Source organism: Streptomyces sp. WG7, assembly GCF_049975785.1.
Lineage (GTDB): Bacteria > Actinomycetota > Actinomycetes > Streptomycetales > Streptomycetaceae > Streptomyces.
The window spans coordinates 115344-173014 of the sequence record NZ_JBNGGE010000003.1; the positions used below are offsets into that span (position 1 = coordinate 115344).

The window sequence follows — 57671 nt, forward strand, 5'->3', positions numbered from 1 at the left end:
CGATGTCGGGCGACTTGTGGGCGGGCAGGATGCGGGTGCCGCACCACGGGCAGCGGTCGAGGATGAAGACGTCGTCGGGCTGGGCGGCCTGGCGGGCGTTCTCGAAGGCGGTGCGGGCCTTGTCGTACGTGTTCGGGGTGGTGGTCTCGCCCACCCACAGACCGATGGAGAACGGCTCCTCGCCGTACGCCGCCGGGTCCGCGCGGCGCAGCGTCTCCAGGGCGCAGACGGTGCCGGCGGCGCGCTGGAACTGCTGGGTGGTGAGGAGGCTGAGGGTGTACCGGCTGAGCACGGCCGTGCCCCCGCCGTCCGGCCGTCCCCGGCGCAGCACCATCGTGAAGGCGGCCAGCAGCAGATACGCCTCGGTCTTGCCACCGCCGGTCGGGAACCAGATCAGGTCCGTCACGTCCCGGTCCGCGTGCCGGGGGTCGGCCGTGCCGTCCACGGCGAGCAGGAAGAACGCCAGCTGGAAGGGGCGCCAGGTGGCGCCCGGGTACGGCTCCGGATCGAGGGGTGCGGCTTCCCCGCGGGAGCGCCGGGTGCCGGCGAGGTCGGGTGCGGAGTGGCGCATCTGCAGGGCCATGGCCCGGTTGGCGGCGCGGAAGGCGTGCAGCAGTTCGGGGCGGCGCGGGTCGCAGAGGGTGCGGACGCCCGACTCGATGCGGGTGACGGCGGTGCCGATGCGGTCGAGGACGCGGGTGGCGGCCTCGCGCCCCCACCCGGGCACGTCCGCGTTCAGCTGTCCGACGTACCACGCCCGGTAGTCGGCCGCGAACTCGGCCAGCTCTTCCCGGAGTTGCTCGACCGGTACGGCGGGATCGGCGAGGTGGCGGAGATCGAGCACCGGTGAGCCACTGAGCCCCGCGGCCCGTACGCCGGTGACCTCGGCCTCCGGCATGACGGCGGCGCTCAGTTCGGTCACCTGTTCGCCGGCGTCGTCGTACCGTTCCGCGACGGCGCATCCGTGGCCGACGGCGTGTGTGCGGATGTGCCGGTACTGGAGGCGGAGTTCCTGCTCCTCCGGGTCGCGGCTGGCCAGGCGGACGCTCGGGTACTGGAGCACCCTGCCGTCCACGGGCCGGGCGCGCAGCTCGACCTGGAACAGCATCCGGTCCCAGTGGGCGGCCTTGCCGAGGTCGGGTTCGTGCGCGGCGGCGTTGACCAGGGCGACCGTGACGAGCCGGCCGGTGCCGAAGACGCGTCGGCGGACGCGGAGTTCGGCGCGTCCGTCCAGAACCGTGACGTGATCCTGTCCCGGGGCGAGCCGGTGCGTCTCGGCGGGCAGCGGGACCCGCTGCCAGTTCCGGCCGCGCTCACCGGTGCGGGCGCGGGTCTCGTAGCGGGCGGCGGAGCATTCGATCTCCACGGTGTCCGCGTCGGTGTAGAAGCTGAACCCGAGGGAGGAGGGCAGCCAGGAGTTGGACTCGGGAACCGGGTCGGTGGCGGGCGCGGTGTCCTCGGCACGCCCCTCGGTGCCGGCGCCCTCCAGTTCCTCGGCGGCCACGTCCAGCTGGCGCTGGAGGTCGGCCTCCTGCGGGTACAGGGTGCCCATGAGGTACTGCCGGTCGGGCGGGGCGTCGAGCGTCTCGTGTTCGCCGTCGACCGGGCCGACGAGCTGCCGTCGGAGGTAGGCGACGAGTTCCTGTCGGGGGTCCATGGTGTTCCTGGTGGTCGGGGCCGTGACGTACTCGGACGGACTGGCGGGTGCGGCGGACGCGTGACTCATGAGCGGCGCCAGCGGTCCCGGAGGGAGGTGCGGCTCTGTGCGGCCGCCGCTTCCTGCGCTGCGGCCAGTTCCGCCTGGACGGCGCTGAGCCGCGTCTGCAGATCGGTGATGCGGAGCCAGGCGTTGTGCTCGCTCCGCGCGATGCGCTGTGCCGCCTGCTGCTCGGTCTCCTCGGCGCTTCGGCGGGCCGCCTCGACGAACAGGTCCCGCTGGGCGACGGCGGCCTCGGCCTCCCGCAGCCGTGCCTCCATCTCGGCGACCCGCACCCGCACACCCTGGCGGTACTCCTCCCGGGCCGACGCCGCGGCCCGCTCCCGCTCGGCGGCGGCTTCCTCCGCCGTGCGCACCCTGGCCTCCAGCTCGGCGACGCGCTCCTCGGCGGCACTTTCGCGGTCGGCGGCGGCCGCCTGAGCCGCCCTCAGCCGTGACTCCAGTTCTGCGATGCGGGCCTCGGAGCCCTCGCGGTACTCGTACAGCCTCTGCTCCAGCTCGTGCGCCCGCTCCTCGGCGGCGGTCGTCCGCAGGCCGGCCTCCTCGGCGCGTTCGGCCCTGCGCAGCAACGCCGCGTACGCCTCGCGGTGCTGTTCCTTGAGGTGCGCGAGGTGCTCCTCGGCCTGGTGCCGGACATGCCTCTCGCGCCGGTCCAGGGCCCGGTCCGTACGGTGCAGCAGCTCCGCTTCGAGCGTGTCGAGCCGGCGCTCGGCCTCCGCCCGGACGGCCGCGACCCGCTCGTCGGCGGCGCCGCGCACCTCGCTCAGTCGGCGCTCGTGCTCCCGTGCCAGCAGGGCGAGTTCCGCCTCGTGTCGGGCCCGCGCCGCGGCGAGCAGTTCCTCGGCGTCGACGACCGGCGGCTGCTCGGCTGCGACGACCGGCGGCTGCTCGACCGGAGCGGCCTCCACGGAGACCGGTGTCAGCGGCTCACCCTCTGCGCCGGCCGTGCTGCCCTCGGACGTACTGACACCCTCGCCGCTGCTCGCCCTGGCGGGCGTGGGCTCCTTCCGCACCGGGCGTGCCGCGACGAACTCCCGCAGGGCGTCACGGACGACGAGGCGCGAGGCGGCGCGCACCAGGGGCGTCGTGGCAAGGTACGCCCGAGGTGTCGCCCCGGCCAGCGCGTCGGCGGGCCGCTCGAAGAAGTGCTCGGGCCGCAGTTCCCAGCGCTTGACGGTGTCGAAGACCTCCTTGAGCACTTCGAGGGCCTCGACCACGGGACGGTCAAGCATCCCGCGCTGCCGGGCGGCCCGCACCACGGCATCCGTGACGGACGATCCGAGCAGCACCGACAGTTGCAGGTGTCCCAGGGCCAGCAGCGCGTACTCGGCGAGCCAGGCCACTCCCCCGCCCATGGGCGGCTGCGTCAGCGTCCGGGCCTTGTCCCAGTCGGCGGTGGTCTGCGGCGCCGTCCCGGCCGGACGTTCCGTGTCCGGCGCTTCCGACTCCGGCTCCGGCTCCGACTCCGACTCCTGCTCCTGCTCCTGCTCCTGCTCCTGCCCCTGCCCCTGCCCCTGCCCCTGCCCCTGCCCCTGCCCCAGTGTCCGGTCCTCGGCCAGGCCCGCCGCCTTCCGCTCCGGCTCCCGGCCTTCCGTCGAGGTCTCCGCCTCCCGGCCTTCCGTCGAGGCCTCCGGCTCCGCACCCGGAGTGGCGGCGGCGAGGAACTCCCGCAGGGCATCGCGCACGGCCAGTCGCGACTCGCCGTTCACCAGAGGGCTGTCCGCGAGGTACGCGCGGGGTGTCGCCCCGCGCAGCGCCTCGGCCGGACGGTCCAGGAAGTCCTCCGGCCGCCGCTCGACCACCGCTACCGCGTCGAAGACGCGTCGCAGCACTTCCAGTGCCGTCAGCACCGGCCGCGGGAGCGGCGCGCCGTCCCGGACGTGCCGCGCCACCGCATCGGTGGCCGGCTGCCCCGACAACACGGCAAGACCGGCGTCCCCGACCGCTGTCCGCGTGTATTCCACGAGCCACGAGATCTGGTCAACGGGTGCTCGCGCCAGCCGACGGGCGTGCTCCCAGTCGGCGGCGACCACGTTCGAAGCCCCGGTGTCAACGGTCTCGCCGACGTCCACGGCCGCCTCGTCCAGTGCGCTGTCCCCGGAGATGTCCGTCCCCGCGGGCTCCGGCTCCGCTACGGCGTCGGCGATCGGCGCGTCACCGTTTTCCTCCCGCTCCCCCGCCACCGCGGTCCGCACCGAAGCCGCAGCCACCTGCCCGTTCTCCTGCTCCTGCTGCTGCTCCTGCTCCCAGGTGGCCCGGGCGAGGCGCTCGGCCCTGGCCTTGCGGAGTGCGAGCCGGGCCCGGGCGGTCCGGGCCGCATGGGTGGCGCGGGCGAACCGCTCCGCCCTCTTGGCCTCGGCCGCCTGCTCCGCCGCATGCTCGGCCTTCTCGCACACGGCGTCCAGGCCGACGAGGCCCGCCGTGCGCACCCGCTCCCGCAACACGGGCCGCACCTTGGCCTCGATCTGCCGGATGCGTTCCCGCGTGACGCCGAACTCGCGTCCGAGATCGTCCAGCGTCGAGGGTTCGTCCCCGTCCAGCCCGAGCCGCCGCACGAGGATGCGCGCCTCCCGCTCGGTGAACGTGTCCACCACCGCCAGGAGCTCCGCGACGTGCACGGCACCGATCACCTGCGTGTCGACCGACGGCAGGAGGTGTGTCTGCGCCACGAAGTCCGCCAGGGTCGCGCCGTCGCCGATGACGCGGTCGAGGGAGTCGGTACGGCGCGTGAGGCGACGGATCTCCTCCACCTTCTGCAGGGTCATGTCGCACGCCACCGCCACGTCGGCAGCGGTCGCCGGGCGGCCCTGACCCGCCAGGTTCCGTTCCGCCCGGGCCACCTTGCGCATCTGCTCGTGCATGTGGACCGGGATCCGGATCAGCGCGCCCTCGTCGGCGATGGCCCGGGTGATGGCCTGCCGGATCCACCAGGTGGCGTAGGTGGAGAACTTGAACCCCTTGGTGGGGTCGAACTTGCGGGCGGCCCTCAGCAGACCGAGAAAGCCGTGCTGGAGCAGGTCGTCGTAGTCGAGGCCCTGTTCCAGGTACGGCCGGACCAGGGAACGCACGAGCCGCTGATTATGCACGACAAGGCAGTCACGGGCTCTGATCCTGAGGTCGTCGGGCGGCAACGCCTTCAGTTCTTCCTCGTCCGGTTCGCGCGCGATCTCCTCCGCCCCGCCCCGCACCATGACGGCCAGTCCCACCTCGGCCTGCGCACTCAGCAGCCGGCTGCCCGGGCGTCGCTCGCGCCGGTCGACTTCGAGTACGGCGTGGGCGGCGGCCAGCGCTGCGGCGAGGTCGGCAGGCGTCGCGTCCACCGCGAGGCCGTCTCCCGTCTCCTGCGGGTCCTGCGCCTCCTGCGGGTCCTGCGCCTCCCGCGGATCCGGATCGACGGAAGCGGCCGCGTCCGGCGACAAGTCCGCCGACGTGCCGGACGGTATGGACTCCCCCTGCCCGCCCCCGCTGGACGCCACCTCACCCGGCGCCCCCTCCGGGCCCCGCACCAGTACCCCTTCGCGCAGCTGCGCCGCCTCGCGCGCGTCGAGCCCGGCAAGCCGGACCACACCGTCCAGGACACGGGAGGTGACATAGCCGTCGGCGTCCGCGTACCGGGCGAGCAGGTTCCGCACAGGGCGCAGCCGGGGAATCACGTTCTCTCCACGATCGTGTGCAACCTTTTCACGGTCTCGGCCGTCGCCTTCTGTGTGCACGTGCAAGTCCTGCACGGGCAGCCCCAGCCGGGCCAGCTCGTGACGCAACCGCTCCCGCTCGCCGTCCCCCAGCGCGAGCGTCCGTACGTTCTCGTCGAAGACGAGTTCCGGGACGACTCCGTCCACGGCCGCGTGCCGGAGCCGCACGAGCAGCTCCGCGACGGCCGCGCGCAGGCCGGACGACCCGTTCCCGGCGGCAACCGGCTGAGTCATTGCGTGCACCCCCCAACCTTTCACATGGAACGCTAGACTCAATGCGTTGATGATGTCAACAGAGGAACTCCTGTCGCACGCGGGGCAGTTCGTGTACGGTGGGCGCTGGCGCACTCGGCTCTCTGCCACAGTGAACGGGGGCGTCGCCAGATCTTGGGGCGTTCCAGTGGATCCGCGCGATCACGCGGCGCGGGAACGCGGGCGAGGGGCGAAGGAGCGGCAGTGAGCCACGGGCTGGTCGACGGCAGATTCCGCGTCGGACGCGTCATCGGCAGGGGCAACATGGGGGAGGTCCACCAGGCGGAGGACCTGCACGCCCCGGAGGGGTCGTCGGAGCGCACCGTCGCCGTCAAGACGATCCTGCGCCGCCGCACCGGCACGCAGATCGACACCGGCGGGGACGCGAAGGCCGTGCAGCGGTTCAACCGCGAGGTGCGGATCATGCGCCGGCTGCTGCATCCCAACCTCACCCGGCTGGTGGCCGGCGGCATCGACGAGGACCCCGGCACCCCCGGGGGCCTGCCCTACCTGGCCATGGAGTTCCTGGACGGCGAGACCCTGCGCGACCTCGTCGAGGAGGAGGCGCAGTTGCCGGTCTCCTGGGCCGCGGCCATCGGCGCCCAGATCGCCGCCGGGCTCGCCACCGCGCACGCCGCGGGCATCGTGCACCGCGACCTGAAGCCCGCCAACGTGATGCTCACGCAGGGCGGCACGGTCAAGGTCCTGGACTTCGGCATGGGCAGCATCGTCGACGACCCGGACCAGACCCGGCTGACCAGCACCGGCGTCAGCGTGGGCACCGCCCGCTACATGGCGCCCGAGCAGTGCCTGGCCAAGCAGGTGACGCAGGCCGCCGACCTCTACGCCCTGGGCTGCGTGCTGTACGAGATGCTGGTCGGTGTTCCGCCGTTCGCCAGCGAGTCCGCGTACGAGCTGGCCGACCGGCACGTCAACCAGCAGCCCGCTCCCGTCCGGGTGATCCGCGCCGAGATCCCCGTGGAACTCGCCCGGCTCGTGGAGCGCCTGCTGGCCAAGGACCCCGCCGACCGCCCCGCCGACGCGGTGACCGTGCGGGACGCGCTGCTGCCGCTCGCCGTGTCCGAGGCCGAGGGCCTGCTGCCGCACTGGAGCGCGCTCGACCCGACGGCGCCCCTGCGCGAGGCCGCGCCGGCCCCGGCGTCCGCGGCCCCGGCCGACCCGGAGGAGGCCACCGCGCAGCCGGCGTCCCCCGGCGCGGTCATGGACGTCTTCGGCGTCCACAAGGCACTCATCAAGGACTACCGCTCCTTCACCGAGGGCGGCACCGTCATCCGTGACGACCGCATCGCCGGCTTCGTGGAGAAGGACCTCGACGGCAAGTCGCAGTGGCCCGACCCCTGGCTGTCGCTCAACCCGTTCTTCCAGGGCGGCGGCACCGTGGTCGAACTCGCCCAGGAGAAGGTGCTGCACGCCGAGTGCGCCCGCATCTTCCAGGCGAAGAAGACCGAGGGAGGCACGGTCTGCGACGGACGCCCCCTCACCCTCCACCGCCACCAGCGCGACGCCATCGACGCGGCCGCCTCGGGAGCCTCGTACGTCCTGACGACCGGCACCGGCTCGGGCAAGTCGCTCTCCTACATCGTCCCGATCGTCGACAAGGTGCTGCGCGAGCGGGACGAGGAGGGCCCCGACGCCCCGGGGCGCGTGCGGGCGATCATCGTCTACCCGATGAACGCGCTCGCCAACAGCCAGTTGCGCGAGCTGGAGAAGTACCTGCGCGACGGGTACGGCGCCGGCAGGGAGCCGGTCACCTTCGCCCGCTACACGGGCCAAGAGGACGACGAGAAGCGCCGGGAGATCCGCGACAACCCGCCGGACATCCTGCTCACCAACTACGTGATGCTGGAGCTGATGCTCACCCGCCCCGCCGACCGGGCGAGCCTGATCCGGATGGCACGGGGCCTGGAGTACCTCGTCTTCGACGAGCTCCACACCTACCGCGGCCGTCAGGGCGCCGACGTGGCCCTGCTCATCCGCCGCGTCCGCGAGGCCTGCCAGGCGGCGGACCTGCAGTGCATCGGCACCTCGGCGACCATGTCGACCGAGGGCACACTGGAGGACCAGCGCCAGGTGGTCGCCGAGGTGGCGAGCACCCTGTTCGGCACGCGGGTACGCCCCGAACACGTCATCGGCGAGACCCTGGTCCGCGCCACCGGGGACGTGCCGGAGACCGTGCCGGCCGAGCGCCTCACCTCCCCGGCCGCCCCGCGCGCGTACGACGACCTCGTCCGCGACCCGCTGGCCCGCTGGATCGAGGGCCGTTTCGGTCTGGTCGAGGACAAGGAGTCGGGCCGCCTGGTGCGGCAGCGGCCGGCCAAGATCGAGATCGCGGCGAAGGAGCTGAGCGAGCGGTCGGGCGTGCCCGAGAGCGACTGCGTCGCCGCCATCCGCGCCACGCTCGAGGCCGGTTCACAGGCCCTCCACCCGGTGACCGAACGCCCGCTGTTCGCGTTCCGGCTGCACCAGTTCCTCTCCAAGGGTGACACCGTGTACGTCACCCTGGAGGACAAGCCCTCCCGCCACCTCACCCGTTCCTACCAGCTCGAACAGCCCGGCAGTGGCGGCAAGTTGCTGATGCCGCTGGCCTTCTGCCGGGAGTGCGGCCAGGAGTACCTGACGGTGTGGCGCACCGAGCAGGACGGCGCGGTCCGCTACGAGGCCCGTCGCGACACCTCGGCCACCGGCGGCCGGCAGGGCGACGGCTACCTCTACGTCGACCACGAGCGGGAGTGGCCGTCGAACGTGCAGTACGCCGTCGACGACCGCCGACTGCCCGAGTCCTGGCTCGAGGTGGACGACCGAGGTCAGGAGGTCGTCAAGCGCACCTACCGCGACCGGGTACCGCGCGCGGTCACCGTGGACCCGTACGGCCGGGAGCTCCAGGCGGGTCAGAGCGGCCTCAAGGCCGCGTTCGTCCCGTCCCCCTTCCTCTTCTGCCTGCACTGCGGGGTGGCGTACGAGCAGACGCGCGGCAAGGACTTCGCCAAGCTCGCCACACTGGACCAGGAGGGCCGGTCCTCGGCGACCTCCCTGGTCTCGGCCTCGATCGTGCGGTCGCTGAAGTCGGTGCCGGAGGAGGCCCTGGACAAGGAGGCACGCAAGCTCCTCACCTTCGTCGACAACCGGCAGGACGCCTCCCTCCAGGCCGGCCACTTCAACGACTTCGTGCAGATCACCCAGTTGCGCGGGGCGCTGTACCGGGCGGCACTGGACGCGGGCGACGACGGCCTGCACCACGAGGAGCTCGCCTCCGCCGTCACGAACGCCCTCGCGCTCGCCCCCGCCGACTACACCGGCGACACGGAGCTCTCCCCCGGCCTGGCCCGCAACGCGGCCCGCACGCTGCGCGACGTGGTCGCCTTCCGGCTCTACCTGGACCTGGAGCGCGGCTGGCGCATCACCATGCCCAACCTGGAGCAGACGGGCCTGCTGGAGATCGACTACGAGGACCTGCACTGGGTGGCCGGCAAGCAGGACCGCTGGGAGACGAGCCACCCGGCGCTGCGGGACGCCGACCCGGCGCTGCGCGCCGAAATCGTCAAGGCGTTGCTCAACGAGATGCGCCGCTCGCTGGCGATCGACGTATCGTACTTCCGCGACGACACCTTCGAGTCGCTGCAACGCGCCACCGAGGAGCGCCTGGTGGACCCGTGGGTGCTGTCCTCCGGTGACAAGCCGCGGGTCGGCACGGCGTACCCGCACCCGTCCCGCCCGGGCGCCGACCGCTCCAGCCTCTTCCTGTCGGCGCGCGGCAAGTACGGCAAGTACCTGAGGCGTGCGGACGGTGCCTTCGCGGAGCTGGACCAGGACGACCTCCAGCTGATCATCGCGCAGCTGCTGACGGTCCTCACCAAGGCGGGCCTGGTGAAGGAGGTCGAGACCGCCCCGCAGCGTCCGGGCCGCTACCGGCGCGCTTCCGGCCCGGCGACGACCGGTTACCGGGTGGCGGCCCAGTCCCTCGTCTGGCGGGCCGGCAAGGGCGAGTCGGGCGCCCACGACCCGCTCACCCGCACCTACCAGAGCGGCGACGGCCCCCGCATCAACACCTTCTTCCTCAAGCTGTACCGGGAGACCGCCGACGCGCTGTCCGGCCTGTTCGCCCGCGAGCACACCGCGCAGGTCGCACCGGAGGACCGGGAGAAGCGCGAGGAGGCCTTCCGCAAGGCCGAACTGAAGCTCCTGTACTGCTCCCCCACGATGGAGCTGGGCGTCGACATCTCCTCGCTGAACGCGGTGATGATGCGCAACGTGCCGCCGACACCCGCCAACTACGCCCAGCGTTCCGGCCGCGCCGGCCGCAGCGGCCAGCCCGCGCTGGTCACGACGTACTGCGCGACGGGCAACAGCCACGACCAGTACTACTTCCGCCGCTCGCACCGCATGGTCGCGGGCGCGGTCGCCCCGCCCCGCCTGGACCTCGCCAACGAGGACCTGGTCCTCTCCCACCTCCAGGGCATCTGGATCGCCGAGGCGGGCCTGCGCCTCGGCCGCGCCATCCCCGAAGTGCTGGACGTCTCCCACCCGGACACCGGCGACCGACCCGACCCGGCCCTGGAACTGCTCCCCGAGATCCAGGCCGCCTCGTACGACGACGGAGCCCAGCGCCGCACGGTCGACGCGGCCCTGCGCGTCCTCGGCCCGCTCCTCCCCGACTTCGTCGACACCACCTGGTGGCACGACGACTGGATCCAGGACAAGGTGCGCACGGTCCCCGAGCGCTTCGACCACGCCTTCGACCGCTGGCGCAGCCTGTTCCGCGCCGCGCTCGACGACCAGTACGTGCAGAACAAGCGCCGTCTGGACTACAGCCTCACGGAGGGCGACCGCAACCGCGCCAACTCGCGGCGCCGCGAGGCGGAGACACAGCTGAACCTGCTGATGAACGAGAGCGTCGACAGCAAGTCGGTCCTCTCGGACTTCAACCCGTACCGCTACCTGGCCTCCGAGGGCTTCCTGCCCGGCTACAGCTTCCCGCGCCTGCCGCTGGCCGCGTACATCCCGACGATCGGCCGCCGCCGCGGCGACGGCGACTACCTCCAGCGGCCCCGTTTCCTCGCCATCCGCGAGTTCGGCCCCGGCTCGCTCATCTACCACGAGGGCGCCCGCTACCAGGTCACCCGCATCCAGCTGCCGCCGGACTCCTCCGGCGAACTGACGACGGGCGAGGCCCGCCGCTGCGCCCACTGCGGCTACCACCACGACCCGAAGGAGCGCGAGGACCGCTGCGGCTTCTGCGACGAACCGCTGAGCTCGGCGACGTACGGCCTCCTCCACCTGCACACGGTGTACACCACCCGCCGCGAGCGGATCTCCTCGGACGAGGAGGAGCGGCGCCGCGCCGGCTTCAGGCTGGAGACGTCGTACCGCTTCCACGACCACGGCGCGCGCAAGGGCCGCCTCAACGCCACGGTCGCCGACGCGGCGGGCGGGCAGCTCGCCGAGATCGCCTACGGGGACTCCGCGACCGTCCGCATCACCAACACCGGCCGGGTGCGCGCCAAGAAGGACGAGCCGCAGGGCTACTGGCTCGACCTGGCCGACGGCCGCTGGATGAACGACAAGGACGCTTCGGAGGCCTCCGGTGACTCCAGCGAGCTGCCGGTCATCGACTCGGACGGCAACGAGCGGCGCCGCAAGAAGCGGGTCATCCCGTTCGTGGAGGACCGCCGCAACATCCTCGTCGTCACCCTCGACGAGGCGCTGCCCGAGCCGGTCGCGCTGACGCTGATGTACGCGCTGGAGCGGGGCATCGAGGCGGCGTTCGAGCTGGAGGACGCCGAGCTGACGGCCGAGCTGCTCCCGCCGGACGACGGCCCGCGCCGCCGCATGCTGTTCATGGAGGCCGCGGAGGGCGGCGCGGGCGTCCTGCGCCGCCTCCAGGCGGAGAACGACGCCGTGGCCAAGGCGGCCCGCCGCGCCCTGGAGATCTGCCACTTCGCCGCCGACGGCACGGACGAGGGCGGCGAGGCCCACCGCGGCGACCGCGCCTGCGCCCTCGGCTGCTACGAGTGCCTGCTGACGTACGGCAACCAGCTCGACCACGCCCGGATCAACCGCCACACGGTGGCCGCGCTCCTGGTCCGCTTCGCGTCGGCGACGGCGACACGTGAGGCGCGTGGGGAGTCGCGGTCGGAGCAGTACCGCCGGCTGGTCGCCCAGACCACCGCGTCGCCGGCCGAGCCGACAGTGGTGGAGGCCTCGGCAGCGGCGGAGCTGGCGGAGCAGGGCGACTTCCTGGGCTGGGTGAAGGCGAAGGGCCTGAACCTGCCGACGGAGACGGGCACCTTCCTCACCGAGGCCAACGCCTCACCCGACTACGTCTACCGGCAACCGGGCCTGCGCCTGGCCGTCTTCGTCGACCTGCCCGACACGGAGCGGACCGCCCTGCGCGACGAGGACGCCGAGGAACGCCTTCTCGACGCCGGCTGGGAGTACGTCCGCTTCCACCCCGGCGGCGACTGGGACGCGCTCGCCGGGTCCTACGCCGACTGCTTCGGCTCGCCCACCGCCAACTGACCGCCGCTCCGCCACCTTCCGAGGATCTGACGACTGACATGGCACTCACGTACTCCGCAGGCTCCCTGGTCACCGCACGCGGCCGGGAATGGGTCGTGCTCCCGGAGAGCGAGCCCGACCTGCTGGTGCTGCGCCCGCTGGGCGGCTCGGACGACGACATCGCGGCGGTGTTCCCGGCCTTCGAGACGGTGAAGGGCGCCGAGTTCGCGCCGCCGGAGCCCGGCGACCTCGGCGACCAGCGGGCGGCCGGCCTGCTGCGCACCGCGCTGCGCGTCGGCTTCCGCTCGGGCGCGGGCCCGTTCCGCTCCCTGGCGGGGATCGCGGTGGAGCCGCGCGCGTACCAGCTCGTCCCGCTGCTGATGGCCCTGCGGCAGAAGACGGTCCGCATGCTGATCTCCGACGACGTCGGCATCGGCAAGACGGTGGAGGCGGGCCTGATCGCGAGCGAGCTGCTCGCCCAGGGCGAGGCGACCGGCCTGGCGATCCTCTGCTCCCCCGCGCTGGCCGAGCAGTGGCAGCAGGAGCTGCGCACGAAGTTCGGCATCGACGCGGAGCTGGTCCTGTCGTCGACGGTCTCCCGCCTGGAGCGCGGCCTGGACCTGGGCCAGTCCCTGTTCGACAGGTACCCGCACGTGATCGTGTCGACGGACTTCATCAAGTCCACCCGCCACCGCGACGACTTCGTACGCCACTGCCCCGACCTGGTGATCGTCGACGAGGCGCACACGTGCGTGGCCGCCGACGACACGAAGGCGAGCACGCAGAACCAGCTGCGCTACGAGCTGCTGCGCCGCGTCGCCGAGGACACGGAGCGGCACCTGCTCCTGGTGACGGCGACCCCGCACAGCGGCAAGGAGTCGGCGTTCCGGAACCTGCTGGGCCTGGTCAAGCCGGACCTCGCCCACGTCGACCTGGACTCGCAGTCCGGCCGCAAGCTGCTCTCCCAGCACTTCGTGGCCCGCAAGCGGGCGGACGTACGCCAGTACCTCACCAAGGAGGACGGCCTGGCCGACGACTCCCTCGCCGAGCGCACGGCGTTCCCGTCCGACCGCTACTTCAAGGACGAGACGTACAAGCTCTCCCCCGAGTACCGGGCGCTGCTGGACGACGCGATCGCGTACGCGAGTGAGCGCGTGGAGGAGGCGGGCGGCCAGGGCCGGCGGGAGGCCCGTATCGCCTGGTGGTCGGCGATCGCGCTGCTCCGCTCGCTGGTCTCGTCGCCGAGGGCGGCCGCACAGACGCTGCGGACCCGTTCCGCCGCGGCCGTGGCCGCGTCGGCGGAGGAGGCGGACCGGCTCGGCGCCCCGCTGACCAGCGACTCGGCGGACAGTGACGCGCTGGAGGGCATGGACGTGGCCCCGGGCGCGGAGACGGAGGAGAACGCGGGCTCGCGCCTGGCCGAACTCGCGGAGCGAGCGCAGGCATTGGAGGGCCCGGCACAGGACCTGAAGCTGAAGGCGCTCATCAAGCATCTCAAGGCCCTGCTGGCCGACGGCTACAACCCGATCGTCTTCTGCCGTTACATCCCGACCGCCGAGTACCTGGCCGAGCAGCTCGGCAACGACCCGGAGACGAAGAAGCGCAGCCCGCTCGGTGCGAAGACGGTGGTCAAGGCGGTCACCGGCACGCTCTCCCCGCAGCAGCGCATCGACCGCATCGAGGAGCTGGCGGCGGAGGCCGGCGAGGACGCCGCCGCACGCCGCGTCCTGATCGCCACCGACTGCCTCTCGGAAGGCGTCAACCTCCAGCACCACTTCGACGCCGTCCTCCACTACGACCTGGCGTGGAACCCGACCCGCCACGACCAGCGCGAGGGCCGTGTCGACCGGTACGGGCAGAAGCGCGACGAGGTCCGCGTCATCACGCTGTACGGCGACGACAACGGTATCGACGGCAAGGTACTGGAGGTGCTGATCAAGAAGCACCGCCAGATCAAGAAGGACCTCGGCATCTCGGTCTCCGTGCCGGACGAGATGTCGACGGGCGTGACGGACGCGATCGTGGAGTGGCTGCTGCTGCGCGGCCGGCAGGGCGAGCAGGAGGCGCTGTTCGGGTCGGACTCCTTCCAGCAGAGCTTCGCGGACCTGGAGCAGGACTGGAACTCGGCGGCCGACCGGGAGAAGGCGTCCCGGTCGCGGTTCGCTCAGCGGTCCATCCACCCGGAGGAGGTGGCCCGGGAGGTCGCCGCCGTTCGGGAGGCGCTGGGTGGCGCGGGTGAGGTCGACACGTTCGTACGGGAGTCCCTGAACGCGCTGGGCGCGGTGCTGCGCGATTCCGGTGCTTCCGGCGCGGACTTCACGGCCCAGGTCGGAGGCACGCCGGTGGGTCTGCGGGATGCGCTGGCGCCGGTGGTGGGAGCGGAGACGGTCGAGCGTGACCGTCCGATCCCGTTCCGGTCGAGTCCGGCGGTGGCGCGGGGCGAGGCTGCGCTGGTCCGCACGGACCCGGTGGTGGGCGCGCTGGCGTCGCACGTGCTGAACGCGGCGCTGGATACGCAGGCGGACGGCGCGCGCCCGGCCCGCCGGTGTGGCGTGGTGACGACGGACGCCGTGACGACGCGTACGACGCTGCTGCTGGTCCGCTACCGCTTCCACCTGACGTTGCCGTCCCGGAACGGTGAGAAGCAGGTGGTGGCGGAGGACGCCCGTTTTCTGGCCTTCGAGGGCGCGCCGAGGAACGCGGTGTGGCTGCCCCAGGAGCGTGCAGTGGAACTGCTGGAGGCGCGGGCGACGGAGAACACTGCCGCGGCATCCGGAGAGCGCACGATGACCCGCATCCTGGGGCAACTGGGCGATGTGACCCCGTACCTGGAGTCGTACGGCGATGAACTGGCCGCCGAGCTGGACGCCTCGCACCGCCGGGTGCGGGCCGCGTCGGGCGAGATCGTACGGGGCCTGTCGGTCACCGCCCAGAAGCCCGCCGACATCCTCGGCACGTACGTCTACCTGCCCGCGACCGCCTCTGTTCCCGCTGGAGTGTCCGCCTGATGTCCGCCACCACCCGCAACCAGGTGTTCACCGCCGTCCACACCGTCGGCGGCCTGCTGCCGGCCGACATGCTGGTCCGCATCTCCGAGGGCAGGGACGTCCCCGGCTCGAAGCCCGCCGACTACGGCCTGCCGTCCTCACGCTCGGTACGGGACGAGGCCGAGCGCAGCTGGGAGTACCTGAAGCCGCTCTGGCGCGACCTGCGCAAGCACTTGCCCGAGGACCGGGAGACGGGCCTGCCCGCCAGCGACCCGACGGGCCGCGCGGGTGCCGACTGGCTGGCGCCACTGTGGCGGGAGCTGGGCTTCGGCCGCCTGACGCCGATCGGCACGGTGGGCGTCCGGGCCGACTCGGACACGGAGAAGCAGTTCGAGGTCTCGCACCGCTGGCAGCACGCGCTCGTCCACCAGGCACCATGGAACGCCAACCTGGACAAGCGCCCCGGCGGCGCGGGCACGGTCCCGCCGCAGTCGATGCTCCAGGAGTGCCTGAACCGGATGGAGGCCCACCTGTGGGGCGTCCTGACCAACGGCCGCCAGGTACGGCTGCTGCGCGACTCCAGCGCGCTGGCCACGGCGTCGTACGTCGAGTTCGACTTGGAGGCGATCTTCGACGGCGAGCTGTTCAGCGAGTTCGTGCTGCTGTACCGGCTGCTGCACGTGTCGCGGTTCGAGGTGGCGGAGGGGGCGGCGCCGTCGACGTGCTGGCTGGAGAAATGGCGCACCGAGGCAATCGCGTCGGGCACGCGTGCCCTGGACCAGCTCAGGAAGGGCGTCCAGCGGGCGATCACGACCCTGGGAACGGGTTTCTTGAAGCACCAGGACAACCGGGAGCTGAGGGAGCCCCTGGAGGTCAAGACCTTCCACTACGCGCTCCTGCGCCTGGTCTACCGCCTGCTGTTCCTCTTCGTCGCCGAGGACCGCGAAGTCCTGCTGTCCCCGTCCGCGGACGAGACGGCGAAGGAGCGGTACGCCACGTACTTCTCCTCGGCTCGCCTGCGCCGACACGCGCTGCGGCGTCGCGGCACGGCCCACGGCGACCTTTACCAGGCCCTGCGCTTCGTGCTGTCGGGCCTGGGCAACGACGACGGTCTCCCGGAGCTGGGCCTGCCCGGCCTGGGCGGCATCTTCGACGACACGGAGGCGGACAAGCTCCTGCACGGCCTGTCCCTGTCGAACGAGCCGCTGCTGGAGGCGGTGCGGGCGCTGTCGATTGTTAAGGACACCAGCAGCAAGCGCAACCGGGTGGTGGACTACCGGCACTTGGACGCGGAGGAGCTGGGCTCGATCTACGAATCCCTGCTGGAGCTGGTCCCGAAGCACGACGCGACCGAGCGCACCTTCGAGCTCGTCGAACTGGCGGGCAACGCGAGGAAGACGACGGGTTCGTACTACACCCCGTCCTCGCTGATCGAGTGCCTGCTGGACTCAGCGCTGGACCCGGTAATCGACGACGCGGTGAAGCGCGGCGAGATCCGCGCGACGCGCTCGGGCCAGCCCGACCCGGGCCCGGCCATCGTCGAGGAACTGCTGAACCTGACGGTGTGCGACCCGGCGTGCGGGTCCGGCCACTTCCTGGTAGCTGCAGCACGGCGCATCGCCAAGCGCGTGGCCGCGGTGCGTGAGCAGAACCCCGAGCCGACGATCGATGCGGTGCGGCACGCGCTGCACGAGGTGGTCGCGCGGTGCATCTACGGCGTGGACCTCAACCCGATGGCGGTCGAGCTGGCCAAGGTGTCGCTGTGGCTGGAGGCCCTGGAGCCGGGCAAGCCCCTGGGCTTCCTGGACGCCCACATCAAGCACGGCAACGCGCTGATCGGGGCCACGCCGGCGCTGCTGGCCGAGGGCATACCTGACGACGCGTTCAAGCCGATCGAGGGCGACGACAAGAAGGTTGCGTCGGCCATCAAGAAGCGGAACGCCACAGAGCGCGGCGGTCAGTTGAGCTTCCACACGGAGGAGCGCATATGGGTCTCCAACGCGGCCTTCGCGGCCAGCCTGCGGGACATCACCGCGGCTCCGACCAACACCCTGCGCGACGTCCGCCTCCAGTCAAGCCGCTTCCGTGACCTGGAGCAGTCGGCGGATTATCTCCGGGCGCTACACATCGGCGACGCCTGGTGTGCCGCCTTCGTCTGGCCCAAAACCCAGGGCGCGCCGACCCCGGTGACGGAAGGGGTTTTCCGGGACCTCCAGAGCGCGGGCGCGGGTATCCCGGTGAGCACGAACGACGCGATCATCCGGCTCGCGCAGCAGTACAAGTTCTTCCACTGGCACCTGGAGTTCCCGGAGGTGTTCGCGGTCTCGGAGGCTGCGGACGGGGACGTTGATCCGTCGGTGGGCTGGGCTGGGGGCTTCTCCTGTGTGCTGGGGAATCCGCCGTGGGAGCATCTGGAACTGAAAGAGCAGGAATTCTTCTCCTCTCGTGCCCTGCACATCGCCGAAGCGTCGGGAGCCGCACGGAAAAAGCTGATCTCCGCTCTGCCCGCGGAGAACGCCGGACTGTACGAGGAGTATGAATCGGCGAAGCGTCAGATCGATGGCGTCCGCAACTTTGCGAACAACTCGAACGTGTTCCCTCTCTGCGGACGCGGCCGCATCAAGACTGATCCCCTCTTTGCGGAGCAGGGTCGTGCGCTGATCGGACCCGGCGCCCGCATGGGTATGATCCTGCCCACCGGAATCGCGACGGACGCGATGGCGCAGTTCTTCTTCAACGACTTGGTGCAGACGAAGGCACTAGCCACACTCTATGATTTCGAGAACTCCGCACCCCTCTTTCCCGATGTGCACCGGTCATTCAAGTTCAGTGTCCTGTCCGTCACCGGAAGAGCGGCAGCAGAACGAGAGACACGCTTCGCCTTCTTCCTAAAGGATCCGGCAGAACTGGACGACGCGAACAAGACGTTCACCCTGACTCCCGACGAAATCTCTCTCCTCAGCCCGAACACGGGAACCTGCCCCATTTTCCGCTCACGCCGCGATGCCGAAATATCCCTGCTGGCGGCAGCCAAATTCGCCCCGCTGCGCCCCCTGAACACAAAGGGGCCCTACAGGCTGACCATCCGTCGTCTCTTCAACATGGGCCTTCCCGAGGTCGATTCCCTGTGCCCGCGGGAGCACACCCCCAGACCTGGAAATCTACCCATGCTCGAATCTAAACTCACCCACGCCTACAATCACCGCTTCGCTACATATACCGGTGGAGGCAACGAAAAAACGCGGTACGCAACCCAGGAAGAGATCAAAAATCCCTTCTGGACCAACTCCGGTCGCCGATCCATCGCCACGGACGAAGTAGATTCCAAATTGGCCTCCTTGTGGCGCCACCCCTGGCTCCTCGCATGGGCCGACGTGGCGCGCAACAACGACGAACGCACCCTCATCGCGTTCATCGGACCCCGGACGGCCACAGATTTCACGCTCCGCGTCGGATTCCCCGAGTCCGCCACCGGGGCTGCGCTCCTGCTGGCCACCTTTAACAGCTTCATGGTCGACTTCCTCCTCCGACTCAGGCAGGGCGGTCTTCACGTTTCCGACTACATTCTGGAACAAGTGCCGATTCCTTCGCCACAGATGATGGCCCGCCACGAAACGTTCATCGTACCGAGGGTTCTCGAACTCACCTTCACCTCGCATGACATGGCACCATTCGCTCGAGACTTCGGCGACAGCAAGGCACCCTTCCGCTGGGACGAAGACCGGCGCCGGACAAGCCGCGCCGAACTCGACGCTCTCTTCTTCCACCTCTACAGCATCAGCCGCGACGACGTGGACTACATCCTCGACACCTTCCCCATCGTCCGCCGCAAGGACGAGGCCAAGTACGGCACGTACCGCACCAAGGAACTGATCCTCGCCGAGTACGACCGCATGGCCGCCGCCGGCCTCACCCTGGAAAACCCCCTCGTCGACGGCGAGAACTACACCTCCACCCTCACCCCGCCCCCGGGCCACGGCCCCCGCCACCCCACTCCATGAGCCCCCGTCGATCGACAGCACAGCCCCACTGCGAGACGGCCCCACCGCCGTCCCGCCCTCACAGAAGAGAACTAGATGAGCAATCTGGGTCGATACCAGGACATCACGACGCAAGCAGCAGAAGCAGGTGGCGTCGACGAATGGATTGAGGCGATCAAAAAGGCCGCCCAATTGAAAGGGGTTGGAATAGGGGCAGTTGGCGCACTGGCTGCGACAGGGGTAGCGGCGTTCGCCGTGTCCCGCTATCAGGCCGTCAAAAAGGCTCGCGACGCATCGGCCAACGAGGCGGAAGAGCGGCTGAAGAAGAGCATCGAGGGCGAAAAAGGCCTCTGATCCAGAGGCTGACACCTGGAAGCGATACGTCGAGAGCAAGATGGCTGTTCAAGGCCAGCGCCACTGTCACTGGCCTTGAACTGCGCCCGAGCGGCCGGGCCGTCGGGGTGCCCAACCTGGGGCCGGCCATCGTCAGCCGAGGGCCGCGAAGCCCACGAAGTGCGCCCAGCACTCGCGCCTCACGGCGAACGGGGCTCGCGACACATCCTTCGAGTCCCGTACGTGGATGGCCTGCTCAGTGACGGCAACCTCCACGCAGCTGTCGCCCTGGGTGCCGCTGTAGCTGGACTTGAACCAGGCGAGTTCTGTCGTGCTCATCTCTCTCCTCGCAGTCGCTCCAGCAGACCCCTGGAGTCTTTGGGGTTGAGGGCCTGCGACCGCAGTGTGTCATAGCACTGATAGAGGAGGCTCACCTCTTTCGGGCCGGAGATCAGGCGGCCGTTCTGCTGCCCCTCGGAGTAGGCAAGCCTCCGACGTTCCGGGGTCTCCAGCAGTTGAACCGGACCGTCCAGACACCCATGAGACTCGGCGTCCATCGGCATCACCTGAAGCGTCACGTTCCTCGGTGCAGTCAGCTCCAGCACGTGATCCAGAAGTCCTCGCATCACCTCAGCCCCACCGAGCGGGCGTCGGAAGACATGCTCCTCCACGATGAAGTGGAACGTAACGTTGGGTCGCTCGGCGAGCATCGGCTGCCGCGCCAGCCGAGCCGTGAGCTGCGCCTCCAACTGCTCATCCGACAGCGGAGGAATACTGTTGTCGAAGACGGCCCGCGCGTACCTCTCGGACTGCAACAGCCCCGGAATCAACCGGCACTCGTACGTGCACAGGCTTACCGCCACTCGCTCCAGCTTCGCCCACCGCCGAAACCAAGCCGCCAGCCCCGCCTCCCCCCGCGTCAGAAACCGCGCCGAGTGCCGCAGCGCCCCCGTGTTCCCCAGCGCGGCCTCCGCCCGCTCGACGAACGACGCGTCCGGCATCCGCCGCCCCAACTCCACCGACTCCACCGTGTGCTTGGAGAACCGCACCAGCTCCCCGAACTGCACCCGGCTCAGCCCCGCGTGCTCCCGCAACGCCTGAACCACCGCCCCGAACGTCCGCAGACTGTCCGACGGATCCGGCTCCCGCTCCGCCTCGCACGCCGTCGCCTCGCCGCCTTCGCCTGCGCCACCGGTCATACGCGCCCACCTCCGCTTGCCTCTGTACGTCGCTCGTCGTCCCCACGATCGACAGCACCCAGCGTGACGTATCCGAAGCCGTACCGTCCACGGAATGTGCGCGTACGCTTACGCACCGTACGCCGTGGACCGTTGGGCGCGCCGTCGGTGCGCCCATCACAGCGCCCCCAGAAACAAGTTCGTGGTGCCCCGACGGCCCGAACACCGTCACGTAGTGCGGAAGGGCGGAGCCCGGCTACAGGCTTCGCCCTCACCACAGCCCCGGAGCTTGACGCATCGTCTAGGCCGTGGCCGGAGACCCGAACAGGCCCTGTTGATGGAGCTGGCGCCGCCCGGGGTCAGCGCGTCCGATTCCGCTGAACAGCCGGAGTGAAGGCCACTCCCTGATTACAGGGAGCGCCGAGAGTTCTTACACGCGATGGGCAACCGACTCGGTAAACCGGACCATCGCCCGGTGGTACGTCGCCCTCTCCGGGTTCGGGAACCGGACATTGTGGCGGTGGTAGCGGTGAAAGGCGATGATCAGTGCCGCGTGCTCGATCTCGAGGGGGAGAATCGCGCGGTCCACCGCGGTGAGGGGGCGGCTCTTCTCGTAGCCATCGAGGAGGGCGTGGAGACGGTCGGTAGCGAGAAGACCGGCTTCGTCCTGGGCAAGACCGACAGCTGCCATGCCCAGGTCGAGCAGGGGGTCGTCGAGAGAGATCGTCTCCCAATCCAGGATGGAGAGTCCGCCACCGTCACGGACAATGACGTTGTCGTCAAAGAGGTCTCCGTGCACCAGGCAGGGCACGCGGAGGTTGCCGGCCTCGGCGTCACGGACACGGTCGAGCCGGGACACAAGCCACTGGGCGAACTCCTGGTCGACAAACCCGGGAATCTCAGCCAGATGCTCCGAGGAGAGGCGACGAGCACTGAGCGGAACGTCGTCCAGCCCCTCGGCGTCTGGGGCAAGGGCGTGCAGACGGGCGAGGAGGTCACCCGCCTCGGCGAGCAGAGCGAGCGGCAGTGGTTGCTGGACTGCGCCGGCGATCCACTTCTTCAGAACGAGGAGGCGGTCGCCGATCGAGGCGATGAGTGAGCCGTCCGTGGCGGGGACGACCTCGCTGGTCGGCAGGCCGAGCCGGTGAAGGGCCTGGGTATGACGGGCGAGGGTGGTCGCGGTTTCCTCGTCGTGGTTGTCGAGCGAGGTCAGCACGTACTCACCCTGCTCTGAGGCGAGCCGGAAGCTCGAATTCGCGGCGCCACCGGAGAGCGGGGTGATCGACGCGCCCGTCAGCCCGTACCTGCCGGCAACGGCGGTGAGGTCGATCTGGTCGGCTGTGGTGTAGTGAGCCACCTGGTTCAAGCTCCTTGACGTGCTGCTGCTGACTCCCGTCGGCGGTCCTCGACGAGGCCGACCCAGCGTGCCCGCACCTGAGCGGTGGTGTCCAGCCATTCGGCGCGAGGGAAACCAGCGGGCGGTTCCTCGTCGGCCATGAGGTAGGTCAGTTCGGCGAGGTACCCGAACTCCACCCCGTTGACGCAGTCCTCCAGCAGGCGCTCCCGTGCCTGGGCGAGCGCGCCCGGGGCACCGGCGACGAGGGCGTGCAGACACGCGGCAAAGCGGACGTAGGCGACGGACGACGTCAGTCCGGCCTCCACGGCCTCCACGGCCACGGCCTCTGTGCGCTCCGGCAGATCGCGCGCGATGCCCGCGTCCCGCACCAGTCCCGCGATGCAGGTCTGCGTCTCGGCCCATCGGATAGAGACGCCTGCGAGGAGTTCCTCGGCCCGAGCGATCTGCTCGGCCGCCCGGGGGCGGTCCTGGAAGGCCGCGGCGAAGGCGAGGCAGGCCTGCGACAGGGCGGCTTCGCCGACCTGCCCGGCGGCCAGAGCCTGGTCACGGCCGGCCGCGTAGGCGGAGCATGCCAAGGCCATAGATCCCTGCGGCCACCACAGGTCTCCGAGGACACGGTCCTGGCGGCCTTCCGCTCCCAGGTGAAGTGCCGCTTCCCTGGCCTGCGGGAAGTCACCGATCCGGCGGGCAAGGTGGATCAGCCCCCGGCGGGCTGTCGCGGCGAGGCGGCCGCCCAGGTCGGCGACGCGCTGCATGCCGTCCAGGGACTCCTGGAAGTTGCCCAGATCCCGGTCGCACTCGGCCAGGAAGTAGCGCGGCAGTTCCTCCATACTCGGCGGCAGGACGCTGGCCCGCAGGACGTCGCGGAGCTGCTGTGCGGTGCTGCTGCGGTGTCGACGCTGCCGCTGGGCGATGGCGGAGAGGGTCGTGGCGAGTGCTTGGGCCGGGGTGGGAGTGGCGCCGTCCAGCGCGCCAGCGGGCGGCTCGATGGGTTCCCAGACGAAGTCGTCGACGTACTGGAACGCGGCATCCTCGAGCCAGCCGAGTGGGAGGTCGAACTGGTGGGACAGGGCCAATCCTTGGCGGAGAGCCGAGACCAGACGAGCGCGGTAGGACTTGTCCTCATGGCCGAGGGCGTCGAAGGCACGTTGCGCGGCACGCCGCCAGTCGGCACTGGTCCACCGGTCGTCGCTGGTCGAGTCCGCCTCCCGCACCGCGTCCCGGACCAGGGAGTGCAGGCGGTAGGGCCACGGAGCCCCGGGATCGTGGTCGACGAACGGCCGATCCACCAGATTCTGAGCCGGAGCGTCGTGGTCGAAGCCCGCAGCGGCAGAGGCGAGCGGTACGGAGAAGGTCTCCAGGAGGCTTACGGACCGCACGACGCGGCGCACCTCCGGGGACAGGTCACGGAAGGTCCGGGCGATCAGAGCGGGAAAGTCGAAGTTGAAATCGTGCACAGAGGGAGCGTTCCCCGACCGACGGTACAGATCAAGGAACCGCATCGCCGCCAGGTCGAGGTATAGCGGCAGACCGTGCGAGTTCGCCGTGACGAGATGACGGGTCGCGTCGTCCATCATCGGCCGACCGTCACGCGTCAGTCGCTGCGACAGGTAGGTCTCGCAGTCTCCGGCGGACAGGTAGCCGACCGTGTGCTGCCGGGGCTCTCGCGTCGCGCCCCCGACGAGCTGCGGCCAGCACTCCGGGCCTGCCCAGTCGAGCTGCCCCTCGAGCTGCGGGTCGTCCCACTGGAGACGGTTGCGGCCCGTGATGACGAACAGGACGTTCGGCATCAGCCACACCACCCGCTGGACAAGGCGCTCCAGATCACGATGCACCCGGTCCCCTACGTCCTCGAAAGTGTCGAGCAGTACCACCAGGGTCGCCCGGTGCTTGGCGGGGAGGCTCGCCAGGTCCCAGGCGAGAAGGTGCGGGTAATAGCTGAGCGCGTCCTGGTCGGGAACGGCTTCCAGGAGGTCGGCGAAGCGGCTGCACTCCGCCAGTGCCCTGATCCGGTGATGCCTTTCCCTCAACGCGCGGACGACGGTCCGTAACCCCTGGCCGACCACCTGGCCCATCGTGCCCGGAAGAGCCACCGCCTGCGCCACGTCCGCCAACGCCGACTGCATCTGTCCGGACAGGTTCCGAGCACCGGGAAGGGAACTCAACCGGGTACGGCGGCGGACGTACTCGTCGAGCGGTTCACCGGGATGGTTGTGCTCCCAGTACCGTTGGAGGGCGAGATCGAACGTCGGCATCGGCTGTCCGATCTCCGCCGCGGCCAGCCGGACGGCCAGGACCAACGACTCGAAATCGACGCCGGAATCGCGCGACAGATCTACACGCACCGGTACGACAGGGCCGATCCCCTCGTCCAGCGACGGCCAGTGGCCCTCGACCGGAAGCCCTCCCGACAGGTGCTTGGCCACACACCGGGACAACGTCGACTTGCCGATGCCACCGACGCCGTAGAACGTGAGCACATTACGGCGGGGCGCCTCGAGGTCCTGCACGTCGAAGCCGTCGGCACGAACGGCATCGACAAGGTGGGAGAGGCTTTGCGCCACCGAGTCCCACTCGTCACGCCTGTCCGCGAAATAGTCGACCGCCTTGACTTCACGATCGTTCGAGCGGAACAGCGCCCTCAGATCCGACCTGCTCACCAGTGCCCCTCTGCGTCGACAACGGTGCCAGAAGAGCAGCAGACCTAACTTACCGTCAAGTGTCGGTGACCCCGGGCAAACACTTCTGGCAAGGACGGCCCGGGCACCGTCACACAGCGCGGAAGGGCGAAGCCTGGCCAGGCTTCGCCCCTCGCCACCCACCAAGCCACGACGACGACAAACGGTGCACAGTCACGCACGCGTAGTCGACACGCACACCCGTGTGGCCGGGTCGCCAGGCGCCCGCGCCAGGGCCGGCTGTCGTCAGTCCCGCGCCGCGAGACCCACAAAGTGCGCCCAGCACTCGCGCCTCACGGCGAACGGGGCTCGCGACACGTCCTTCGAGTCCCGTACGTGGATGGCCTGTTCGGTGACGGCAACCTCAACGCAGTTGTCACCAGACGTGCCGCTGTAACTGGACTTGAACCAGGCCAGTTGCGTGCCGCTCATAGTTCTCCTCTGATCCGCTCCAGCAGGCCCACGGAGTCGTGAGGGGTGAGGGCCTGTGCGCGGAGTGTCGCATACCTCCGGTGGAGGACGGCAGCCTGCTTCGGATCAGCGATCAGTCGGCCGCTCTCCTGCCCTTCGGAGTATGCCAAGAGTCTCCCCTCCGGGGTCTCCAGCAGCGCCAGAGGGCCGTCCAGGCCCGCATGAGACACAGTGCGGGTAGGCATGACCTGCACGGATACGTTGCGGAGCCTGGCGAGATCCCAGATGTGGTCCAACTGGTCGCGCAGCACGCGCTCACCTCCGAGAGGGCGCTGCACGATGCTCTCCTCCATCACGAAGCTGAAGCTGGTGTTGGGCAATGCCCGGATGAGTCCCTGCCTTTCCATCCGGGCTGCCACCTGAGCCTCCATCTGTTCGTCGGAGAGGGGTGGAATGCGGGTTTCGAAGGCCGCCCGCGCATAGCCCTCCGACTGCAACAGCCCTGGCACCAACCGGCACTCATAGGTGGCGAGGCTCACCGCCGTGCGCTCCAGCCGAGCCCACCGCCGGAACCAAGCCGCCAGCCCCGCCTCCCCCCGCGTCAGAAACCGCGCCGAGTGCCGCAGCGCCCCCGTGTTCCCGAGCGCCTCCTCCGCCCGCTCCACGAAGGACGCGTCCGGCATCCGCCGCCCCAACTCCACCGACTCCACTGTGTGCTTGGAAAACCGCACCAGCTCCCCGAACTGCACCCGACTCAACCCCGCATGCTCCCGCAGCGCCTGCACGACGGCCCCGAACGTCCGCAGACTGTCCGACGGATCCGGTTCCCGCTCGCACTCCCCGCCCGGCACCGCCGGCTCCACGTGATCGGTCGTCATTCGAGGCCCACCTCCAGGTGCTCACACGCCAGGTCCCTCTCCCTGAGAACGCCCAGAGTGGCCAGAACGAATTCGCACAGTCCACCGAACGTGTCCGTACGCTGACTCAGCGTACGGACCGAGCAGGTCCGGTCCGGTCCCGGGAGGGCCCGCTCAGCTCGGCAGCCGCCAGCAGGGGCCGTCCGGGTCGCCCAGCCAGACGACCTGATCCCACTCGGTGACGGTCATGCCGAACGCGGTCCGGGCGGGCGAGCCCGCCTCCTGCCACGTGTCGAGCGCGTCCTCGACCTGGTCCCACAGACGCAAGGGCCCGTCCTGGTGCACCGTCCAGGCCTCGCCGTCGGGCTCGGTCCAGGCCTGCGAGCCGGTCGCCGCGTCGACCAGGGCGAGACCGGTCTCCGTACGAACCAACTCGGCGGAGGGCGCGCCGAGCTGAGCGACGAACAGCCCGGTCCAGTCGTCCAGGAGGTCCGGGCTCACCCGTGCGTTCCGCGTGCTGCCCGGGTGGGCGTAGAAGGTGGAGCGGGGCGGTCGCTCGTGCGGCCGGGCGAGCATGTACGACACCGGGTCGGCGGCGAAACGGCCGCGCGCGACGCCCTCATCGTCGAGGACGAGCCGGATCAGGCCGGAGCCGAGCATCCAGCCGCTGACCGTCGTGGTGATGCTGCCTCCGTCGCGGAGCTGCCACAACCACGAGGGAGGGACGGAACGCACGGCGCATGTCGCGATCACGCTGTCGTAGTCGGCGCCGTCCTGGTGACCGCGCAGGCCGTCGCCGACGACGAGGTGCGGGGAGCGGCCGGCGGCTCGGAGGTGCCGTGCGGCGGCTGCGGCCACCTCCTCGTCGTACTCGACGGAGTACACCCCTTCGTCCCCGAGCCGGTGGCAGAGGACGGCGGTGGAGTAACCCGTGCCCGTGCCGATCTCGAGGACCCTGTCGCCCTCTCGGACGTCGGCGAGTTCGAGCATTCGCAGGACGAGTGACGGAAGAGTGCTGGAGGAGGTCGGCCGCCCCGGCACGGGGCCTTCGGCTTCGCGGGCGCTGATGCCGTCGACCTGCGTCACCCAGGTGGTGTCCGAGTAGACCTTTCTGAGCCACTCGTCGTCGCCGAGTTGCTCACTGCGTACGGGCTCCCACTGGGTGCCGTGCGGACGGAACACGGCGTCTTCCAGGAACAGTTCGCGGGGGACGGCCTCGACGGCGGCACGCCACGCCGGATCGGTGAGCAGGCCCTGTGCGGCGAGTGCGCGGGCGAGGTCCTGGCGGAGGAATGTGCTGCTGGTCATCGGCCGTCCCGGTGGGGGTACTGGAGTTGGTCGGCGAGGGCTGCGGTGATCCGGTCGGTGACGGAATCGGGAAACCACGCGTACTGCCCGTTCGGGTTGCACTCGTACCAGTGCCACCGTCCGGCGGCGTCGAGTCCGAAGTCGAAGGCGCCGTAGGCGAGGCCGAATGCGGCGAGGTACTGGTGCACGGCCGCTGCGGGAAACGGCCGCATCCGGGTCAAGCCCCACGGCCTCGGATTCCGTGTCGTCATGACGAAGTTCCTTTCTCATCGGCCCTGCCGGGACCACACCGGGCACGACCGCGCAGCCGCTGCGCCGGCACTCGGACCCACGTTCATCTGCACACGGACAAGGACCCCGGGTCACCGGCGCCCAGCGTGACCCACGCGACTCCACACCGTCCACCGAACGTGCCCGTACGCCTACGCGGCGTACGGGTCCACCGGGGGCAGCGGTGTCGCGTCGGCCGCCCGGGCTCGCACTGCTCCCCGCCCGGCACCGCCGGTTCCCCACGGTCGGCCGTCATTCAAGGCCCACCTCCGGGTGCTCACCCACAAGAAAGCACGTTGACATCGCTAACACGCACTGCCATGCTTCTCACGTAAACGCATACGTCCCGGCCGTCGGCGGGCGCTCCAGCGAGCTGCCGCCCTTTCGCTTCCGGAGACCGCCATGTATCTCGACCGACTTCACCTCCGCGGGTTCCGCTCCGCTGCCGATACCAAGGTCGTCTTCCGGCCGGACGTCACCGTGCTGACTGGTGAGAACAACGCCGGCAAGTCCAACGTGCTGGACGGCATCCGGCTCCTCACCCTCCCGCTCGACGGCAAGGGCAGCGGCCTCTACCCGGACCGCGACGACCTTCACCGCGACGGCTGCGCGGAGGGTGCGCACAGCGAGGGCTGCCGGAAGACGATCGAGTTGACCGCCCGCTACCGCTCCACCGCCCCGGACGAACTGGACAGGCTCAGCCAGGCCTTCGCCGAGGATGGCGAGAGCGCCAGTTACCACCTCACCATCACTCCGCCACCGACCGGCTTCCGACGCCCCACGCTCTCCTGGCGGGCGGGTGACGGCGCCACCACCGACCTCGATCCCGAGCCGAAGGCCCGTGAGGGAATCCGGCACCTCTACCTGCCTCCCCTGCGAGACGCACAGCGGGAACTCGCCTCCAGTAGCGGCGGACGTATCCAGCTCGTCGTCGAACGGCTGCTGCGCGAGGACGACGCACGTGAGCAGTTCCTCAGGGAAGTCGGTAAGCAGTTCGAAGCCGTCGAGTCGATCGATCCGCTTCCCCAGGCGGTAGGGGCAGTACGCACACGGCTCGCCCAGCTCACGGAGGGCGCCCATCGCCAGACCGCCGACCTGGGATTCGCGGACGCCTCCGTCAGCTCCATCGCACGCGGACTCCGCCTCCGCATGGAGCAGGCCGGCCTGGCGCCGCGCGACCTCGCCGAATCGGGTCTCGGTTACGCGAACCTCCTGTACATGGCCACGGTGCTCACTCAGCTCCAGGACGCGGCCGAAGCCGATCTCACGTTGCTGTTGGTGGAGGAGCCCGAAGCCCACCTGCATCCGCAGCTCCAGACCATCCTCCTCAACCACCTCGCGGAGGAAGCCCGCGCGAGCCGCGACCGGCAGCCCGAACCCGGCACCCGGTGGCTCGGCAGAATCCAGGTGATCGTCACCACACACTCGCCGCATGTGGCCACAGCCGTGGCCCCCGAGAACCTGGTCGTACTGCAACGCCGTCCTTGGCGGGCCACGCGATCCGCCGGCGGGACGGAGGCAGCCGGCTCCAAGACCCCGAACCCGTCCCGGCCGTCGTACGAGACCACAGCCGTCGCCGTGGACCGTCTCGGGCTGGAGAAGCGCGATCTCTACAAGCTCCGCAGCTACCTCAACGCGACCCGCAACACCCTCCTGTTCGGGCAGCGGGTTCTGCTCGTGGAGGGCATCGCAGAAGCGATCCTGCTGCCCGAGTTCGCCCGCCTCACCCTGACCGGCGAGGGTGTCCAGCGGTTCTACGGAACGGCGCTCGTACCCATCGACGGCGTCGACTTCGCGCCGTACCTGCGTGTCCTCCTGGGGCTGGACAACGAGAGCGGGCATCGGATCGCCCGGCGCGTGGCCGTGATCACGGACGGAGACAAGGGGACGGCCGACCAGACCGCACGCTCACGGATCGGCGGACTCAACGCGCTGATCACGAGCATGGGCGCCACTGGACTGGCTCGGGTGTTCCACAACGAGTTCACCCTGGAGCCCGAGATCCTCAGAGCGGGCGGGCCCAACCGCAGTCTGCTCGTCGAAGCATGGCGGGAACAACGACCCCAGGCGTGGACCGAGGACTGGAAGACCGTGGGAGAGGGTTCCCTCGACGAGCAGGCGAAGGCACTGAGCGAGCTACTGCACAAGAGGAGCAAGATCCGCAAAGGCGATCTGGCCCAGGCCTTCCTCGCCGAAGCAGCCGCACTCCCGGCCACCGCCCCACCCCCGGCCGTCCCCGACTACCTCGGCGCCGCCCTGAAGTGGATCACCGAGGAGCCCATCCCGTGACACCACCCAGCACACCGGAAACGGAAGCAATCGTTGCCCTGCGCGCCGAAGCAGCAGCCGCGCAGCGCGCGCTCGTGGACCTGCCCACCGCTCCCGGGGAGGTGGTGAACGTGCAGGCCTGCCCGGGCGCCGGCAAGACCCGGACCGTCGTGGAACGCCACCTCGGCCGCCCGGTACCACCCCGCCAGGGACGGGCCGTCCTCTCGTTCACCAAGGTCGCCGGCGCGGAGGTGCGCAGGCGGTGCGCGCAGGCGGGACATCCGGAACTCACCCAGTTCCCGCACTACATCGGCACGTTCGACACCTTCGTCTGGCGTCACCTCGTCCGGCCGTACCTGCGGCCGGTCGAGGGGAAGAGCTGGCACCGTCTGGAGTCCTGGGGCGATCACCCCAGGGCCCGCCGCGAGGGCGTGACCCTGGACGACTTCCGTTTCGCGTACGCGGACGGGTACGGGGCACGCGTCACAGGCCCCGAGCTCAGACCCGGCAGACTGCCGCGCAGGCTTCACGGGGACCAGGAAGCGGTCGGGCGTCTGACCGCCTGGGCGGGCCGCACCATGAGGGAGCTGTGGGAGGCCGGGTATCTCTCCGGTGACCAGCTGCGGGACATGGCGCTGTCCCTGCTGACCCGGAGTGAGCGTGGCGAACGCATCACCAGGGTCCTGAGCACGCGGTTCGCGGAGATCGTCATCGACGAGGCGCAGGACTGCTCCTCGGAGGACCTCCGGCTCGTGGACCTGATCCGCGAGGCGGGCGTTCCCTTGCTGCTGGTCGGAGACCCCGATCAGAGCATCTACGGGTTTCGCGACAGCCGCCGGCTCGACAGCCGTGATCGTCCTTCGACGCCCTTCGACGGCGCGCCGGCCCATCGTCTGCGTCACAACTGGCGCAGTACGCAGGTCATCTGCGACCTGTCCCACACCCTGCGCACCTCCGACGCGGCCCCGGACATCGCCACGGGCCCCTGCCGTGCCGAGACCACTCCGGTCCTGCTCATTCCCACCGCTCACCGCAGGGAGGCCGCGTGGATCGGTGAGTTCGGCCGGGAGGCGGAGCGTCTCGGCATCCCCGCGCGGAACCGGTTGGTCCTGGCCCACGCCAACTCCGTACTGCCGAAGAAGATGACCGGAACCCGGACCGTACCGACGGCCAAGCTCGACCGGCTCGTCTGGGCGACAGCCGTGCTGCGGTCACCGGGCGCGTCCGCACGACAGCAGGAACTCGCGGGAAGGTGGCTGCGCGAGACGGTCCTTGACCACTGGTACGGGGCACCGCCCGATGAGCCGGAACCGGTCGGCCTCGCCCGGCACAACCTCACCGACCTCGAACTGCAGATCGTCCAGCGATCCCTGGTCAGGAAGTTCCCGCCGCTGAGTGTTCCGCCCCGCGACTGGAGCCGCTCGGCGTGCGAGCTGATACGGGAGGAGGCCGCCCTGCTCGGCATCACGCCGAAGACCACCCGCGTCTTCCCGTGCGGGCGTTCCAAAGAGGCGGCTTGGCAGCTCGTGGGATTCGGCGACCCCGAGTCCCCACAGGTCGCCCTCGGCCGGGCCGGCACGATCCACGGGGTGAAGGGGCAGGAGGACGACGCCGTCCTGATCGTCGTCCCGCCCCTTGGCAAGGACAAGGCGGACGACCGCTCGGACCGCCTGATCGAGGCGTGGACGTCAGGTGCCACGTCCGGGTGCGCCCCTGGAACAGCAGAGGCACTGCGCGTCCTCTACGTCGGCGTCACGCGGGCCCGGCGACTCGTTGCGCTCGCGCTGAGCGACGGACATCTGGCCGCGGTGAAGACCCTTCTCACCGCACGTGGGATCCCCCACCGCGTCCCGCAGGAGGCCGGGGGCGAACAGATCGCGCTGCCACTGTGAAACGCCGTCACCCGGTGGCGGGGTCGTACGGCCGCGCGGCCCCCGCCGAGACGGGCCATTCAGCACATCAACGCCGCCCCTCCGCCAGGACCGTCAGCGCATCGCTTCGGCTCGCGTAACGGCGGCGAAGCGGCGGCTGTTGAACGTCTTGCCCACTTCACACGAGGTCCGGGACCAGCCCGACCCGCACAGAGAACAAGAGCACCCCGTGAACCCGTACGACATCGCTCCGCCCCCGTCCCGGCCCTGGTGGAGGACCACCCCCGCCCTACTCGGTCTCCTGGCCCTGGTCGCCCTGCTCAGTGCGCTCAGCCTCGGGCTCGGCTTCCTCGTGATGGTCGCCGCCATGGTGGCGGTGTGGGTCCTGCCCGCATGGCGCTGGTACGCCAGGCTCGGCGCCACGGTCGGCGCCTTCTTCCTCATGCTGATCAGCGCGGGCATGAGCGGCCAGCTCGACGAGACCGGTGCTGACAAGCCCGAGGCACAGCACGCGAACGGCGCCGACGCCGAACAGTCACCGTCCCCTGCCGCAGCCAAAGCCCCCGAGATCGCCGACTACACGGGCATGCCACTGGACAAGGCCGAGAAGGAGGCACGTTCGGCGGGACTCACCCCCGGTCGTCATGACGCCGCCGAGGAGGACCGCACGATCATCCTGCGGTCCGGATGGACGGTGTGCTTCCAGAAGGCCGACACAGCGGCGAAGACGGTCGACTTCGCCGCCGTCAAGACCGGCGAGCCCTGCCCGGAGAAGGACGGCGGCCCACTCCCGTGGCCGGTGATGCCGGACCTCGTCGGCGACACCTACAACACCGCGGTCGAGGAGCTGGAGCAGGCCGGCATCGGCCTCGACCGCGTCACCCTCGACGACGTGTACCTCGACACCGACACCCCCACGGCCGAAGAGGCCGCCGAGGAAGGCGACGAGTGGCGGGTGTGCTTCCAGGCCCCCGACGAGGACACCAAGGTCACCTCCTCGACCACGGTCCGCCTCGACCTGGGCCGGTGGACCGACGCCGACCTCGTCCAGAAGTGCCCGCAGGCGAAGGGCACGACGTACAGGATTCCCGCCAACGACCCCGCCCACGACGACAGTGACGACAACGGCACCACCGGGGGCGGCGGCTCGGCGGACGACAACTCCTCGTCGTCCGACGGCACCACCGGCGGCAGCGATGCCGGCGTCGTGCACCCGGGCTCGTACTGCTCCCCGCCCGGGGCGACCGGAGTCACCAAGAAGGGAACGCCCATGGTCTGCGGCCCCGGCTCGGACGGCCGCGACCGCTGGCACTCCTGACCACTCACCCAGCCGTGCGCCGGCCGGCCCCCCAGCTCCGGCCGGGCGCACACCCTATGGCCGCGTGGTGACACCCGCGCGTCGATCTCCAGCCGGCTCAGCGTTCCACCTGGCGAGCCGGCTCGCCTCCGACCGAGTGCTCTTCGGTCCGGATCGGAGCTCGGGGCCGCGGGTGACATCGGTGATGCCGAGTTCCCTGCGGAGTCCCATATGCTCGCGCGACAGTTGAAAGGGAGGGTGTCCGCATGCGGGCCGGCCCGATGAGTTCGTCCGGCACGCACGGAGATTCGTATGCTCGACCTTCGGGAACACGTTGACAGCACTAACAGAGTATCGTCATGCTCGAAGCGCCAACAAGACGTAGCAGCAGCATGCGTGGCCCCCTTCCGTCGCACCCGGCAGAGGGAGCGGACGGGTGGACCTGCGGGTTCGCGCAGGGGTCATGAGGCATCAAGGGGGGATCGTGCCAATCTTCATACCGGTCATACTCATCGGTGTCGGTGTGGCGACCGGCGGTAGCGGGGTCGCCCTCGGCGGCAAAGGCGTCCAGGACCTCAAGCGTTCGAAGGTCCGGCTGGAAGAGGCGGGCCAGGGCTACGAGCGACGCCGAGCCCGAACCGAGGAGTCACTGGCGGCGACGAACACCGCCCTCAAGGCACTGGGGGAGCAGCAGAAGCAGGCCCTCCTCGATGTCGTCGTACGCATGGGCGACTTCCTGCGTCGCAACGAGCGACAGGTGCGCGAGAGCGAGCGGCTGCTGGTGGACGGCGTAGACGCCACCATGACCAAGATCCCTGGGCTGCGCGGCCTCGATGTCGACGCGGTGGCATGGATCGGCGGGGCCCTCGGATCCGCGGCGGCGGGCACGGGCGTGGGCGCTGGAATCGCGGCGGCGGCGAGCAGCTTCGGCGTAGCGAGCACAGGAGCGGCGATCTCCGGCCTGACGGGTGCGGCGGCCGAAAGCGCGGCCCTTGCCTTCCTGGGTGGTGGGGCGCTCGCGTCGGGCGGTGGCGGGATGGCCCTGGGAGCCACGGTGCTCAACTTCGTCACCGTCGGTCCCGCGCTGCTCGTCGGTGGACTCGTCGTCAAGGGCCGAGGCCAGAAGGCGCTCACCCAGGCAAGGGAGTTCGAGGCGAAGGTCGCCGTGGCGATCGCCGAACTCGACGAGACGGACACCCGCCTGAAGGGCGTCGACGCCCGCGTTGAGGAGCTGCACGAGCTTCTCGCGGACCTCACCTTCCGAGGGCTCGAGGCGCTGGACCTCCTTGAGTCCGAGCCGTTCGATCCGCTGAGTCACGCCGAACGCTTTCAGCGGGCCATGACACTGGTCATGGCGGTCCGTGACGTGGCGACGGCTCGGATCGTCGACGCCGAGGGCGAGTTGGACGAGTGCAGCTCCAACCTCACCATCAGGTACAGACCTTTGACAGAGGAGAATTGACGTGCCCGACCAGACCAAAGTGCATGTCGGCAAGGTCTTCAAGGCGGCCAAGGGCTCCGTCCAGGCGGTGGACGGCTTCGCCGCGCTGAACCAGATTGTCGAAGCCGCCCGTGAGTGCGTCCACATCCATGAGGTCGAGAGCACCAAGAGGGCCCGGCTGGAGGCCTACGAGGCCACAGAGGTGGCTCGGATCCGGGCCGCTGAAGCCGTCCTCAAGGACTACTTCACACAGGCGTTCGCGGAACGGCGCAACCTCTTCGAGGAGATGTTCGCCAGGCTGGACAGAGCGCTCGACGAGGGCAACGGCGAAGTGCTTCACAGCGTCGTCCGAGGCATCGTCGACATTGCCAAAAGCTCGCCTCTCGCGGACATCGGAGACCTTTCCCAGGTCCGGGCGGCACTGGACGACCCGGACCAAGTGTGGGAACTCTGACCGCAAGGCGTCAGGAGGAGCGGGGCGGGGTCGGTTGCCGACTGCCCGTCCTTCAGCCCCGTTTCTCCCTTCCCCCCCCCGGAAGCCGGAAGGGGTTCCCGGCATACGCTTCCGCTCCGCGGCGTACGGAGACCGGCTCGACGGGTGATGTCAACGGCCCGCCCTTGCGCGCCACGTCCCGTGGCCACGCACGCACACCCGACGTGACGTCCGACCCGCGTACGGTGCACGCGGAGCGCCCGTACCCTGACTCCACGTACGGACCGATCCCCTGGAACGTGCCACCGCGCTCCCGTCACCCTGATCCCTATGAGCACGACCACGCCCCAGCCTCCCGCCGCCGTGCGGACGTTCACACAGCAGCTCTCGTCCACGCGTCGCGGCGCCCGTCTTGCCCGGCTGCTCGCCTACGAGCAGCTGCGCACCTGGCAGGCCCCTTCCGACGTCACCGACCGCGCGGAGCAGATCGTGGCGGAGCTCGCGGCCAACGCGGCGCTGCACGGCCGGGTCCAGGGACGCGACTTCCGTCTCTCCCTCACCCACGACCCGGCCGCCGGCGTCCTCCGTATCGCCGTGACAGACGCCCGCGGTGATCGCCTCCCATCCCCTGTGCCGGACTTCGCGCCGCCGCTGCACGGCGAGTCGGGCCGCGGCCTGCTGATCGTCACCGCGCTCGCCGACCGCTGGGGCACTGAACCGTATCCGCCAGGCGGCAAGACCGTATGGGCCGAACTGTCACACCAGTCGGCGAACACCGTGCCGTCTGCCGTAACCGATCACGACGACTCGGCCATGAGGACGGCCGTCTCATAGCCGGAGACCAGCCGTCCGCGTCCACCTTGAAGACCGTCAGGGCACTTCCAGGATTGTTCGAGCGCAGCGGGGTCGGGGGTGTTCAGCCACCACCTCGGGCGACACCTCCAACACGCTCCGCAGCTCGCGACGGCACGCCGTGCGCTGTCGCGGTGCCGGCGCTACGTACTCACAGTCCCGCCCGCGCCAGCAGCAGGGGCAGCGCCTCCGGCTTCACCTTCTGCACCGATCTCACCTGACCGAGGCTCAGGTCCTCCCGCAGCACCGGATTGCCGAACAGCGCCTGCGTCGGCTTGGACAGCAGGGTCACGTCGACGCGGTAGCCGTACTCCGGCCCTTCGGGATCGACGTAGGGGACGTCGTCAATACCGGCCACGGCGGCGACCGCCGACACGGGGTGAGTGAAGAAGAACCACAGGCGGTCGCCCTTGTTCATGCGGTTGCGCCGGCTCAGCCACAGGTCGAGTTCGGGTTCCTCCCGGGCGAGGCGGTGAATGGTCTCGCTGGTGGAAGGCTCCCCGTCCAGGGTGTCCTTGTGCGGGTTGAGGATATAGATCCAGTCCTCCACCGTTCCCCCTCCTCAGCCACGGCGCTCAACACGCCCGAGCGTGCATACCGGGTGCCATCGTGCCAGTCGGGAGCACCACCCGCACCGGAGTTTGCCAGCCCGGGACCGAGAAGAAGACACTCGGACATCATTCACAAATCTAGAGTTGCGGCTACTCGTTAGGTACGTTGACATCGTCAACACGGATCAGGCATGCTCGAAGCGCCACCGCGGCATCTCTTCTGTCAGTGCTGGCCCATGTAGCCGTGCCTCAAGGAGCAGACCGTGCCCGCGCAGCCGCACCCCTCCCCCGACCCAAGCTTGACGTCAGCGATCGAGAGCTTCGACTCGCTGCGCAGCCTCCGGCTCGCCCACCCGCGTCAAGCCGGGCTCGATTCGGAGGCCTTCACCCTGCTGCGGAGGTCGCTGCCGAAAGAGCGGGCCGGGACGGGTGAAGGGGCGGGCCGAACCGGTCCAGCTCCGGCCCATCACCGCGGCCGGTCGGCCGCGATCCGGCTACAGCGGCGGCTTCGCCCCCGGCACCCAATCGAAGCCGAAACCATATGCGGCATCGATGAGTTGCTGGTTCGACAGCAACGGCTCGGCGGTGAACCAGCGGACCTCGCGCCGCAGGTCGAGGGTGGACGTCCGCCCCGGGGTCAGCAGGGCGATCGCACAGGAGGTGGCGCCGGCCGGGGAGTCGTCCAAGTGGATGCGCCAGGTGCCGCTCGGCGCACTGACGGTGACGACACCTCCGAGGGTGCGGAAGTCGGCCGCGCCCTCGTAGATGTAGGCGTAGACGAGGAGCTTGGAGAATTGACGCCGGTGCTCGAGGCTGATGCGGAGGGTTTCGCCGTCGGATGTCTCGCCGGTCCGGTCGTCCTGGTCGAGGCTGACGTAGGGCCAGGCGTCGAGGTCGCCGAACTGTGCGCCGAGGGGCTGCACCGCTGTGCCGGCTCCGTCGCGGGTGAGGACCAAGCAGCCCAGGTCGAGGTCGGCCTCGGCGGTGACCGACCAGTTCAGGTTCATCTGAAGGATGCCGCGCCCCGTGATCTCGGCACGGGGCGTCTGCTTGGTGAGCTCCACGGTGCGCGGGAGCGGCTCCTGCGGCGTCCGTCTTCCGGCCCCTCCGGCCAGGTCGATGACTCCGCGCCGCCTGCCGTCGCCGCTCAATGGACGCCCCCTTACCCAACCGATCTGCGTAACCGTCGTACGCCACGCCGTCCAAGCCGTGTGATCGTCGTCTATTATTGCGCGTCCAGTGGAGGAGACGTGAAGGTCTCCGTCAGTTCAATGGTTCATTCTGGGCATCTGGGGGGTACGCGGCAGGCCTTCGCCCTGCCCACGCCGCGCTCGGATTTGCACGAAGTCCCGGCGTCACCGGGCAGGGGTGGGAAATGATCACAGGAATACCGCTCGACAAAGGGGTGACAGCACGTCACCTCGAGGATGTGGCGCAGGATCCTGCGCTCGCCCCGCGCGCCGACGAACTGCGTGCGCTGGCACAGGCACTCGGCTCCACCGACGTGGATGCCCTGGATCCATGGGCCGATCTCGACCTCATGGCCCACTTCGCCCGCCCCGAGAGCATCGCCGAACCGGCGGACGCCGGTCGGGGTGAGAGATTCGACTCCGCGTTGGACTGGGTGCTGGGCTCCATGGTCTTCCTGCCCCTCCTCTTCACCTGGTTCGGTCTGTGGCAGGCCTCCAGCGCCTACGGAGCGCTGACCGGAGACGACCCCAAGGCCGCCGGCCGGCCGTTCCTGCAGTTGTGGCAATCCGGATTCGACGGGCACCTCGGTGAGACGTTCCGCTTCGGCCATGTCGCCGTGGGCGGGTGTCTGGCCCTGTTGATGCTCTTCGTCCTCACGGCCGTGCACGGCTACCGGCGCACCACCGCCGAACGCCGCGAGGAAGAGGCACAGGCCCGGTCCCGGGCGGCTCTTGCCCGTCTGGTGCCGGTCCTCACCCGCGCGCAGCTCTCGCTCAACGAGCACCGGTTCGCCTCGCCCCAGCGCTTCGCGGCAGAGCTCAACTCGGCGGCCGGCCGACTGCAGCGCATGCACACCAAGGCCATCACCACGCAGGAGGAGCTCACTCGAGCCGCCGAGCTGGTGAGCCGGGCCGCCGACAAGGCGGAGCAGCGCCTCGTCCAGGCCGAGGCGTATGTGAAGCCGATCGAGCAGGTGGTACTGCGGATGGAGGAGACCGTCCGGGACAGCGGGAAGGTCATTCAGGCCGCCGTGCAGGGCTTGGACGATCCGTTGACCCAAGCCGGCCGGCGACTGGCTGACGCGGTCAGCGGACAGACCGGTGCCCTCGACAAGGCGTTGGAGGAGCTGCGCGCGGCCGGCGACGGCATGCGCGACGTTCTCTCCCGCGCCGCGGACCGGCTGGAGACGGCCGTCGGCGACAACGGCGACCGCGTTCGCGACGCACTGTCCGGGGCGGCGCAGCAGGTCGAGGAGTCGCTGATTGTTCTGGCCGCCTCTCAGCGCGGGTTCACCACCGGTATCGAAGTCGCGGCGGATGTCAACGGCCGGCTCCTCAACAGCCTCGGTACGGTGGCGGATCGCACCGGTGAGGCCGCCGAGGCGTCACGGGAGGCGCTGCTCGGTATCGAGGCACGCAGCCAGGCTGTTCAAAAGGCGACGGACCACTTCGTCACCGTCACCGACGCTCTGGAGCGAGCGCTGCGTGAGACCGAGGCAGCACGGGTCGACGCGGAGGCGGCGCGCTCGGGCGCCGAGGCGGCCCGACGACATGCGGAGAACGACCTGCGGCGGGCCGAGGAGTTGCGCGCCGGGATCGGACCGGACCGGTGAGCCCGCCGAAGAGACGTCTCCGGTTCACCCCGCTCCAACTCGCCGGATGGCTCTTCGCCGACATGCTGCTCGTACTCGCTCTGGTGTCCATGGGAGACCGCGGCGATCCCCTTGCCGCACAGACCACTGCTCGTCCTTCCAAGCCGGCCGATGCCAAGCCGTCCCCCGCACCGAGTCGGACCGCGACGGGACCACGGTCGGTGGAGCGCAAGCCGGTGAAGATCCGTCTGACAGCCGCAGGGGGTGACACCACCCGGATGGTGACACAGCTCCGCGCTGCCACCGCCCGCTACGAGGGCCGCAGTGCCGCCTTCGTACTGACCTTCGGACAGGCTCCCGAACCCGGTGCCGGCCAGGCATACGCGCAGGAAGTCAACAAGTCCCTGCGGAAGGCACGACCCGACATGTTCGTCGACGCGACCACACGGGACTTCTGGAACGGCGGCGACTCCGGCACCGCCGACCTGGAGATCTACTTCTACACCCGTTGACGGTCAGACCGTCTCACCCGCTCAGGAGAACCCATCCATGCAGCTGCTCCCCTTCTACATGGTGTGCGACGAGTCCGGCTCCATGGCCGGTACCGGCGTGGACGCCATCAACTCCGCGTTGCCCGACCTGCACCACGAGATCAGTACCAATCCGAGTGTCGCGGACAAGACCCGCTTCGCCCTCATCGGTTTCTCCACGCAGGCTTCCGTGCTGCAGCCGCTGGCCGATCTGAGCGAGCTGACGCAGTTGCCGTCCCTGTCGGCGGGCGGAGTGACCTCCTTCGGCGCCGCCTTCCGGCTCCTGAAGGACACCATCGAGAAGGACGTCACCGCGCTGAAGGCGGACGGGCACGACGTGTACCGCCCCGTGGTGTTCTTCCTCTCCGACGGCATCCCCACGGACGAGGGCTGGCGCACCGCGCTCAAGGAGCTGAACGCGTTCCGCTACGCCCCCAAGATCATCGCGTTCGGTATCAGTGACGCCGACGCCGCGACCATCACCGAGGTGGCCAACTTCAAGGCGTTCCTGCAGCAGAACGACTCCATCTCCCCGGCCGTCGCACTGCGGGAGTTCGCCTCGAGTCTCACCCGGTCCATCGTCAGCTCGGCGACCAGCATGGCCGCCCAGGGCGGAGAGGGCTTCGAGCTTCAGATGGACGAGCAGGTGCCCGGTTTCACCAGCCTTTCCCTGGACAAGCTGTGAACGGCCCATCGAGTGAGTGGGAGGCCTACGGGGTGCAGGCGGATCCGAGGAGCGTCGGCGAGCCGGTCGACGGCGACCGTCTTTACGAACACCTCGCCGGCCTGCCCGACGGCATCCTCGTCAACGACACGCGTGAGCCCGGAACCGCCGTCCCGGCGCAGCCGGCGACGCCTCCCCTCACGCCCGCGGTCGCGGTGCCGGAACATCCCGTTCCGTCCCAGTCGCCTGCGGAGCCCGAGGACGCGTTCCTGCGCGGGGCGCCGGCCCATGTCGGTCAGCGGCCCCCGAGCTATCCGTCGCACCCCTTGCAGTGCCCGACTGTGCGGAGCGAGGACTATTTCGCGGCCTTCACCCCTGCGGTGCTGCTGGACGGGGCCCGGGTCGGGCAGCTGACCGTGCGGGCCGCATCGCTGCGTGGCGACTCCCACAACTGGGAGGGCACTTGCCGCCAGGACTCCATGGTGGTGACGCGCGTCGGCCCGCCGGAGGCCGAGTTCCTCCTCCTGGCGGTCGCCGACGGGGTGGGCTCCGCGAAGTACTCACACGTCGGGTCGTACCGCTTCACCCGTCAGGCGGCTCTTGAGGTGGACGGCGAGACCGAGCGCATTCACGCGGCGTTGACCGCCCGGGACGAGGCTGAGCTGCGCGCGATCGCCAACAAGGCGATCGCCCACGCGGTCAGCAGGTTGGGCGCCGACCAGGACCACGCCACCACCCTGCACGTCCTGCTGGTGCCGACGGACCCACGCATCCGCGAGCGCGTGGTGTTCAGCGTGGGGGACGGCGGGCTGTTCGTGTTGCGGGAAGGCAGGTGGGAAAGAGGCGACCCGATCCATGACGGCACCCTCCTGGACACCCGCACCGAGGCGCTCCCGCACGCCTACAGCACCGTCAAGGTTCACCTGCTGCCTACCGCACCGGGCGACGTGCTTCTCCTGGGCACCGACGGCATCACCAACCCCCTCACCCAGCAGGATCCCGCGTTCGCTCGGCACCTGGCGGACGCGTGGAGCGGCCCCGAGGTGCCCTCGCTGTCCGACTTCCTGTGGCAGGCACAGACGAGGGCCAAGTCCTACGACGACGACCGGACCGTCATCTGTGTGTGGGAGGGGACGGAGTGAGCGTGGAGGACGGCGCCGACGTCGTGCGGTCGTCCCTCGCCCTGGGCGCGCGGATCGGCAGCGGCGGTCAAGGAGACGTGCACGCGGTCGGCGACGGATCGTTGCTGTTCAAGGAGTACAAGGATCCGTCCAAGGTGAACGGTGACGCCCTGGCCGACCTGGTCGGATTTCGGCAGGGTCTCGTTCAGGCGGACCGGAACCGTCTTGACGCTCTCGCCGCCTGGCCCCTGTGCCGGGTGGTCGAGAATGGCCGGACGCTCGGTTTCCTCATGAGGCGTGCTCCTTCCCACATGATGTGGCGCACCTCGACCGGGGCGTCGAAGCTCATCGAGCTGCAGTATCTGATCAGGGCTCCGAAGGTCGCCTGGCAGGAGGTTGTGCAGCCGACTCCTCAGCAACGCAGGGCCCTCGCCCTGGCCTGTGTCGAAGCCATCGGCTGGTTCCACGACGCCGGACTCGTGATTGGCGACATCTCGCAGGCCAACGTTCTGTGGTCCGTCTCCCCCGAGCCGACGGTGCACTTCCTGGACTGCGACGGATTCCGTCGCGTGGGGCGCGCGGCGGTCCAGGCCCAGGCCGGCACTCCGGACTGGAACGATCCGCTCGCGCCCTCCACCGATGCGACGGTCGACACGGACGCGTACAAGACGGCTCTGGTGGCGGGACGCGTCCTCGCCCAGGAGCCGTACGTCGTGCCGGGCCAGACTCTGGCGCTCGTCGTGGACTGCCTCAACGACCGCCAGGGCGACGCGGTACGGAGGTTGTTCGCTCAGGCCGCCGGTGAACGCGGGAGGCGGCCCAGGCCGAGCGAATGGCAGACCGCGCTGAGCGACCGCGGCGTCATCTCACTCACCGCGGCCACGCCCCGGCCCCGGCCCGCAGTCGACCGTACCGTGCTGGACGGGGCGCGTGACCGGAGGCCGATCAGGCTGCGCGGGGACGACCCCGCGTAGTGTTGCAGCCGGGCTTTCTGTTGGGGGAACGATGACGACAGGTGAGGAGCAGGTGGGGGGCACATGGCCGACGAATACCCGGAGTTCCGGCTGCGGCTGCCGAACGGTGGACCGTACGCGCGCGGGCGGGTGCTGCCCTCGAAGGGGATGAACGGCAGCCCGCAGTTCCTGGTGCTGGCCGGTTCGCCGGTGCGGCGGGAGACCCTGCCGGGCGCGGGTCCGTACGCGGCGGCGCAGCGGGAGGCGTTGATCGAGGAGGGCGCCCTCCGGGAGTCGGAGCAGTGGCCCGGCTACTTGGAGGCAGCGCGGGACGTCGAATGCAACTCGCCGTCGGCCGCCGCCTCGATCGTGGCCGGGCGCGGCTCGGACGCCCTGACCGAGTGGCGTACGGAGGAGGACTTCCCGCTCGTCGACTACCTCGGCCACTCCTGGCGCGCGCCCCGCAAGGCCTGGCTGGTCCGCGGGTCGAACGTGGCGGGGCGTGACCTGGTGAGGCGGCTGTGGCTGCCCGGCGGGCTGGTCACGCTCGCGGCGACGCACCTGCCGCCGCTCGGCGCGGACGACCCCACCAAGAGTGCCCTGCGCCGGTACGTCCAGGAGGGTTACGACGCCAGCGCCTCCTACAGCCAGAAGCAGGTGATGGTCGACGAACTGCACTACTTCCTCACGCAGATGCGCACCGGCGACACCGTCTGCACCATCTCCGGCGGACGCCTCCACGTCGGGCTCGTCGACGGCGCGGCCGAGCAGGTCGAGTCCGAGGACGGGCTCACCAACCTGCGCCGGAAGGTGACCTGGCAGCGGGACGTGCCCTACGACGAGTTGCCGGAGGCACTGCAGCAGAAGCTGTCCGTGCAGCACGACGTCGTGGATCTCACCTCCGTGCTCCCCCTCGTCGACGGGCTCGGGCGAAGCGACGAGGAACTGGCCGAGGAGGCCGAGGCCGAGGACCGGGACCCGACGACGGAGGTGCCGGCGATCGTCGCCCGCCGCGATCCCGAGTTGCCCGAGCCCACGGCCGAGCTGGCCGCCGAGCTGCTCGTGCACGACGGGGCGTGGCTGCGCGAGGTGCGTGACCTGCTGGCCGACGAGCGGCAGCTGGTGTTCTACGGTCCTCCCGGCACCGGCAAGACCTTCCTCGCGCTGAAGCTCGCCGAGTTCCTGGGCGGCGGTCCTGAGCAGGTCAAGCTGGTGCAGTTCCATCCGTCGTACGCGTACGAGGACTTCTTCGAGGGGTTCCGGCCGCAGGAGGACGCGGAGACCCGGCAGGTGGCCTTCCGGCTCACCGCCGGCCCCCTGCGCGAGCTCGCCGACCTCGCCTCCCGTGAGGGGAACCGGCACATCCCGCACTTCCTGATCATCGACGAGATCAACCGGGCGAACCTCGCCAAGGTCTTCGGCGAGCTGTACTTCCTGCTGGAGTACCGCAACAAGTCGGTGCGCCTGACGTACTCCGGCGACGACTTCGCGCTGCCGCCCAACCTGTTCGTCATCGGCACGATGAACACCGCCGACCGGTCGATCGCCCTCGTCGACGCGGCCATGCGGCGGCGGTTCGCGTTCGTGGAGCTGTCGCCGCGTACCGAGCCGACGAGCGGGCTGCTGCGCAGGTGGCTGGAACGGGAGGGCAGGGAGCGCGAGCCCGCCGACCTGCTCGACGCGCTCAACTCCCGTATCGGCGACCCGGACTTCCGTATCGGGCCCTCGTATCTGATGAAGAAGGGCGTCTTCCGGGAAGGCGGCCTGGAGCGGACCTGGCGGACGAAGATCCTGCCGCTGCTGGAGGAGCACCACTACGGCGAGGATGTGGACGTCGAGGCGCGGTACGGGCTGGCCGCGCTGCGCGGGTCACTGGGATGACGTCCGCCGGAGACGGTGCCGTCCCGGGGCCCGCGGCAGCGGAGGCGGCGGCGACGACGGTCCTGACCGGCGTCGAACTGGCCGAGTACGCGGCCGCCACCGGCCTCGCCCTGCCCGACGGCGTGGGGCGTGCGCTGGCCGCCGGAGACGTCGTCGACGCGGCACCCGACCCGTACACGCCCGGCCGCTGGACGGTGCGGGCCGGCAGCAGGGTCGGGGCGGTGAGCATCGCCGTACCGGGTGTGCGGGAACCGTTCACCGTACGGGTGAGCCCCAAGGTGCCCATCGCCCGGCTCTTCTTCCTGCTCGGCTACAGCCTCGACCCCAAGGGCGGCTGGCGGGACGGGGACGTGGACGTGGCCGGGCACCGGGACGTGGTCCCCGCCCTCGCCCATGCCGTGGAGCGGCAGATCGACCGCGCGCTGCGCCACGGGCTGCTGCAGGGCTACCGAGCGGCGGAGGAGAGCTCCCTGGTCGTCCGCGGCCGGATCAGGGAGGCCGAGCAGATCCAGCGGCGGTTCGGCGCGATGCTGCCGGTGGAGGTGGCGTACGACGAGTTCACCACCGACATCGCCGAGAACCGCGTCCTGCGCACGGCCGTCGAGCGCCTGCTGCGGCTGCCCGGCGTACCGCGCGACGTCCGGCGCGGGCTGCTGCACCAGCGTGCCCGGCTCGCCGACGTCACGCCCGTCGTACGGGGGCAGCCGGTGCCCTGCTGGCAGCCGACCCGCCTCAACGCCCGGTACCAGAACGCCCTGCGTCTCGCCGAGGTCCTCCTCGGCGGTGCCTCGGTCGAGCATGCTCCCGGCGGGCTCCGCGTCGACGGGTTCCTGTTCGACATGAACCAGCTCTTCGAGGACTTCGTGACGGTCGCCCTGCGCGAGGCCCTGACGGGTTCGGGCCGGGTCGCCCGGCTCCAGGACAGTCATCACCTCGATGAGGCGTCGGCGATCCGCATGCGTCCGGACTTCGTGCTGTACGGGCCGGACGGCACCCCGTGCGCGGTGGCGGACGCCAAGTACAAGGCGGAGAAGCGGAGCGGCTATCCGGACGCCGACCTGTACCAGATGCTCGCGTACTGCACCGCCCTCGGCCTGCCAGAAGGGCACCTGGTCTACGCGAAGGGCAACGCCTCGCACGCCGCCCACCGGGTCCGTCACGCCGGCATCCTGATCCACCAGCACGCGCTCGACCTGGACCAGGGGCCGGCGGGTCTGCTCGCCGACATCGCTCAGGTCGCGCGGCGGATGGGGGGCGGCTGACGCGACGGTGCCGGATCGGCGCCGGTGCCGCGCCCGTATGATCGGCCGGGCCGTGTCAGTCAGGGGTGGGGAGTACGCGTCGTGCCGCAGCTTGCGTTTGCCAACAGCTTCTGGGAGAGCTACGACGCTCTCGAGAAGCCGGTCAGGAACGGCGTTCGCAAGGCGATGCAGAAGTTCCAGCAACTCACCGTGCCGGAGCTGCAGCAGGACAAGGGGCTGCATCTGGAATCGGTCGAGAAGGCCGCCGACCGCCGCATGCGGACCATCCGCATCAACGACTTCTGGCGGGGCGTCGTGCTCGCACCGGACGACGGCAGTGATGTGTTCCTGCTGGTCAACGTGGTGGCGCATGACGACGCCTACACCTGGGCCGCCAAGCGGCTGTACACCACGAACTCCGCGACGCGCGCCCTGGAGGTCCGCAACGTACGGGCGATCGAGCAGCTGACCCCGCAGCTGGAGAAGGCGGCCGCCGCGGCCGAATCGCTGCTGTTCGCCTCGTACTCGAACACCGTGCTGCGTGAGCTGGGCATCGACGACCAGGTACTGCGCGCGGTGCGGACGATCATCGACAAGGCTCAGCTCGAGGCCTTCGGGACGCTGTTGCCGGAGGACCAGTTCGAGGTGCTGCAGTACCTCGCCGAGGGGTTCCCGCCCGAGGAGGTGTACCGGGACGTGGTCGCCGTACGCCGTCCCGTCGACGCCGGGCCCGACCCGGACGAGACCCTCGCCGCCGCCATCGCCAACACCACCAGCCGGATCACGCTCGTCAGCGGGCCGGACGAACTCGCCGACATCCTGGAGAAGCCGTTCACGGCCTGGCGGGTCTTCCTGCACCCCTCGCAGCGCCGGGTCGCCTACCGGGTGTCGTACGGCGGTCCGGTGCAGGTCACCGGCGGCCCCGGGACCGGCAAGACGGTCGCCGCCCTGCACCGAGTCAAGCACCTGCTGACCCGGTCGCCCGAAGCGCGGGTCCTCCTCACCACGTACACCAACGCGCTGGCCGCCTCGCTGCGCGAGAACCTCGGCCTCCTCCTGGACGGTGACGCGGCGCTGCTCGACCGGGTCGAGGTGACCACCGTCAACGCGTACGCGCACGGTGTCGTGGCCCGTATCGACGGCAAGGTGCCCTCCCCCGTCGGCGACCGGGAGGAGCGGCAGGTGTGGCAGCGGGTCGTCAAGAAGCTCGGGCTGCCGTGGACGGAGCAGTTCCTGGCGCAGGAGTACCGGCATGTCGTCCTCGCCCAGGACCTGCGCACCCTGGACGCGTACCGTGCCGCGTCCCGGCGCGGGCGTGGCAGCGCGCTGTCACCGGCCCGGCGGGAGCTGCTGTGGCCCGCCGTCGAGCTGTTCGAGTCGATGCTGCGCGAGCAGCGGTCGACGACGCACCTGAAGGTGTGCGCCCGGGCCGCCGAGCTCCTGGCCGCGTCGGCGCCGACGCACGACCACGTCGTGGTCGACGAGGCGCAGGACCTGCATCCCGCCCAGTGGCGGGTGCTGCGCGGCGCGGTGGCGCCCGGCAGTGACGACCTGTTCCTCACGGGGGACCCGCACCAGCGGATCTACGACTCGAAGGTCTCGCTCGGCTCCCTCGGCATCGCGGTGGCCGGACGCACCCACCGGCTGCGCATCAACTACCGCAGCACGGAGGAGATCCTCACCTGGTCGACGGGCATCCTCAGCCCGGTGTCCGTCGACGACCTGGGGGGCGAGGGCAGCGACACCCTCGCCGGGTACCGTTCGCTGCTGCACGGGCGCAGGCCGCAGGTGGAGGGGCACGGTTCGGAGCACGCGGAGGTCGCCGCGCTCGTCGAGCGGGTGCGGGGGTGGATCGCGCAGGGCATCAGCCCTTCCGAGATCGGCGTGTGCGCCCGGTTCAACGTGCTGCTGGACAAGGCGTACGACAGGCTGACCGGGGCCGGGGTGCCGGTGGTGCGGGTCAGGGACAACCCGGGGCCCGGTGCGGACGGTGTGCGGCTGGCCACGATGCACGCCATGAAGGGGCTGGAGTTCCGCTGCGTGGCCGTGCTCGGAGTGACGGCGGGGGCGGTGCCGTTCACCCGCGAGGTGACTCCGGCCGCCGTGGACGCGTTGCAGCACGACTGCGACCTGTTGCGGGAACGCTGCCTCCTGTTCGTCGCCTGCACCAGGGCGCGCGAGGCGCTGGCCGTCTCGTGGAGCGGGGCGGGCAGTGAGTTCGTACCGGAAGCCTCGTGACGTGGTGGCGTGGTGACGTGCCGACGTACTGACGTGCTGACGTGCTGACGGCGTGTCATTTCCTCGGTCGTAGTGCCCCGTTGCCGATGCCGTCGCGGGCCAGCTCGGCCGCCTGCCTGGTCAGCTCGGCGATCCGCCGAGCCCGTTCCTCGAACTCCTGCAGCCTGCGGTAGGCGGTGCCGTAGCGGCGCTGCTCGGCGATGTCCATCTGCGGGATGCGGGCTCCCTTGCCGTCGAGCCGGAAGGTACCGCTGGCGCTCGTGGAGCGCCGGGTGTTGGACGCGCTGCGCAGGAAGCCCTGCAGGAAGTCCGTGTCGAGCTGGTCGCTGGTCGAGACGGGTTCCGTGTCCCCGTACTCGACCAGCCCGGCGCGTGCGAGGTCGGCCACGCTCACCGACGAACCGTCCAGGGCGCCGGGTCCCTCGCCCGCGTCCAGTTCCGGCAGCAGCTCGGCCAGTTTGCCGACCTGTTCGGCCAGCTCCTCGCGCATGGCCCGGTACTCGGTCGCGTAGTCGCGGTGCGACTCCTCTACGTGGCGACCGGGCGTGAGGTCGACCGTGTCGTCGAGGAGGTCGATGAGGGGGACGTCCGCGATCTGCTGGGGTGCGGGCTCCAGGTCTCCGTCCGGGTCGTTCGCCGTCAGGTCGATCATGCGGACGGTCGTCGCGGCGTCGCCCGCGGAAGACGGGCGGCGCAGGTGCCAGAGATGCACGGGGAGGGCGTGCGAGGCGGCGCTGCCGGCCGGCAGGGCGGTGACCTGGGTGAGGATGCCGCGCCGTACCAGCTCGGCACGGATGCGCCGGCCCGCCTTGCGGTAGGCGACCGAAGCCGCCATGACCATGATGACCCGGCCGCCGGGGACGGTGTGCGCGTAGGCGTGCTGGAGCCAGGCGAGCTCCCCCTCGGCGCGCGAGGGCGTGCCCAGTTCCCAGCGGGAGTCGAGGAGCAGCTCCTCCCGTCCCCAGTCCGGGTCTCCCACCGGGGGGTCGCAGACCACGAGGTCCGCCTTGAGGCTCGGCCACTTGTCCTCCCGCAGGGAGTCTCCGGCGACGACCTCCACCCCGGCGTGCCCCGTCAGGTCGGCGCGCAGCTGGGCGAGCCGGGCGCTGTGGGGGTCCGTCTCCTGACCGCACCGCCTCGGCCCGCGGTCCGGGCCGACGGCGAGCAGCAGGGTGCCGATGCCGCATGCCGGATCGAAGACCGTGGCTCCGGACGCCACCGGGTCCGCGAAGTACCGCAGGGCACGGACGATGCGAGGCGAGGTGACCTGGTCCGATCCGGCCCGGCGCACGGAATCCGTGAACCGCTCCGCGAGAGCCTCCACCACTTCCCCGGCCGGCCCGCTCTCGGCGAGGACACGCGTCAGGCGGACGATCTCTTCCGGCAACGCGTGATCGTCCGGCACGTCGTCGGCGGCGGCGAGGATCTGCGCGACCGCTGCGATCCCCCGGACCATGTCATCGCCGTACACAGCCCGCAGCGCCTGCCAGAGCTGCACCTCGTGCGAGAGGTCCTGGCCCTTCCGCTGCTTGTTCAACCACGTCTGCACGTCGGACAGAGCGAAGAGGGGGCTGTTCACACTGCCACCGGCGGGCGCGGGAAAGTCGTCATACCGCCGTCTCCAGTTGGAGACGGCGGCACGTGTGACGCCCGCCAGCCGGGCGATCTCGGAGCCGGTGACCATGGGGCCGGCCGGGGTCGCGGGAGTGTCTGCCATAGTGCTCAACCGTACACAGCCCCTACCGGCGCTTCAATGACCACCTCGTTGACCGCGCTAACGACGACCAAGGCCGATGTACCGGTAAACCATTGCCGGCCCTGTGCTCGGCCCGAGCCGGCCACGGCTGTGTGCTGTGTGCTCAGTCGAGACAGAACTCGTTGCCCTCGACGTCCTGCATCACGATGCACGAATCCTGGTCGTCAGCCAGTAGTCGCACGCGTACCGCGCCGAGCGGGACCAGTCGTGCGCATTCGGCCTCGAGCGCGGCCAGGCGCTCCTCACCCACGAGCCCGGTGCCCACCCGCACGTCGAGATGCACCCGGTTCTTGGCGACCTTCCCTTCGGGAACGCGCTGAAAGAACAGCCGCGGGCCCGCACCTGAGGGATCACTGCATGCGAACCAGGAGCCCTGATCCTCAGGCGGCCTCGAACGGTCGAATTCGTCCCACGTGGCGAATCCCTTCGGCGGCGATACGACGTACCCCAGCACCTCGCACCAGAAGCGACCGACGCGCTCGGGTTCCGCGCAGTCGAAGGTGACTTGGAACTGCCTGATCGATGACATCGGCGCACCATAGCAGGGGCTCTGTTGCTCACCTCCCGGCAAGGACTCAGCGAGGAATGGGGCAGGGGGCCTTGTCAGCGGACCACGTCGAAGATGTTCTTCTGCAGTCCGTTGGCGTAGGCCTCGTGCTCGACGAGCTTCAGCTTCTGCGTGTCCTTGTCCGTGGCACTGAAGAGACGCTTGCCCGCACCGAGCAGCAGCGGAAAGACGATCAGGTGGTAGCGGTCGATCAGACCGGCGTCCGAGAGTGCCTGGTTCAGGGAGGCGCTGCCGTGGACGATGATCGGGCCGCCCTCGGTCTCCTTCAGTGCGGCGACCTCGTCGAGTGAGCGCAGGATCGTCGTCTCGCCCCAGTTCGACACCAGGTCGTCCGCGGTGAGGGTGGTGGAGACGACGTACTTCGGCATCATCCTGTAGTCGGCGAAGTCCTCCATGTCGGGCCACACGGGGCTGAACGCCTCGTAGCTGGTCCGACCCATGAGCATGGCGGTGGCGGTCTTCTGCTCCTCGCCCTTGATGCCGAACGCCTCCGGGAGGAACTCGACGTCCTTGAAGGTCCATCCCGAGTTCCGGTAACCGGGTTCGCCGCCCGGGGCCTCCACGACACCGTCGAGCGAGATGAAGGCCGTGCTGATCAGGGTACGCATGTGAGGTTCCTCGTTCTCTGGTGTCCGGTGTCCGGTGTCCGGTGTCCGGTTCTCAGCTGGTTCGGTCGGTGCACGCTACGTCCACACCCGTGGCCGCGGCGCACCAACCATGACCTCCGACTGCGGGTCACGGAGAAAGTCATCGGTCGTCGCCCGCCCTTTTCCAGCGGCCTCGAACCCGGCGACGGCGTGGTGACGGACCACGACGCCTTGGACCGTGCGGCACGGGTGGGTCCCCGGCCAACGGGATGAACGAGGCGAAGGGTGACTTCGGCAGGTGACCCAGCCGGTGGCGCATGTGCGACCGGCGTCGGTTCAGGCGGTGCCGTCGCCCTTCAGCGCCCCCAGCAGCATCGGCAGCGAGGCGTGCAGCTCCCGCTCCCAGTACGCCCAGCCATGGGTTCCCGGGCCGTAGAAGTGGGTGGTCAGGTGCCGCGCCCCCACTCGCTTCAGCTCCGCCGCGAGCGCGTGGTTCTGCCGGCAGAAGTCGGCCTCGAGCGCGCTCGTGCTGCCGGGTGGGTCCAGCGGCCCCGTGGTGCCGTCGCCGCAGGACAGGTAGACCGGGATCGGCCTGAGTCGCTTGGCGAGGTGGAAGGGGTCGTGGGCCCGCCAGATCCGGCGCTGGGCGACCGGGTCGCCCCAGACGCGGAGCGGGTCGTTGTTCTGGCCGGCGAAGAAGCCCATGATGCGGTTGACCGACTCGTCGTTCAGGAGCGGGTGCGCGGAGCCGGAGTAGGCCGCCGTCGCCTTGAACATGCCGGGGTGCCTGGCGGCGTACAGCAGGGCGCCCTGACCGCCCATGGACAGGCCCGCGACCACACGGTTGCGGCCGGCGCCCCAGTCGCGTTCCAGGAGGCGGCGCAGCTCCACCGTGTGGAAGGTCTCCCACGCCGGGTCGCCGCCCTTGCCGTGGTTCCACCAGTCGCTGTACCAGCCGTTCCAGCCGGCCTCGGGCATCACGACCAGGACGTCGCGCAGGCTGTCGGTCTCCGCGACGTCGGTCATCGCGGTCCACGAGGTGTAGTCGCCGCAGCAGCCGTGCAGCAGCCAGAGGGTGGGCCAGTGCTGCCGACGCCGGTCCTTCGGGTTCCAGCCGTCCGGGGTGAGGAGGCGGACCTTGACCGTCCGGCCGCCCAGGGCCGCCGAACGCACCGACAGGTCGACCTGCCGGTTCGCGACCTGGGTGACCTCCACGACCTCGGCGCGGGGCACCCCGGTTCCGGCTCTCGCGGCCGGCGCGGGTGTGGTGGGGGCGAGGGTGGCCAGCAGTACGGCCAGGACGAGCAGTACTCGGGCTCGAAGGGGTCGACGTACTCGTAGGAGTCGAGTTGTCCGGAGTGCTCGAAGGGCGGTCGGGGCGGTGGGCACGTTCGCGAACACGGCGGCTCCCTGCGGTGGGTTGCGGTTCGTCGCTGCGGTGCGGGTCCCAGCTGCTCAGCGGGACTGCGGGACAGGTCAGGTCAGTGTCCGTGCCTTCGCGGCAGGATCAACAGCGCGTCGCCGACGGGGCGTTCGCCTGCGGCGTCCGACGGGTCGTTGATCACGTCGCCGTTGGACACCATCGTCGTCGAGCCGCCGCCGTCGAGGTTGACCGCGTCGCGCAGCCCGAGTGACCTGGCCACCTCGGCGCTCTCCCCGATGCTGAGTCCGAGGGCGTCCGTGCCGCGTCCGTCGGCGGTGACGAGGACGGTGCGGCCGGCGGCGTCCACTCCGGCCAGGGTGCGCGGGTTGCGCTTGTGGACCCAGCCGTAGTACCAGCTCGGGTCGCCGGGGTGGACCATGCCGTCGGTGGCGGGCGTGACGTGGATCCGTCCGTCGCGGACGAGTTCGGGGCCGGCGTTCAGGATGTCGGTCCGGGGTGAGGGCGAGACCCGGTGGCCGCGTTCGTCGATCAGCGTCGTGCTGACGCGGAGGCGGTGGCCGACGTGCGCGAGGGTGGTCAGGTCGGCGACGCGTCGGCCGGTGGCCTGGATGGAGCTGCCACCCGGCGGGAGCGCTCCGCCTCGTGGTGAGCGCAGCTCTACGACCCGGTCGTGGGCGTCCAGTACGGCCTCCAGTCCCTCGCCCCGGGGCGTGTGCCGGCCGTAGTCCGGTGTGAAGGTGACCAGTTCGTCGGGGTTGGTGCACGTGACGTCGTGCAGGGGCCGTGAGGTGGGGGCGTCGCCCTCGGTACCGCCGCAGTTCCGGATCAGGCCCGGGACGCGGTTGACGCCGGTCAGGCGGAGAGTGGACTGGCGGCCGGCGACGTGGCCTCGCCAGGTGAGACGGGTGACCTCCGTGCGCCGGCCGTTGTCGTGGATCACCAGGCCCGGGCGGCCGGCCACCGGTTCGCTCAGCAGGCGTCCGTCGTACACGCCCACACCTGCCGGATCGCCTGGAGCGCCCGCCTCGGGGTCGAGGACGAAGAAGCCGGCGTTGACCGCGGCGGTCGCGCCGGCCGACGCCGACAGCTCACTGGTCGTCTCGCGGTTCTCCAGGTCCGGGCCGTACGACGCGTCGAGGCTGCCGCGGAACGTGCGCGGATCGATGGTGAGCACGTCGACGCGCCACGGGCCGCGGTCCGTCGCGTCGCCGTCCCAGCCGGTGTACACGGCGGATCCCGGGTAACCGGCCGCCCTCAGACGGGCGCGTTCGGACGTGGCGGCGGACTGTGAGCCGTACGTGCCGACGCGGACTCGCCAGCCGAGGGTGCCGCCCGCGTGGTCGGCCGTCTTCGGTGTCGTCACCTGCTCCACCCGGGCCTGGAAGCCGTCCCGCTTCAGCTCGGCGGTCAGTTCGCCGGCGCTCGCCCTGTCCTTCAGGGCGGTCGGCGGCGCGTCGGGGTCGGGCGAGGTGTCACCGCCGGGGATGGAGACCTCGACCGTCCAGTGCAGCGACGGGTCGGCAGCACCGCGCACGATGCGGGTAAGGGTGACGCCGGGCTGGAGGGACGTGGTGGTACGGGTCTCGGTCAGGTCCGAGGGACCCAGCGGCAGGGTGCGCGGCTTCGGCTGTGGCGCCGGCGACGACGCCTGGGCCGGCAGTGCGCCCACCGTGACCAGGACACCGAGGACGGCACCCGCACCGCACAGTCTCTTCTTCATCTGCACCGCCTGGATCGAAGACCGGGGACGAACACGCGCCATCCTCTCCGTTCACCGCTGACACAGACATGGACAGCCGCCCAACGTCCACTGCACAAGTAGCGACCGGTTCCGGCGCGACGTCAAGGTCCACATCACCCCCGCTTCCCGTGCTGGGGAACGGGGATCACCTCGGCCACCGACTCGACGAGCTCGTCCACCCGCGGGACGGCGCAGCTCACCGACCCCTCCTGCGCGATCAGCACGTCGGGCACATGGGACTCGTAGAAGCGGAGGTGTCCGATCGCGCCCCGGCTCGTCGTGCGCTCGCCGAGCCACCGCACCGTCCTGCGGAGGTCGTCGAACTCGCCGGGATGCGCCTCCTGCCGCACGGTCAGGGCCCACCCCCCTGTCGTCCGAGCACAGCTCTCCGACCAGCACGCCCCCGATCCGCCGCGCCGGCCCACGGGCGTCCCAGAGGGGGTACTCGTATCCGTCGTTCCGCCGGCCGACTTCTTCCTGCCGGCCGTCTGCCTCCCCCAGGTGCCGGCGCAGAGGTCCACGTCGTGGGGCGGGAGGGGAGCGGGCAGGTCCAGAGTGAGTTGGAGTTCGTGGATGTCGGCCATGACCACCACGCCAGGAGACCGCTCTCCGGCCGTCCGCCTCACCGGGTCGACCACCTTCGACGCGCTCCGCTCCCTGCGGCCATACGACGTCCACCGGGACGGCCGCCGCCCGTGCCGCCAAGACCATGTCGGCCGTGCCGCCGCCCCGGCCGCCGGGTGGTTCGCCGTTCCATACGGCGACGAGCCGGTCGGCTCGGCGCAGGAGTTCGGCGTTCGACTGGCTGGAGCCGATCGACGACAGCTTCAAGGCGTTCGCGCACGGGTGGCGACCTTGAGTACGGCGGCGTCCGACGGGGCCGGGACGGGGCCGCTTCGCGTTCCGGGCCGACCGCCCGGCTCGGAGTTCCGGGCCGACCGCCTGGCTCGGAGTTCCGGGTTCGCCGGCCCGGATCGGGCTCTCAGCCGTAGCAGGCCGGAAGGGGCTCAAGCCCCTCCGGCACCCCGTATTCAAAGACCGCCGTGTACGCCTCCGCGATGTCGCAGCCCCTGTCGAACCACGGGTAGGCGAACCCGCTCCAGACCAGAAGGACGACGATCAGCACATTGCGCATCCCTTTTGACATGTATGCGATTATTCCGCCGAGCTCGGCGGAATAAGCCGCACCGCCTCTTTCCGAACGTACCGCCCCGGCCGTCCTGTTGGCGTCTGGCGGCCCGGACCGCATGCGCCGCGCCCCGCCGAACGGGCAGGCGGAAGAGGGTTGCGAGCGTGTTGAGAGCCGTCCGCCCCGCGTCGGCATCTCGACATCGACATCGAACCCCACCCCAAGCGACACCGTCGGTCTTCAAGAAACACGACTGGATCTTGAAGACCGACGTCACGCCGGAGCCCTGAATTCACCAACGGGCTGCCCCCGCCCGGGCGGGGGCAGCCCGGCCCGCTACCGCACCGGTGTCGCCGTCGTGGCCGATGCCGGTGCCGGTGCGTAGCCGGTGGGCCGGGCGGTGAAGGTGCCGCGGCCCTGGGTGCGGCTGCGCAGCCGGGTCGCGTAGCCGAACAGCTCGGCCAGCGGCACGGTGGCCGTGACGACCGCCGCGCCGCCCTGCGTGGCGGAGCCGGTGACCCGGCCGCGGCGGGAGGCCAGGTCGCCGAGCACGCCGCCGACCGCGTCCTCGGGCACGGTGACCGTGACCTCGACGACCGGCTCCAGCAGGACCATCGCCGAGGCGCGCAGGGCGTCGCGGAGACCGAGCCTGCCGGCGGTGCGGAAGGCCGTGTCCGAGGAGTCCTTCACATGGGTCTGGCCGTCGGTGAGCGTGACCCTCAGGCCGGTCACCGGGTGACCGCCGAGCGGGCCCTGCACCAAGGCGTCCCGGCAGCCTGCTTCGACGGCCCGGACGAACTCCTGCGGCACGCGCCCGCCGACGACGGCCGAGCGGAACACGAAACCGCCCTGGCCCGCGTTCCCCTCCTCCCACGGCTCCACGTCGAGAACGATGTGTGCGAACTGCCCGGCGCCCCCGTCCTGCTTGACGTGCCGGTAGACGAAACCGGACACGCCTTCACCGACCGTCTCCCGGTAGGCCACGCCCGGGCGGCCGACGGCGGCCTCGAGGGCGTGCTCGCGCCGGACGCGTTCCACCGCGACCTCCAGGTGCAGTTCGCCCATGCCCGACAGCACGGTCTGCCCGGTCTCCGGGTCGGTCCGCACGGCCAGCGAGGGGTCCTCCTCGGTCAGGCGGGCCAGCGCCGAGGCCAGCCGGTCGGTGTCGGTCGAGCGACGGGCCTCCACCGCGACGTGCACGACCGGCTCGGCCACGCCCGGAGGCTCCAGGACGAGTGGTGCGCCCGGCGCGCACAAAGTCGAGCCGGCGCGGGCGGCCTTCAGACCGACCACGGCGACTATGTCCCCGGCGACCGCCCGCTCCAGCGGGTCGTGACGGTCGGCCCGTACCCGCAGGATGCGGCCGATCCGTTCGGTGCGGCGCGTGCCCGCGTCCCACACGGTGTCTCCCTTCTCGATCGTGCCCGAGTACACCCGCAGGTAGGTGAGCCGTCCCGTCGGGGTGGCGTTCACCTTGAAGGCGAGTGCCGCCATCGGTGCCGCCGGGTCGGCGGGCCGTTCCTGTTCCGCGCCGTCGTCGGTGCCTCGTACCGGGGGCACGTCCAGCGGCGACGGCAGGTAGGTGACGACGGCGTCCAGCAGCGGTTCGACACCGCGGTTGCGGTAGGCCGAGCCGCACAGCACCACCACGCCGTCGCCGCCTCGGGTCAGGTCGCGCAGCGCCGTGGCGAGAGTGGCGGCACTGAGTGTCTCCCGGTCGCAGAACTCCTCCAGCGCGGCCGGGTGGTGTTCCGCCACCGCCTCCTCCAGCAGCCGCCGTCTGCGTGCCGCCTCCTCGCGCAGGGCGTCGGGCACCGGTCCCTCCTCGGCCGTCTCCGCACCGTCGGCCCACACCAGGGCGCGCATGCGCAGCAGGTCGACGACGCCGGTGAAGCCGTCCTCCGTGCCGATGGGCAGCTGCACGACCAGGGGTACCGGGTGCAGCCGTTCGCGGATCGAGGCGACGGCCGTGTCGAGGTCGGCGCCCGCCCGGTCCATCTTGTTGACGAACGCGATCCTCGGCACGCCGTGCCGGTCGGCCTGCCGCCACACGGACTCGCTCTGCGGTTCCACGCCCGCGACCGCGTCGAAGACGGCGACCGCGCCGTCCAGCACGCGCAGGGAGCGCTCGACCTCGTCGGCGAAGTCGACGTGTCCCGGGGTGTCGATCAGGTTGATCCGGTGACCGTCCCAGGAACAGCTGACCGCCGCGGCGAAGATGGTGATGCCGCGATCGCGCTCCTGCGGGTCGAAGTCGGTGACGGTGGTGCCGTCGTGGACCTCACCACGCTTGTACGTGGTGCCGGTGGCGTAGAGGATCCGCTCGGTGACGGTGGTCTTGCCGGCGTCGACGTGGGCGAGGATGCCCAGGTTGCGGACGGTGGTGAGGGGGTTGGTGTGGGTGCGCACGGCCCGTGGCCTTTCGCTCATGCGTGAACAGGGCGGCGCGATTCCCGGGACGAGGACGGGACGAGGAAACGGCCCACCGTGGACAGCGGGCGTGGCGGTGCGTCAGATGCTCGTCGCGGGCATCCGGTGCCGGCCGCGCAGCGGACACCGGACGGCGGAAGACACCAGGATCACCTCGTACCGGGACGGGGGAACGACGGCGGCGCTGCGGATACGCACGGCCCGGCTCCCCTCACTCGATCTCGGTGTCGTGGTGAGTGTAGGGAAGCCGTGAGGGACACCGCATCGGGTTTTCCACGGCGCTCCCGGCGCCCGGACAACGCGAGCCGCCGGCCGGTAGCGCTCCCGACCGGCATGTCACCCTGTGCCTGATCTCGAGCCCGAGGAGGAATTCGGCCCTCGACGATACGCAGGTGGTCGGGGCGGGCAGCCGTCAGG

At 70.4% G+C, this 57671-nt stretch carries 38 protein-coding genes (1 of these 38 only partly in view); 18 read left to right on the forward strand and 20 right to left on the reverse strand.

Going from position 1 to position 57671, the window contains the following annotated elements:
* Positions 1–1657 carry the 5' portion of a helicase-related protein gene (locus ACP4J0_RS05065; RefSeq protein ID WP_426597371.1) on the reverse strand. The gene continues 1526 nt to the left of window position 1, outside the view, so the window shows 1657 of its 3183 coding nt (coding positions 1–1657); the start codon lies at positions 1655–1657; the stop codon falls past the left edge of the window.
* 65 nt (positions 1658–1722) lie between these two features.
* On the reverse strand, positions 1723–5643 hold the full coding sequence (locus ACP4J0_RS05070) for a sigma-70 family RNA polymerase sigma factor (RefSeq protein WP_426597372.1): 3921 nt from the start codon (positions 5641–5643) through the stop codon (positions 1723–1725).
* A gap of 222 nt (positions 5644–5865) precedes the next feature.
* Here ACP4J0_RS05070 and ACP4J0_RS05075 point away from each other — a divergent pair, with 222 nt between their 5' ends.
* The 4 genes from ACP4J0_RS05075 (at position 5866) to ACP4J0_RS05090 (ending at position 19498) form a co-directional block, all read left to right on the forward strand.
* Positions 5866–12198, forward strand: a complete 6333-nt coding sequence (locus ACP4J0_RS05075; RefSeq protein ID WP_426597373.1) for a protein kinase domain-containing protein — start codon at positions 5866–5868, stop codon at positions 12196–12198.
* A gap of 38 nt (positions 12199–12236) precedes the next feature.
* Entirely contained in the window at positions 12237–15185 is a 2949-nt protein-coding gene (locus ACP4J0_RS05080; protein WP_426597374.1) for a helicase-related protein, read from the forward strand.
* Complete coding sequence (locus ACP4J0_RS05085; RefSeq protein WP_426597375.1) at positions 15185–19165, forward strand: Eco57I restriction-modification methylase domain-containing protein; 3981 nt, start codon at positions 15185–15187, stop codon at positions 19163–19165. The genes ACP4J0_RS05080 and ACP4J0_RS05085 overlap by 1 nt, the downstream gene beginning before the upstream one ends.
* 75 nt (positions 19166–19240) lie before the next feature.
* Positions 19241–19498 carry a hypothetical protein gene (locus ACP4J0_RS05090; protein ID WP_426597376.1) on the forward strand — a complete coding sequence of 86 codons (258 nt, stop codon included), beginning with the start codon at positions 19241–19243 and terminating at the stop codon, positions 19496–19498.
* 132 nt (positions 19499–19630) lie between these two features.
* On the opposite strand, the gene ACP4J0_RS05095 is transcribed toward ACP4J0_RS05090, so the two are convergent.
* The 8 genes from ACP4J0_RS05095 to ACP4J0_RS05130 all read right to left on the reverse strand — a co-directional run bounded on the left by ACP4J0_RS05095 (position 19631) and on the right by ACP4J0_RS05130 (position 27517).
* Entirely contained in the window at positions 19631–19816 is a 186-nt protein-coding gene (locus ACP4J0_RS05095; RefSeq protein ID WP_426597377.1) for a DUF397 domain-containing protein, read from the reverse strand.
* On the reverse strand, positions 19813–20676 hold the full coding sequence (locus ACP4J0_RS05100) for a helix-turn-helix domain-containing protein (RefSeq protein WP_426597378.1): 864 nt from the start codon (positions 20674–20676) through the stop codon (positions 19813–19815). The genes ACP4J0_RS05095 and ACP4J0_RS05100 overlap by 4 nt, the downstream gene beginning before the upstream one ends.
* A gap of 409 nt (positions 20677–21085) precedes the next feature.
* Positions 21086–22012: a phosphotransferase gene (locus ACP4J0_RS05105; protein WP_426597379.1), complete on the reverse strand. Its 927-nt coding sequence runs from the start codon at positions 22010–22012 to the stop codon at positions 21086–21088.
* 5 nt (positions 22013–22017) lie between these two features.
* Complete coding sequence (locus ACP4J0_RS05110) at positions 22018–24672, reverse strand: ATP/GTP-binding protein (protein WP_426597380.1); 2655 nt, start codon at positions 24670–24672, stop codon at positions 22018–22020.
* Positions 24673–24936: 264 nt separating this feature from the next.
* A complete protein-coding gene (locus ACP4J0_RS05115; protein WP_426597381.1) occupies positions 24937–25122 on the reverse strand; it encodes a DUF397 domain-containing protein in 186 nt (61 codons plus the stop codon).
* Positions 25119–25979, reverse strand: a complete 861-nt coding sequence (locus tag ACP4J0_RS05120) for a helix-turn-helix domain-containing protein (RefSeq protein ID WP_426597382.1) — start codon at positions 25977–25979, stop codon at positions 25119–25121. Before ACP4J0_RS05120 ends, ACP4J0_RS05115 begins: the two co-directional genes overlap by 4 nt.
* Before the next feature lie 153 nt (positions 25980–26132).
* On the reverse strand, positions 26133–27266 hold the full coding sequence (gene tgmC, locus ACP4J0_RS05125; RefSeq protein WP_426597383.1) for an ATP-grasp peptide maturase system methyltransferase: 1134 nt from the start codon (positions 27264–27266) through the stop codon (positions 26133–26135).
* Complete coding sequence (locus tag ACP4J0_RS05130) at positions 27263–27517, reverse strand: hypothetical protein (RefSeq protein WP_426597384.1); 255 nt, start codon at positions 27515–27517, stop codon at positions 27263–27265. Before ACP4J0_RS05130 ends, tgmC begins: the two co-directional genes overlap by 4 nt.
* A 421-nt stretch (positions 27518–27938) precedes the next feature.
* Between ACP4J0_RS05130 and ACP4J0_RS05135 the strand changes: the two genes are divergently transcribed.
* The 6 genes from ACP4J0_RS05135 to ACP4J0_RS05160 all read left to right on the forward strand — a co-directional run bounded on the left by ACP4J0_RS05135 (position 27939) and on the right by ACP4J0_RS05160 (position 35680).
* Positions 27939–29825 carry an ATP-dependent nuclease gene (locus tag ACP4J0_RS05135; protein WP_426597385.1) on the forward strand — a complete coding sequence of 629 codons (1887 nt, stop codon included), beginning with the start codon at positions 27939–27941 and terminating at the stop codon, positions 29823–29825.
* On the forward strand, positions 29822–31696 hold the full coding sequence (locus tag ACP4J0_RS05140; protein ID WP_426597386.1) for a UvrD-helicase domain-containing protein: 1875 nt from the start codon (positions 29822–29824) through the stop codon (positions 31694–31696). The genes ACP4J0_RS05135 and ACP4J0_RS05140 overlap by 4 nt, the downstream gene beginning before the upstream one ends.
* A 208-nt stretch (positions 31697–31904) precedes the next feature.
* Positions 31905–32993 (forward strand): PASTA domain-containing protein, encoded by a 1089-nt coding sequence (locus ACP4J0_RS05145; RefSeq protein ID WP_426597387.1) that lies wholly within the window; start codon positions 31905–31907, stop codon positions 32991–32993.
* Positions 32994–33456: 463 nt separating this feature from the next.
* A complete protein-coding gene (locus tag ACP4J0_RS05150) occupies positions 33457–34434 on the forward strand; it encodes a hypothetical protein (RefSeq protein WP_426597388.1) in 978 nt (325 codons plus the stop codon).
* 1 nt (position 34435) lies between these two features.
* Positions 34436–34867 (forward strand): hypothetical protein, encoded by a 432-nt coding sequence (locus tag ACP4J0_RS05155; RefSeq protein ID WP_426597389.1) that lies wholly within the window; start codon positions 34436–34438, stop codon positions 34865–34867.
* A gap of 309 nt (positions 34868–35176) precedes the next feature.
* Entirely contained in the window at positions 35177–35680 is a 504-nt protein-coding gene (locus ACP4J0_RS05160; protein WP_426597390.1) for an ATP-binding protein, read from the forward strand.
* Positions 35681–35849: 169 nt separating this feature from the next.
* Here the strand turns inward: ACP4J0_RS05160 and ACP4J0_RS05165 are convergent, their stop codons facing one another.
* Together ACP4J0_RS05165 and ACP4J0_RS05170 are read right to left on the reverse strand one after the other, a co-directional pair.
* The gene (locus tag ACP4J0_RS05165) at positions 35850–36248 is read right to left on the reverse strand and encodes a hypothetical protein (RefSeq protein ID WP_426597391.1); all 399 of its coding nucleotides are present in this window, start codon (positions 36246–36248) and stop codon (positions 35850–35852) included.
* 495 nt (positions 36249–36743) lie between these two features.
* The gene (locus ACP4J0_RS05170) at positions 36744–37400 is read right to left on the reverse strand and encodes a tellurium resistance protein (protein WP_426597392.1); all 657 of its coding nucleotides are present in this window, start codon (positions 37398–37400) and stop codon (positions 36744–36746) included.
* A gap of 278 nt (positions 37401–37678) precedes the next feature.
* Between ACP4J0_RS05170 and ACP4J0_RS05175 the strand changes: the two genes are divergently transcribed.
* The 8 genes from ACP4J0_RS05175 (at position 37679) to ACP4J0_RS05210 (ending at position 47659) form a co-directional block, all read left to right on the forward strand.
* The gene (locus tag ACP4J0_RS05175) at positions 37679–39052 is read left to right on the forward strand and encodes a hypothetical protein (protein WP_426597393.1); all 1374 of its coding nucleotides are present in this window, start codon (positions 37679–37681) and stop codon (positions 39050–39052) included.
* Positions 39053–39309: 257 nt separating this feature from the next.
* Entirely contained in the window at positions 39310–39543 is a 234-nt protein-coding gene (locus ACP4J0_RS05180; protein ID WP_426597394.1) for a hypothetical protein, read from the forward strand.
* A gap of 37 nt (positions 39544–39580) precedes the next feature.
* The gene (locus ACP4J0_RS05185; protein WP_426597395.1) at positions 39581–40246 is read left to right on the forward strand and encodes a vWA domain-containing protein; all 666 of its coding nucleotides are present in this window, start codon (positions 39581–39583) and stop codon (positions 40244–40246) included.
* On the forward strand, positions 40243–41367 hold the full coding sequence (locus ACP4J0_RS05190) for a protein phosphatase 2C domain-containing protein (RefSeq protein WP_426597396.1): 1125 nt from the start codon (positions 40243–40245) through the stop codon (positions 41365–41367). The genes ACP4J0_RS05185 and ACP4J0_RS05190 overlap by 4 nt, the downstream gene beginning before the upstream one ends.
* Positions 41364–42320 carry a hypothetical protein gene (locus ACP4J0_RS05195; RefSeq protein WP_426597397.1) on the forward strand — a complete coding sequence of 319 codons (957 nt, stop codon included), beginning with the start codon at positions 41364–41366 and terminating at the stop codon, positions 42318–42320. Before ACP4J0_RS05190 ends, ACP4J0_RS05195 begins: the two co-directional genes overlap by 4 nt.
* Before the next feature lie 63 nt (positions 42321–42383).
* On the forward strand, positions 42384–44180 hold the full coding sequence (locus ACP4J0_RS05200) for a DUF4357 domain-containing protein (RefSeq protein WP_426597398.1): 1797 nt from the start codon (positions 42384–42386) through the stop codon (positions 44178–44180).
* Positions 44177–45442: an McrC family protein gene (locus ACP4J0_RS05205; RefSeq protein WP_426597399.1), complete on the forward strand. Its 1266-nt coding sequence runs from the start codon at positions 44177–44179 to the stop codon at positions 45440–45442. The genes ACP4J0_RS05200 and ACP4J0_RS05205 overlap by 4 nt, the downstream gene beginning before the upstream one ends.
* A gap of 81 nt (positions 45443–45523) precedes the next feature.
* Positions 45524–47659, forward strand: coding sequence for a UvrD-helicase domain-containing protein (locus ACP4J0_RS05210; protein WP_426597400.1), 2136 nt, complete (start codon positions 45524–45526; stop codon positions 47657–47659).
* A 55-nt stretch (positions 47660–47714) separates the two neighbouring features.
* Here ACP4J0_RS05210 and ACP4J0_RS05215 read toward each other — a convergent pair whose 3' ends face one another.
* The 8 genes from ACP4J0_RS05215 to fusA all read right to left on the reverse strand — a co-directional run bounded on the left by ACP4J0_RS05215 (position 47715) and on the right by fusA (position 57254).
* Entirely contained in the window at positions 47715–49376 is a 1662-nt protein-coding gene (locus ACP4J0_RS05215; protein WP_426597401.1) for an N-6 DNA methylase, read from the reverse strand.
* Positions 49377–49518: 142 nt separating this feature from the next.
* Complete coding sequence (locus ACP4J0_RS05220) at positions 49519–49944, reverse strand: VOC family protein (protein ID WP_426597402.1); 426 nt, start codon at positions 49942–49944, stop codon at positions 49519–49521.
* Between the two features lie 74 nt (positions 49945–50018).
* On the reverse strand, positions 50019–50591 hold the full coding sequence (locus tag ACP4J0_RS05225; RefSeq protein WP_426597403.1) for a dihydrofolate reductase family protein: 573 nt from the start codon (positions 50589–50591) through the stop codon (positions 50019–50021).
* A gap of 315 nt (positions 50592–50906) precedes the next feature.
* Positions 50907–51971 carry an alpha/beta hydrolase gene (locus ACP4J0_RS05230; protein ID WP_426597404.1) on the reverse strand — a complete coding sequence of 355 codons (1065 nt, stop codon included), beginning with the start codon at positions 51969–51971 and terminating at the stop codon, positions 50907–50909.
* A gap of 80 nt (positions 51972–52051) precedes the next feature.
* Positions 52052–53674 carry a phosphodiester glycosidase family protein gene (locus ACP4J0_RS05235; protein WP_426597405.1) on the reverse strand — a complete coding sequence of 541 codons (1623 nt, stop codon included), beginning with the start codon at positions 53672–53674 and terminating at the stop codon, positions 52052–52054.
* 134 nt (positions 53675–53808) lie between these two features.
* Positions 53809–54279: a hypothetical protein gene (locus tag ACP4J0_RS05240; protein WP_426597534.1), complete on the reverse strand. Its 471-nt coding sequence runs from the start codon at positions 54277–54279 to the stop codon at positions 53809–53811.
* A 398-nt stretch (positions 54280–54677) separates the two neighbouring features.
* A complete protein-coding gene (locus ACP4J0_RS05245) occupies positions 54678–54842 on the reverse strand; it encodes a hypothetical protein (protein WP_426597406.1) in 165 nt (54 codons plus the stop codon).
* Positions 54843–55160: 318 nt separating this feature from the next.
* Positions 55161–57254, reverse strand: coding sequence for an elongation factor G (fusA, locus tag ACP4J0_RS05250; RefSeq protein ID WP_426597407.1), 2094 nt, complete (start codon positions 57252–57254; stop codon positions 55161–55163).
* Positions 57255–57671 lie beyond the last annotated feature (417 nt).

Bases quoted from the DNA above. Each gene is read 5' to 3' on its own strand.
- ACP4J0_RS05115 (WP_426597381.1), bottom strand. From the start codon at position 25,122: ATGAGCGGCACGCAACTGGCCTGGTTCAAGTCCAGTTACAGCGGCACG.
- ACP4J0_RS05235 (WP_426597405.1), bottom strand. From the start codon at position 53,674: ATGAAGAAGAGACTGTGCGGTGCGGGTGCCGTCCTCGGTGTCCTGGTC.
- ACP4J0_RS05215 (WP_426597401.1), bottom strand. From the start codon at position 49,376: ATGGCAGACACTCCCGCGACCCCGGCCGGCCCCATGGTCACCGGCTCC.
- ACP4J0_RS05220 (WP_426597402.1), bottom strand. From the start codon at position 49,944: ATGTCATCGATCAGGCAGTTCCAAGTCACCTTCGACTGCGCGGAACCC.
- ACP4J0_RS05100 (WP_426597378.1), bottom strand. From the start codon at position 20,676: ATGACCGGTGGCGCAGGCGAAGGCGGCGAGGCGACGGCGTGCGAGGCG.
- ACP4J0_RS05160 (WP_426597390.1), top strand. From the start codon at position 35,177: ATGAGCACGACCACGCCCCAGCCTCCCGCCGCCGTGCGGACGTTCACA.
- ACP4J0_RS05070 (WP_426597372.1), bottom strand. From the start codon at position 5,643: ATGACTCAGCCGGTTGCCGCCGGGAACGGGTCGTCCGGCCTGCGCGCG.
- fusA (WP_426597407.1), bottom strand. From the start codon at position 57,254: ATGAGCGAAAGGCCACGGGCCGTGCGCACCCACACCAACCCCCTCACC.
- ACP4J0_RS05095 (WP_426597377.1), bottom strand. From the start codon at position 19,816: ATGAGCACGACAGAACTCGCCTGGTTCAAGTCCAGCTACAGCGGCACC.
- tgmC (WP_426597383.1), bottom strand. From the start codon at position 27,266: ATGACCAGCAGCACATTCCTCCGCCAGGACCTCGCCCGCGCACTCGCC.
- ACP4J0_RS05200 (WP_426597398.1), top strand. From the start codon at position 42,384: ATGGCCGACGAATACCCGGAGTTCCGGCTGCGGCTGCCGAACGGTGGA.
- ACP4J0_RS05240 (WP_426597534.1), bottom strand. From the start codon at position 54,279: ATGGCCGACATCCACGAACTCCAACTCACTCTGGACCTGCCCGCTCCC.
- ACP4J0_RS05085 (WP_426597375.1), top strand. From the start codon at position 15,185: ATGTCCGCCACCACCCGCAACCAGGTGTTCACCGCCGTCCACACCGTC.
- ACP4J0_RS05090 (WP_426597376.1), top strand. From the start codon at position 19,241: ATGAGCAATCTGGGTCGATACCAGGACATCACGACGCAAGCAGCAGAA.
- ACP4J0_RS05120 (WP_426597382.1), bottom strand. From the start codon at position 25,979: ATGACGACCGATCACGTGGAGCCGGCGGTGCCGGGCGGGGAGTGCGAG.
- ACP4J0_RS05245 (WP_426597406.1), bottom strand. From the start codon at position 54,842: ATGTCAAAAGGGATGCGCAATGTGCTGATCGTCGTCCTTCTGGTCTGG.
- ACP4J0_RS05225 (WP_426597403.1), bottom strand. From the start codon at position 50,591: ATGCGTACCCTGATCAGCACGGCCTTCATCTCGCTCGACGGTGTCGTG.
- ACP4J0_RS05080 (WP_426597374.1), top strand. From the start codon at position 12,237: ATGGCACTCACGTACTCCGCAGGCTCCCTGGTCACCGCACGCGGCCGG.
- ACP4J0_RS05180 (WP_426597394.1), top strand. From the start codon at position 39,310: ATGGTGACACAGCTCCGCGCTGCCACCGCCCGCTACGAGGGCCGCAGT.
- ACP4J0_RS05185 (WP_426597395.1), top strand. From the start codon at position 39,581: ATGCAGCTGCTCCCCTTCTACATGGTGTGCGACGAGTCCGGCTCCATG.
- ACP4J0_RS05130 (WP_426597384.1), bottom strand. From the start codon at position 27,517: ATGACGACACGGAATCCGAGGCCGTGGGGCTTGACCCGGATGCGGCCG.
- ACP4J0_RS05205 (WP_426597399.1), top strand. From the start codon at position 44,177: ATGACGTCCGCCGGAGACGGTGCCGTCCCGGGGCCCGCGGCAGCGGAG.
- ACP4J0_RS05135 (WP_426597385.1), top strand. From the start codon at position 27,939: ATGTATCTCGACCGACTTCACCTCCGCGGGTTCCGCTCCGCTGCCGAT.